Annotated in this window: 52 protein-coding genes (1 of these 52 running past the window's edge); 11 read left to right on the forward strand and 41 right to left on the reverse strand. The window is 57.6% G+C overall.

Annotated elements, in window-relative coordinates; genetic code table 11:
• The coding region (locus ABI171_RS21210) for a contractile injection system protein, VgrG/Pvc8 family (protein WP_348094553.1) at positions 1-634 on the reverse strand (634 nt) is incomplete at its 3' end.
• A 482-nt stretch (positions 635-1,116) separates the two neighbouring features.
• Between ABI171_RS21210 and ABI171_RS21215 the strand changes: the two genes are divergently transcribed.
• Entirely contained in the window at positions 1,117-1,803 is a 687-nt protein-coding gene (locus ABI171_RS21215) for a DUF2461 domain-containing protein (protein ID WP_348094554.1), read from the forward strand.
• Positions 1,804-1,845: 42 nt separating this feature from the next.
• Here ABI171_RS21215 and tatC read toward each other — a convergent pair whose 3' ends face one another.
• The 27 genes from tatC to ABI171_RS21350 form a co-directional block, all read right to left on the reverse strand.
• Entirely contained in the window at positions 1,846-2,631 is a 786-nt protein-coding gene (gene tatC, locus ABI171_RS21220; RefSeq protein WP_348094555.1) for a twin-arginine translocase subunit TatC, read from the reverse strand.
• 89 nt (positions 2,632-2,720) lie between these two features.
• Positions 2,721-3,215 carry a Sec-independent protein translocase protein TatB gene (tatB, locus tag ABI171_RS21225; protein WP_348094556.1) on the reverse strand — a complete coding sequence of 165 codons (495 nt, stop codon included), beginning with the start codon at positions 3,213-3,215 and terminating at the stop codon, positions 2,721-2,723.
• A 60-nt stretch (positions 3,216-3,275) separates the two neighbouring features.
• Positions 3,276-3,485 (reverse strand): Sec-independent protein translocase subunit TatA, encoded by a 210-nt coding sequence (gene tatA, locus ABI171_RS21230; RefSeq protein WP_348094557.1) that lies wholly within the window; start codon positions 3,483-3,485, stop codon positions 3,276-3,278.
• A gap of 101 nt (positions 3,486-3,586) precedes the next feature.
• Positions 3,587-3,958, reverse strand: a complete 372-nt coding sequence (locus ABI171_RS21235) for a histidine triad nucleotide-binding protein (RefSeq protein ID WP_348094606.1) — start codon at positions 3,956-3,958, stop codon at positions 3,587-3,589.
• Between the two features lie 71 nt (positions 3,959-4,029).
• Positions 4,030-4,407: a phosphoribosyl-ATP diphosphatase gene (locus ABI171_RS21240; protein WP_348094558.1), complete on the reverse strand. Its 378-nt coding sequence runs from the start codon at positions 4,405-4,407 to the stop codon at positions 4,030-4,032.
• Positions 4,408-4,436: 29 nt separating this feature from the next.
• Complete coding sequence (hisI, locus tag ABI171_RS21245; protein ID WP_348094559.1) at positions 4,437-4,832, reverse strand: phosphoribosyl-AMP cyclohydrolase; 396 nt, start codon at positions 4,830-4,832, stop codon at positions 4,437-4,439.
• Entirely contained in the window at positions 4,829-5,593 is a 765-nt protein-coding gene (hisF, locus tag ABI171_RS21250) for an imidazole glycerol phosphate synthase subunit HisF (RefSeq protein ID WP_348094560.1), read from the reverse strand. The genes hisI and hisF overlap by 4 nt, the downstream gene beginning before the upstream one ends.
• Entirely contained in the window at positions 5,590-6,414 is an 825-nt protein-coding gene (gene hisA / locus ABI171_RS21255; RefSeq protein WP_348094561.1) for a 1-(5-phosphoribosyl)-5-[(5-phosphoribosylamino)methylideneamino]imidazole-4-carboxamide isomerase, read from the reverse strand. The genes hisF and hisA overlap by 4 nt, the downstream gene beginning before the upstream one ends.
• Before the next feature lie 33 nt (positions 6,415-6,447).
• Entirely contained in the window at positions 6,448-7,086 is a 639-nt protein-coding gene (gene hisH, locus ABI171_RS21260) for an imidazole glycerol phosphate synthase subunit HisH (protein WP_348094562.1), read from the reverse strand.
• A 145-nt stretch (positions 7,087-7,231) separates the two neighbouring features.
• Complete coding sequence (gene hisB / locus ABI171_RS21265; protein ID WP_348094563.1) at positions 7,232-7,828, reverse strand: imidazoleglycerol-phosphate dehydratase HisB; 597 nt, start codon at positions 7,826-7,828, stop codon at positions 7,232-7,234.
• A 204-nt stretch (positions 7,829-8,032) separates the two neighbouring features.
• The gene (locus ABI171_RS21270; RefSeq protein ID WP_348094564.1) at positions 8,033-8,821 is read right to left on the reverse strand and encodes a site-specific DNA-methyltransferase; all 789 of its coding nucleotides are present in this window, start codon (positions 8,819-8,821) and stop codon (positions 8,033-8,035) included.
• 19 nt (positions 8,822-8,840) lie between these two features.
• Complete coding sequence (gene hisD / locus ABI171_RS21275) at positions 8,841-10,163, reverse strand: histidinol dehydrogenase (protein ID WP_348094565.1); 1,323 nt, start codon at positions 10,161-10,163, stop codon at positions 8,841-8,843.
• 114 nt (positions 10,164-10,277) lie between these two features.
• On the reverse strand, positions 10,278-10,937 hold the full coding sequence (gene hisG / locus ABI171_RS21280) for an ATP phosphoribosyltransferase (RefSeq protein ID WP_348094607.1): 660 nt from the start codon (positions 10,935-10,937) through the stop codon (positions 10,278-10,280).
• A gap of 11 nt (positions 10,938-10,948) precedes the next feature.
• Entirely contained in the window at positions 10,949-12,199 is a 1,251-nt protein-coding gene (murA, locus tag ABI171_RS21285; RefSeq protein WP_348094566.1) for a UDP-N-acetylglucosamine 1-carboxyvinyltransferase, read from the reverse strand.
• A 90-nt stretch (positions 12,200-12,289) separates the two neighbouring features.
• Entirely contained in the window at positions 12,290-12,526 is a 237-nt protein-coding gene (locus ABI171_RS21290) for a BolA family protein (protein ID WP_038484998.1), read from the reverse strand.
• 62 nt (positions 12,527-12,588) lie between these two features.
• Positions 12,589-13,344 (reverse strand): ABC transporter permease, encoded by a 756-nt coding sequence (locus ABI171_RS21295; protein WP_348094608.1) that lies wholly within the window; start codon positions 13,342-13,344, stop codon positions 12,589-12,591.
• Positions 13,344-14,297: an ABC transporter ATP-binding protein gene (locus tag ABI171_RS21300; protein WP_348094567.1), complete on the reverse strand. Its 954-nt coding sequence runs from the start codon at positions 14,295-14,297 to the stop codon at positions 13,344-13,346. Before ABI171_RS21300 ends, ABI171_RS21295 begins: the two co-directional genes overlap by 1 nt.
• 186 nt (positions 14,298-14,483) lie before the next feature.
• Entirely contained in the window at positions 14,484-14,786 is a 303-nt protein-coding gene (locus ABI171_RS21305; protein ID WP_348094568.1) for an STAS domain-containing protein, read from the reverse strand.
• Positions 14,787-14,818: 32 nt separating this feature from the next.
• On the reverse strand, positions 14,819-15,445 hold the full coding sequence (locus ABI171_RS21310) for an ABC transporter substrate-binding protein (protein WP_348094569.1): 627 nt from the start codon (positions 15,443-15,445) through the stop codon (positions 14,819-14,821).
• Between the two features lie 114 nt (positions 15,446-15,559).
• Positions 15,560-16,297: a VacJ family lipoprotein gene (locus ABI171_RS21315; RefSeq protein WP_348094570.1), complete on the reverse strand. Its 738-nt coding sequence runs from the start codon at positions 16,295-16,297 to the stop codon at positions 15,560-15,562.
• The gene (mlaD, locus tag ABI171_RS21320) at positions 16,294-16,767 is read right to left on the reverse strand and encodes an outer membrane lipid asymmetry maintenance protein MlaD (protein ID WP_348094571.1); all 474 of its coding nucleotides are present in this window, start codon (positions 16,765-16,767) and stop codon (positions 16,294-16,296) included. Before mlaD ends, ABI171_RS21315 begins: the two co-directional genes overlap by 4 nt.
• A gap of 134 nt (positions 16,768-16,901) precedes the next feature.
• On the reverse strand, positions 16,902-17,681 hold the full coding sequence (gene mlaE, locus ABI171_RS21325) for a lipid asymmetry maintenance ABC transporter permease subunit MlaE (RefSeq protein WP_348094609.1): 780 nt from the start codon (positions 17,679-17,681) through the stop codon (positions 16,902-16,904).
• Between the two features lie 17 nt (positions 17,682-17,698).
• Positions 17,699-18,502: an ABC transporter ATP-binding protein gene (locus ABI171_RS21330; RefSeq protein WP_348094572.1), complete on the reverse strand. Its 804-nt coding sequence runs from the start codon at positions 18,500-18,502 to the stop codon at positions 17,699-17,701.
• Between the two features lie 227 nt (positions 18,503-18,729).
• Complete coding sequence (locus ABI171_RS21335) at positions 18,730-20,193, reverse strand: glutamate synthase subunit beta (RefSeq protein WP_348094573.1); 1,464 nt, start codon at positions 20,191-20,193, stop codon at positions 18,730-18,732.
• Positions 20,194-20,409: 216 nt separating this feature from the next.
• The gene (locus ABI171_RS21340) at positions 20,410-25,098 is read right to left on the reverse strand and encodes a glutamate synthase-related protein (protein ID WP_348094574.1); all 4,689 of its coding nucleotides are present in this window, start codon (positions 25,096-25,098) and stop codon (positions 20,410-20,412) included.
• 170 nt (positions 25,099-25,268) lie between these two features.
• Positions 25,269-26,000 carry a transposase gene (locus tag ABI171_RS21345; RefSeq protein WP_348094575.1) on the reverse strand — a complete coding sequence of 244 codons (732 nt, stop codon included), beginning with the start codon at positions 25,998-26,000 and terminating at the stop codon, positions 25,269-25,271.
• An 81-nt stretch (positions 26,001-26,081) separates the two neighbouring features.
• Positions 26,082-26,960: a LysR substrate-binding domain-containing protein gene (locus ABI171_RS21350; RefSeq protein ID WP_348094576.1), complete on the reverse strand. Its 879-nt coding sequence runs from the start codon at positions 26,958-26,960 to the stop codon at positions 26,082-26,084.
• A gap of 146 nt (positions 26,961-27,106) precedes the next feature.
• Here ABI171_RS21350 and ABI171_RS21355 point away from each other — a divergent pair, with 146 nt between their 5' ends.
• Positions 27,107-28,216, forward strand: coding sequence for a nitronate monooxygenase (locus tag ABI171_RS21355; protein WP_348094577.1), 1,110 nt, complete (start codon positions 27,107-27,109; stop codon positions 28,214-28,216).
• Between the two features lie 70 nt (positions 28,217-28,286).
• A complete protein-coding gene (locus tag ABI171_RS21360) occupies positions 28,287-29,468 on the forward strand; it encodes a YbfB/YjiJ family MFS transporter (RefSeq protein ID WP_348094578.1) in 1,182 nt (393 codons plus the stop codon).
• 2 nt (positions 29,469-29,470) lie between these two features.
• On the opposite strand, the gene ABI171_RS21365 is transcribed toward ABI171_RS21360, so the two are convergent.
• The 6 genes from ABI171_RS21365 to ABI171_RS21390 form a co-directional block, all read right to left on the reverse strand.
• Positions 29,471-29,701 carry a hypothetical protein gene (locus ABI171_RS21365; RefSeq protein ID WP_348094579.1) on the reverse strand — a complete coding sequence of 77 codons (231 nt, stop codon included), beginning with the start codon at positions 29,699-29,701 and terminating at the stop codon, positions 29,471-29,473.
• A gap of 7 nt (positions 29,702-29,708) precedes the next feature.
• Positions 29,709-31,202: an AMP nucleosidase gene (locus ABI171_RS21370; RefSeq protein ID WP_348094580.1), complete on the reverse strand. Its 1,494-nt coding sequence runs from the start codon at positions 31,200-31,202 to the stop codon at positions 29,709-29,711.
• A 115-nt stretch (positions 31,203-31,317) separates the two neighbouring features.
• Positions 31,318-31,989, reverse strand: coding sequence for a glutathione S-transferase (locus ABI171_RS21375; protein ID WP_348094581.1), 672 nt, complete (start codon positions 31,987-31,989; stop codon positions 31,318-31,320).
• 125 nt (positions 31,990-32,114) lie between these two features.
• On the reverse strand, positions 32,115-33,704 hold the full coding sequence (locus tag ABI171_RS21380) for a thioredoxin family protein (RefSeq protein ID WP_348094582.1): 1,590 nt from the start codon (positions 33,702-33,704) through the stop codon (positions 32,115-32,117).
• 83 nt (positions 33,705-33,787) lie between these two features.
• Positions 33,788-36,538, reverse strand: coding sequence for a TonB-dependent receptor (locus tag ABI171_RS21385; RefSeq protein WP_348094583.1), 2,751 nt, complete (start codon positions 36,536-36,538; stop codon positions 33,788-33,790).
• Between the two features lie 209 nt (positions 36,539-36,747).
• On the reverse strand, positions 36,748-37,635 hold the full coding sequence (locus ABI171_RS21390; RefSeq protein ID WP_348094584.1) for an HTH-type transcriptional regulator ArgP: 888 nt from the start codon (positions 37,633-37,635) through the stop codon (positions 36,748-36,750).
• Positions 37,636-37,787: 152 nt separating this feature from the next.
• Between ABI171_RS21390 and ABI171_RS21395 the strand changes: the two genes are divergently transcribed.
• Together ABI171_RS21395 and ABI171_RS21400 are read left to right on the forward strand one after the other, a co-directional pair.
• Positions 37,788-40,148: a PBP1A family penicillin-binding protein gene (locus ABI171_RS21395; protein WP_348094585.1), complete on the forward strand. Its 2,361-nt coding sequence runs from the start codon at positions 37,788-37,790 to the stop codon at positions 40,146-40,148.
• 4 nt (positions 40,149-40,152) lie between these two features.
• A complete protein-coding gene (locus ABI171_RS21400; protein WP_348094586.1) occupies positions 40,153-40,776 on the forward strand; it encodes a trimeric intracellular cation channel family protein in 624 nt (207 codons plus the stop codon).
• A gap of 164 nt (positions 40,777-40,940) precedes the next feature.
• Here the strand turns inward: ABI171_RS21400 and ABI171_RS21405 are convergent, their stop codons facing one another.
• The gene (locus ABI171_RS21405) at positions 40,941-41,216 is read right to left on the reverse strand and encodes a hypothetical protein (RefSeq protein WP_348094587.1); all 276 of its coding nucleotides are present in this window, start codon (positions 41,214-41,216) and stop codon (positions 40,941-40,943) included.
• A 348-nt stretch (positions 41,217-41,564) separates the two neighbouring features.
• Positions 41,565-42,740, reverse strand: a complete 1,176-nt coding sequence (chrA, locus tag ABI171_RS21410) for a chromate efflux transporter (RefSeq protein ID WP_348094588.1) — start codon at positions 42,738-42,740, stop codon at positions 41,565-41,567.
• 189 nt (positions 42,741-42,929) lie between these two features.
• Here chrA and ABI171_RS21415 point away from each other — a divergent pair, with 189 nt between their 5' ends.
• Positions 42,930-43,289, forward strand: a complete 360-nt coding sequence (locus tag ABI171_RS21415) for an alpha/beta hydrolase (protein ID WP_348094589.1) — start codon at positions 42,930-42,932, stop codon at positions 43,287-43,289.
• Between the two features lie 1,006 nt (positions 43,290-44,295).
• Here the strand turns inward: ABI171_RS21415 and katG are convergent.
• Complete coding sequence (gene katG / locus ABI171_RS21420; RefSeq protein ID WP_348094590.1) at positions 44,296-46,440, reverse strand: catalase/peroxidase HPI; 2,145 nt, start codon at positions 46,438-46,440, stop codon at positions 44,296-44,298.
• A gap of 1,222 nt (positions 46,441-47,662) precedes the next feature.
• Between katG and ABI171_RS21425 the strand changes: the two genes are divergently transcribed.
• Together ABI171_RS21425 and xopF are read left to right on the forward strand one after the other, a co-directional pair.
• Positions 47,663-48,136 (forward strand): hypothetical protein, encoded by a 474-nt coding sequence (locus tag ABI171_RS21425; RefSeq protein WP_348094591.1) that lies wholly within the window; start codon positions 47,663-47,665, stop codon positions 48,134-48,136.
• Between the two features lie 15 nt (positions 48,137-48,151).
• Positions 48,152-50,500: a XopF/Hpa4 family type III secretion system effector gene (gene xopF / locus ABI171_RS21430; RefSeq protein ID WP_348094592.1), complete on the forward strand. Its 2,349-nt coding sequence runs from the start codon at positions 48,152-48,154 to the stop codon at positions 50,498-50,500.
• 39 nt (positions 50,501-50,539) lie between these two features.
• On the opposite strand, the gene ABI171_RS21435 is transcribed toward xopF, so the two are convergent.
• Genes ABI171_RS21435 through ABI171_RS21445 form a run of 3 tightly spaced genes read right to left on the reverse strand, consistent with a single transcriptional unit; the run spans position 50,540 to position 53,173 of the window.
• On the reverse strand, positions 50,540-51,535 hold the full coding sequence (locus tag ABI171_RS21435; protein WP_348094593.1) for a fatty acid desaturase family protein: 996 nt from the start codon (positions 51,533-51,535) through the stop codon (positions 50,540-50,542).
• Complete coding sequence (locus ABI171_RS21440; RefSeq protein ID WP_348094594.1) at positions 51,487-52,344, reverse strand: cupin-like domain-containing protein; 858 nt, start codon at positions 52,342-52,344, stop codon at positions 51,487-51,489. The genes ABI171_RS21435 and ABI171_RS21440 overlap by 49 nt, the downstream gene beginning before the upstream one ends.
• A gap of 13 nt (positions 52,345-52,357) precedes the next feature.
• Positions 52,358-53,173, reverse strand: a complete 816-nt coding sequence (locus ABI171_RS21445; RefSeq protein WP_348094595.1) for a hypothetical protein — start codon at positions 53,171-53,173, stop codon at positions 52,358-52,360.
• A gap of 342 nt (positions 53,174-53,515) precedes the next feature.
• On the opposite strand from ABI171_RS21445, the gene ABI171_RS21450 reads away from it, so the two are divergent.
• The 3 genes from ABI171_RS21450 to ABI171_RS21460 all read left to right on the forward strand — a co-directional run bounded on the left by ABI171_RS21450 (position 53,516) and on the right by ABI171_RS21460 (position 56,196).
• Entirely contained in the window at positions 53,516-53,896 is a 381-nt protein-coding gene (locus ABI171_RS21450) for a hypothetical protein (protein ID WP_348094596.1), read from the forward strand.
• Complete coding sequence (locus tag ABI171_RS21455; RefSeq protein ID WP_348094597.1) at positions 53,893-54,348, forward strand: hypothetical protein; 456 nt, start codon at positions 53,893-53,895, stop codon at positions 54,346-54,348. Before ABI171_RS21450 ends, ABI171_RS21455 begins: the two co-directional genes overlap by 4 nt.
• Positions 54,349-54,774: 426 nt before the next feature.
• Complete coding sequence (locus tag ABI171_RS21460) at positions 54,775-56,196, forward strand: hypothetical protein (RefSeq protein WP_348094598.1); 1,422 nt, start codon at positions 54,775-54,777, stop codon at positions 56,194-56,196.
• Positions 56,197-57,116: 920 nt separating this feature from the next.
• Here ABI171_RS21460 and ABI171_RS21465 read toward each other — a convergent pair.
• Positions 57,117-57,671, reverse strand: partial view of a hypothetical protein gene (locus tag ABI171_RS21465; protein ID WP_348094599.1) — the final stretch only. The gene runs 1,584 nt beyond the window's last position; only the last 555 of its 2,139 coding nucleotides appear in the window; its start codon lies off the right edge, out of view; the stop codon is at positions 57,117-57,119.

The following is a 57,671-nucleotide window of genomic DNA, read 5'->3' on the forward strand; positions in this document are numbered from 1 at the left end:
CAGATTTGCCATCTATCGCAGCGACATAGGTGGAGTCGTCCGACAGTTTTAACGTATGGCCTTTGGCGGTATGTTCATAGTGATAATGCCATCCCAAATCTTCCCAGCGTCGATGCAAAAAATTAGCAGGGGATTCGTTGAACATTACTCTTTCGGTGACGCTTGGGTCATCATGGTGTACCGCACAATCCCAGGTCGCGAGTGCGCCGTAATCGGCAAATACTTTCGCTGTCAATTCTTGCAGGGACAGTTGATGAAACACTTGGCTGTCCTTCCCCGCTTTGATGTAGGCTAACCATGGCACGAGATGGGCTTCATAAAATGCAACCGCTCCATCTGTACGTTTCAATCTGAAGCTGTCGATGAACCCAGTGTAGTACCTGGGCGTGCCGTCACTGCGAATCAGCTCTACGCAGAGCTGCTTGCCCATCATGAGTTTTAAGGGAATGTGTGCGTCATTGCTCAGTAATTCGACGGTGTAAGAAAAATCCCGGCTTAGCGCCTCGCTGGCATCCAGGCGATTGATTAACAACTCGGCCTTCGGACCGTCCTTATTGATGAACGAGACACGCAAAATCCTATTGTGCTGTCGATCCTGGATCAAGCTCTGTAGTGTTTTTGCGGCGTCACTCATACTATCTTTCAATAAAAATGAATTTACCCTGCGGAAGTATTTGATACATCACACCGAAATTTGCATGATGAATTGCAAATGATTGCGTTATGACATAATTGTCTAATAATTAATAATAGCATTGTTTTGACCGACGCGGCGCAGTCGCCCCACTCCAACTCTGTTCGCCCAGATCTGGACTGGCCGGTAAGATCGGTGATGGATCTTCCGCGCTTTGCGGCGGCCAGACTTGCCGTTGCGAATATCGCTGCACATTCGCATTTTGAACTTCGGGCTACGCCATCGACAAGGTGTTCTCGCTGGCATGGTGCTGCTATTTGGGTAAGGGCACAGCGAGCGTATCAAATCCTTCTCTCGGCAGGCCCCAACTGCAAGAGTCCACTTCAATCGAATATCCGATCTGGTGCGATAATTAGCGCCGAGCCGTATTCAGGCCATCAAACAAGCTTTCTATAAAAATATGCGCACAAAGGAAAACTGCAATGCATGTCCGTGACCTGACCCAATACCTTGCGGAACTCTCTGAAAACAACAACAGGGCCTGGTTCGTCATGAACAAGCCGCGCTACGACATCCTGCGCGCGGAATTCCTGGAACTGGTGGTACGTCTGATCGCCGACATCAGCAAATTCGATCCGGCGATTGCCGGTTGCAATCCGAAGAAGGCGCTATTCCGGATCAACCGCGACATGCGGTTTTCGCATGACAAGAGTCCGTACAAGACGTATTTTTCGGCGTCGATCACCGCCAGCGGCTTAAAGAAGCCGAGCCAGGGCGGCGGCCCTGCCTATTATTTTCACATAGATGCCGATGGCACGTTGCTGGTGGCCGGCGGCGAATACATGCCGCCGGCAGACCGCTTGCGGGCGATCCGCAACCAGGTGGTGGCGGATGCCACCGGTTTCGGCAAATTGTTGAAGAACAAGAAATTGAAAGAGACTTACGGCACGCTGCAATCCGAGGGCAAGCTGGTGCGGCCGCCGCAAGGCTTCGACGTCGACTCGCCGCATATCGAATATATCAAGCTGAAGAATTTCATCGTCTGGAAAGAACAGCCGCTGAAGAAGATGCTGTCTGAAGCGTTGGAGAAAGAACTGCTGAGCGGTTTCAAGGACGCCTATCCGCTAGTGGGCTGGCTGCGGCAGATCAAAACACCGGTTGCCGAATAGAGACTACAAAGGAGCGGCCGCACAGCCGCTCCGGTTACATCCTTACACCGTTTCTTCCGACTCGACTGGCGCCTGGGTCGCCTTGACGAACAGCGGCGCTACCAGCAGGCCGATCTCATACAGCAGGCAAAGCGGCACGGCCAGCAGCATCTGGCTCATGATGTCCGGCGGCGTCACCACCGCAGCCACCACGAACGCACCGACGATCACGTAAGGACGGATCGATTTCAGCTTTTCCAGCGACACCAGGCCCATGCGCACCAGCACGATCACCACGATCGGCACCTCGAACGTCATGCCGAAGGCGATGAACATGGTCATCACGAAATCGAAGTAATTATCGATATCCGGTGTCACCGATATCGAAGCCGGCGCCACCTTGTTGATAAAGTGGAAAATCACGCCGAATACCAGGTAATAGCAAAAAGCGACGCCGGTGATAAACAGTATCGACGACGATATTACCAGCGGCGCAATCAGCTTCTTTTCGTGCGCATACAAACCCGGCGCGATAAATGCCCACAACTGGTACAGCACCCACGGCAAGGCGATCACGAAAGCCACCAGCAGTGTCACTTTGACCGGGATCAGGAATGGCGTGATGACGCCGGTGGCGATCATCTTGCTGCCATGCGGCAGGGCGTTCAACATCGGCGCAGCCAGGAAGTCGTAGATATTCGCAGACCACGGCATCAGGCACAGGAAGATCACGATGATCGCGATCGATGCCTTCATGATGCGATTACGCAATTCCACCAGATGCGAAATGAACGTCTCTTCGACGCCGCTGGTTTTATCGAAACCGCTGGTTTTCTGTTCTTCAGTCATGGGGGCGGCTATTTTGCGAACAAGCTAATTTGCGGATATCAAGCCTCAACCGGAAGTGCATTGAGTTGATGCGTGCATCATGAAAAGCGTCATGAAAAAAATGAACCGGAAGACTTGCCCTGGCTGGCCGGACGGTATTTGGCAACCCGCGCAGCGCCCGACAAGACGCGTGATTTCTGGCCGCTTTGCTGCTTGTACCAAGCCGGAATGGCGCTGCTGCGCGCCAGCTTTTTCTTGCGAAAACTCTTGGCCTTTGCCGCCAGCTGCTCAACCTTGTATATTTCGGGCGTGCTGCCAACGCCGTCATCCCAGGCGGCATGGACGTATTTGTTGGCGTCGGAAACCCCGCGCGAGATGCTTTGCTCGATATCGGTGGCCGCTTCCTGCACCTCTTGCTGCATCTTGCGCAGCTCTTCCAGCTCGATCTCTCGGCTGACTTCCGATTTCACTTCATTGATGTAACGCTGCGCACGGCCGAACAGCGAGCCCGCCATGCGAGCGACCGTCGGCAGTTTCTCAGGGCCGACCACAACCAGGGCGACCACGCCGATCAGAGCGAGTTTAGTAAGACCAATATCGATCATGGAGAGGAGCGGCAAGCATCAGGTAAGCCGATAGCACAAAAGCGCGCCGGCAGACATGACTCAGTTGCCAGACTTGTCCTTTTCTTTGGCGGTGACATCAATCGCCTGCTTGTCAGCAGCGGCTTTTTCTTCCTCGCCCTTGACGCCATCCTTGAAGCCCTTGACGGCCTTGCCCAGATCGGAACCCATGTTGCCGATTTTCTTGGTGCCAAATACCAACATCACGATGACCAGCACGATCAACCAGTGCCAAATACTGAACGAACCCATTTTTTTCTCCTTGCCGGACATCCTGTGCCCGGACCTGCTAAGTCAGATTAACCGTTAAATCCTTACAACCCGTCAGCAATCGCTCGCCGTACAAACCCGGCTTAGCGCTGCCCGCGCCACGGCTTGGGACCGCCAATGACGTGCATATGCAAATGGTACACCTCTTGGCCACCATCCGGTCCGGTGTTGAACAAGGTCTTGAAACCGCCGCCAGGCTGGCCCTGCTCATCGAGCTGGTAACCGCAACCTTGCTCTTTTGCAAGACGTGGCGCCAGGAGCGTCATTTTACCTAGCAAAGCGGCGTGGTGCTCATCACAATCGGCAAGAGTCGCAATATGTTGCTTCGGTACAATCAGAAAATGGACAGGCGCCGCCGGATTGATGTCATGGAAGGCGATCAGCTCGTCATCTTCATAGATCGGCTTCGATGGAATCTGTTTGGCTGCAATTTTGCAAAAAATACAATTTTCCAAATTATCTCCAGAGATCAAACAGCCGTAGGGAATCAGGTCTTGCTAATAAAATCACCATGCTTGCGCAGGTATCAACTCTCAGGCTTGCCGACTAGCGGAACTACAGTCTCGGCCGGTGCGCGGCTGGCCTTTTCTTCAAGTCCGGACAAGCCTTCGCGCCGCGCCAGCTCCGCCAGTACATCTTGCGGCGTCAGGTTGAATTGCGCCAGCAGGATCATCGAATGAAACCACAAGTCGGCGCACTCATACAAGACATGCGAAACGTCGCCGTCGACCCGCGCATCCTTGGCGGCCATGACGGTTTCGGTGGCTTCTTCGCCGATCTTTTTCAGGATCGCATCGTCGCCCTTGGCGAACAGGCGCGCCACATACGAAGTAGCAGGATCGCCACCGTTAGCCGGTTTACGCGATTCGATGACCGCCGCCAGGCGTTGTAGGGTTTCACTCATGATTGATGCTAATCCGCTTATTTTTCAAGTTACTTGTAGATCTCGTCCGGTTCTTTCAACACCGGCTCGACCGCTTCCCAGCTCTTGCTGTCGCCTTCGTATTTCTGGAAGAAGCAGGAATGGCGGCCGGTATGGCAGGCGATATCACCGGCCTGGGTCACCTTTAGCAGCACCACGTCTTCATCGCAATCGAGGCGGATTTCGTGCACTTTTTGCACATGGCCGGACTCTTCACCCTTGTGCCACAGTTTCTTGCGCGAGCGGCTCCAATAGACTGCCTCGCCCAGCGCCACCGTCTTCGCCAAAGCGTCACGGTTCATCCAGGCGAACATCAAGACATCGTTCGATCCCAGCTCCTGGGCAATCACCGGCACCAGGCCGTGTTCATCCCAGCGCACCTTGTTTAACCAACTCACGCTACTCATGCTAGCCTCATCGGAATCTGCTGTGCCGCCATGAACTTCTTGGCTTCTTGCACAGTGTGTTGACCATAATGGAAAATGCTCGCCGCCAGCACCGCATCGGCGCGGCCGATCTTGATGCCGTCAGCCAGGTCTTGCAAGCCGCCGACGCCGCCGGAGGCAATCACCGGAATCGTCACGGCGTTGGATACGCTGCTGGTCAAGGCCAGGTCGAAACCGACCTTGGTGCCATCGCGATCCATGCTGGTCAGCAGGATTTCACCGGCGCCCAGCTGCTCCATCTTTTGCGCCCACTCGATCGCATCGAGGCCGGTAGCCTTGCGGCCACCGTGGGTGAACACTTCCCACTTGCCCGGCGCGACCTGTTTGGCGTCGATGGCGACCACGATGCATTGCGAACCGTACTTGGCGGCCGCATCGGCCACCAGCTGCGGATTGGTAACGGCAGAGGTGTTGATGCCAACCTTGTCGGCCCCGGCATTCAGCAAACGCCGCACGTCTTCCACCACGCGCACGCCGCCGCCGACCGTCAGCGGGATGAATACCTGCGACGCCACGGCTTCGATAATCGGCAGGATCAGGTCGCGGTTATCGGAAGAGGCGGTGATGTCGAGAAAGGTGATTTCATCGGCGCCCTGATCGTCGTAGCGGCGCGCGATTTCGACCGGATCGCCGGCATCGCGCAGCTCCAGGAAATTGACGCCCTTGACCACCCGGCCATTGGTCACATCGAGACAGGGAATGATGCGTTTGGCGAGAGTCATGGTTTGTCAGCTTCGGGCTGCTCCGATAAATCTTCGTCCTCGGCAAAATCAATCAGGTCGCCGCTCAATTCGTCGGCGCGCTCTTGCGCCGAACGCAAATCGAGCGTGCCTTCATAAATCGAACGGCCGCAAATCACCGCCTCGATGCCTTCATCCTGCACCGCGCATAATGCTTCAACGTCGTGGACGTTATGCACGCCGCCGGAAGCGATCACCGGGATCGTCATGCTTTGCGCCAGCTTGACCGTGGCTTCGATATTGACGCCGCCCATCATGCCGTCGCGGCCGATGTCGGTGTAGACGATCGACGCGCAGCCGTAGTCTTCGAATTTCTTGGCGAGGTCGATCACTTCATGGCCGGACAGCTTGCTCCAGCCGTCGGTGGCGACCTTGCCGTCCTTGGCATCCAGGCCGACGATGATCTGGCCCGGGAACGCGCTGCAGGCGTCATGCAGGAAGCCGGGATTCTTGACCGCGGCGGTGCCGATGATGATGTAGCTTAGCCCGTCGTCCAGGTAACGTTCGATGGTATCGAGATCGCGAATGCCGCCACCGAGTTGGATCGGGATTTCCTCGACGCCGTTGAGCAGGGCGAATTCGCGCACGGCCTTGATGATGGCCTTGACCGCAGGTTCGTTCTTCGGCTTGCCGGCAAATGCGCCGTTCAGGTCGACCAGATGCAGGCGACGAGCACCCTGCATCAGCCAATGCCGGGCCATTTCGCCCGGATCATCGGAAAATACAGTGGCTTGGTCCATATCGCCTTGTTTCAGGCGTACGCAGTGACCGTCTTTGAGGTCGATGGCAGGTATCAGCAGCATGGCTACAGGTTCAGTTAAAGGTCAATGTTTGGTTTAAGGCTGCCATTGCACAAAGTTCTTGTACAACTGCAAACCGGCGGAAGCGCTCTTCTCCGGATGGAACTGTGTCGCGAAAATATTATCACGGCCGACGGCGCAGCTGAATGCGGCGCCATAAACGGTCTCGCCGAAGGTATGTTCGGCGGCGGCCGGGACAGCGTAGTAACTATGCACGAAATAAAAATAATCATCATCGGCAATGCCATTCCAGAGCGGATGAGACTGCGCCTGGCGCACGCGGTTCCAACCCATTTGCGGCACTTTGAAACGCGAGCCGTCTTGCTGCAGCTGGCCATCGAGCTGGAAGCGCACTACTTCGCCCGGCAACAGGCCCAGGCCGGCGGTGTTGCCTTCCTCACTGCTGTCGAACAGCATTTGCTCGCCCACGCATACGCCCAACAAGGGCTTGTTGCGCGAGGCCTCCAGCAAGGCTTCCTGGACGCCGGACTCGCGCAGGCAGCGCATGCAGTCCGGCATTGCGCCCTGGCCCGGCAGCACCAGCCGGTCGGCCGCCTTGATATCGGCGATGGCGCCGGAGATCAGCACCTCGGCCTCAGGCGCTACCTGACGCAGGGCCTGCGCTACAGAGCGCAAGTTACCCATGCCATAGTCAACCACAACGATTTTGTTCATGATAAAAATTCAGGTCTGAAGAAACAAACCCTGTGCCACGCTGCTGCCTCCGCCGGCCAGCACCGGCGCAATGGATTACAAGGACGGCAACACAGGATTAAAGCGGCGCTTTGGTGATTACATTAGTCGTCAAACAACTACTGATCTAGAGACTGCCCTTGGTCGAAGGAATCGTCCCGGCGGAACGTGGATCCAGTTCTGCAGCCATGCGCAACGCGCGGCCGAACGCTTTGAATACGGTTTCGCATTGATGGTGGGCGTTTTCGCCGCGCAGGTTGTCAATATGCAAAGACACCAGCGCATGATTGACAAAGCCCTGGAAAAATTCGTGGGTGAGGTCAACGTCGAAGCCGCCGATCATGGCGCGCTTGAACGGTACGTGGAATTCGAGTCCGGGACGGCCGGAGAAATCGATGACGACGCGCGACAGCGCTTCATCCAGCGGCACATAGGAGTGGCCGTAACGGCGGATGCCCTTCTTGTCGCCGATGGCCTTGGCGAACGCTTGCCCCAAGGTAATGCCGACGTCTTCCACCGTGTGGTGGGCATCGATATGCAAATCACCATTGGCTTCGATATCCAGGTCGATCAGGCCATGCCGCGCAATCTGGTCCAGCATATGGTCCAGGAACGGCACGCCGGTATTCAGTTTTTGCTGGCCGCTGCCGTCAATATTGATGGAGACGCGGATTTGCGTCTCATTGGTGTTGCGGGTGATCGATGCAGTACGAGGCGTAGACATGTTGAGCTTGAGACCAATTTACGATGTGGTGACGCACCAGGCGCCATGGAGGTAAGTGTACTAGATGCTAAATATTACAGCTTCTCCGTTATTGAAGCTTTGGGCGCAGCCTTTTGAGTCGCACCGCCATTTTACCGGCATTTTCGGGCTTTCCTGCTAAGACCCGTCTTGATAATCTGTATCAGCGTTGCTTTTCCCCGAATCTCAGGCCAGCGCACGTTCATCCGGCTTCTTGCCATCAAGTTGCGCCAGCCGCTGCTCTATCAGTGCGCAATACTCCGGATTCAACTCGAAACCGACAAAATTACGGCCGCAACGGCGCGCCGCCACCGCAGTCGTGCCGCTGCCCATGAAGGGATCCAGCACCACTCCGCCGGGCGGACAGGATGCCTTGATCATGCGCTCGACGATTTCCAGGGGCTTCTGGGTCGGATGGTCGGCGCGCTCGCGATGTTCGCGATGCAGGCGCGACACGCTCCAGACATCTTTCGGGTTGTAGCCCAACTCCAGCCATTTGGCGCCGACGAAGATCGAACGCGAACGGGCTTTCTTGGTTTCAGCGTCGTAGGGAATGCGGATGGCGTCAAGATCGAAGTGATAATCCTTGGCGCGGGCAAAGAAACCGATGGTATCGTGCACCGACGAAAAACGCCGCGTTCCGCCGCCCATCGACGGCACCCTGCGGTCCCAGACGATTTCATTGATCATGGTCATGCGTTGCTTCAGCATGACAAAGATTTCCGGCGAAAAGCGCCATGTCAGGAAAATGTACAGGCTGCCGTTCGGCTTCAATTTCGGCAATGCTGCATCGATCCATTCCTCTGTCCACTTCAGGTAGGCGGCGGTATCGAGCTTGTCGGAATCGTTGCCGTAATCCTTGCCGAGGCCATACGGCGGGTCGGCCAGCAACAGATCGACCGAGCCATCCGGAATGCGCTGCAAACCTTGCAACGCATCTTCGCCGAAGACGTGGTTGATCCAGTCGCCGCTCATGCCCGGCACGCGGCGGCCATTAAGGTTTGCCTTTCAGGCGGTATTCCGCCGAGCGCGCATGCGCCTGCAAACCCTCGCCATAAGCCAGTTCAGCAGCCACCTTGCCCAAGGTCTGGGCACCGGCTTCGCTGATGTTGATCATACTGGAACGCTTTTGGAAATCGTAGACGCCGAGCGGGGAAGAGAAACGCGCCGTGCGTGACGTTGGCAGCACGTGATTCGGTCCGGCACAGTAATCACCCAGCGCTTCCGAAGAATAACGGCCGAGGAACATGGCGCCGGCATGGCGGATCCGGTCAGCCCAGTGCTGCGGATTCTCGGCCGAAATTTCCAGATGTTCGGCGGCGATGTAATTGGCGATCTCGCAGGCTTGTTCCATGTCGCGCACTTTGATCAGCGCACCGCGGTCAGTGAGCGAGGTGCGGATCACCTCGTGGCGTGGCATCGCCGCCAGCTGGCGGTTGATGCTGGCTTCGACCGCCGCGATATAGCCGGCATCGGGGCATAGCAAAATCGATTGCGCCAGTTCATCATGCTCGGCTTGCGAAAACAAGTCCATCGCGATCCAGTCAGGATCGGTCGTGCCGTCGCAGATCACCAGGATTTCCGATGGTCCGGCGATCATGTCGATGCCGACCATGCCGAACACGCGGCGTTTGGCCGCGGCGACATAGGCATTGCCGGGACCGACGATCTTGTCGACTTGTGGAATGGTGTCAGTACCATAGGCCAGCGCCGCTACCGCTTGCGCGCCGCCGATGGTGAATACGCGATCGACGCCGGCGATGGCAGCCGCCGCCAGCACCAGCGGATTCTTGACACCGTCCGGAGTCGGCACCACCATGATGATTTCCTGCACGCCGGCGACCTTGGCCGGAATCGCATTCATCAACACCGATGATGGATAAGCGGCTTTGCCGCCAGGGACGTAGATGCCGACGCGGTCCAGCGGCGTCACTTTTTGGCCCAGCACGGTGCCGTCGGCTTCGGTGTAGCTGAAGCCATCCGAACCGCATTCTTTCTTTTGCCGCACATGATAAGCGCGCACGCGGTCTGCGGCGGTTTGCAAGGCGTTGCGGCGCTCTGGCGACAGCTGGGCCAGGGCATCCTGCAATTCCTGCCGGCCGATTTCCATCGCGCTTACGCTGGTGGCGCCGAGACGGTCGAAACGGTTGGTATATTCCAGCACGGCGGCGTCGCCGCGCGCTTTGACATCGGCCAGAATCCGCGCTGCGGCCTGGTCGATGGCTTCGTCCTCGCCAGCTTCAAAAGCCAGCACGGCGGTCAGTTGCGCCTGGAAATCCGGCTGCGCCGCATCGAGTTTTCTGATTGCTATGCTCATGTTGCTTCCTGTAATAACCATCGCAGCGTCATTCCCGCGCACGCGGGAATCCATTTTACTCAGTAAGGCTCGGCGCCTCCTACATGGATCCCCGCGTTCGCGGGGATGACGGCGTTATTGGAAATCCCCTTGAATCGATGCTCTTTCGAAGGCATCCAGGATCGGTTGCAACCGTTCGCGCTTCAGTTTCAAGGCGGCCTGGTTGACCACCAGCCGCGATGAAATATCCATGATGTGTTCGACTTCGACCAGGTTATTGGCGCGCAAGGTGCCGCCGGTGCTCACCAGATCGACAATCGCATCGGCCAGCCCGACCAGCGGCGCCAGCTCCATCGAGCCGTACAGCTTGATCAGGTCGACGTGCATGCCTTTGGCGGCAAAGTGCTCGCGCGCGGTCAGCAGGTATTTGGTGGCGACCCGCAGACGCGCGCCCTGACGGATCGCGCTGGCGTAGTCGAAACCGGCCGACACCGCGACCGACATGCGGCACTTGGCGATTTCCAGGTCGATCGGCTGGTACAGGCCTTCGCCGCCATGTTCCAGCAGCACGTCCTTGCCGGCCACGCCGAAATCGGCGGCGCCGTACTGCACATAGGTCGGCACGTCGGAGGCGCGGACGATGATCACGTTGACCAGCGGATCGGTGGTCGGCAGGATCAGCTTGCGCGAGGTTTCCGGATCTTCGGTGACCTCGATGCCGGCGGCCTTCAGCAGCGGCAAGGTCTCTTCAAAGATGCGGCCCTTGGACAGGGCCAGCGTCAGTTTTTGACCCACATGCGTCTGGCTCATTTGATTCTTTCGATGTTGGCGCCGACCGCCGACAGCTTGCGTTCCATCTGGTCGTAGCCGCGGTCGAGGTGATACACGCGCTCGATCATGGTTTGGCCCTGCGCCACCAGGCCGGAGATCACCAGCGACGCGGAGGCGCGCAAGTCGGTCGCCATGACCGGTGCGCCGACCAGCTTGTCGACGCCCTTGATGATGGCGGTGTTGCCTTGCACATCGATGGCCGCGCCAAGGCGGTTCATTTCCTGCACGTGCATGAAGCGGTTTTCAAAGATGGTTTCAGTGACGTGGCTGGTGCCTTCGGCAATACTGTTCATGGCCATGAACTGCGCTTGCATGTCAGTCGGGAAACCCGGGTATTCGGTGGTACGGAAGCTGACCGCCTTCGGCCGCGCCGCCATCTGCACGCGGATCCAGTCTTCGCCGGAAGTCAGGATCACGCCGGCTTCGCGCAGCTTGTCGAGCACCGCGTCAAGAATGTGGCTGCGGGTGTTTTTCAGCATGACGTCGCCGCCGGTGGCTGCTACCGCGCAGAGGAAGGTGCCGGTTTCGATGCGGTCTGCGATCACCGAATGCTCGGCGCCGTGCAGCTTGTCGACGCCCTGGATCACCAGGCGGTCGGTGCCGATGCCGTCGATCTTCGCGCCCATCGCCACCAGCAGGTGCGCCAGATCGCTGACTTCCGGTTCGCGCGCAGCGTTTTCCAGCACGGTTTCGCCGTCGGCCAGGGTGGCTGCCATCAGCAGGTTTTCAGTACCGGTGACCGTAATCATGTCGGTCACGACACGGGTGCCTTTCAGCTTCTTGGCCTTGGCATGGATGTAGCCGGCCTCGATCGAAATCTCGGCGCCCATCGCTTGCAAACCCTTGATGTGCTGGTCGACCGGACGCGAACCGATGCCGCAGCCACCCGGCAGCGATACCCGCGCCTCGCCGAAACGCGCCAGCAGCGGGCCCAGCACCAGGATCGATGCGCGCATGGTTTTCACCATTTCATACGGCGCTTCCAGATTGGTGATGGCATCGCCCTGCAGGGTCACGAAATGGCCGTCCTGGGTTGCTTTCAAACCCATCTGGCGCAGCAGCTTGAGGATGGTCGAGACATCGTGCAGGTTCGGCACATTGCTTAGTTGCAGCTGGTCGGAAGTCAGCAAACCCGCACAAAGGATAGGTAGCGCCGCATTTTTTGCGCCGGAAATAGTGATTTCACCGGAAAGGCGGTTACCGCCTTGTATCAATAATTTATCCATTCTTGCTTCTCTCTCTGCTACACGTTAAGCCTGGTCATCCGGACCAGAAATGTTCATCGGGCTACTACGCTGTCACCAGCTGTGCTGCAATTAATTGGCGAATTCTTCGGGCGTCAACGTCTTCATCGACAACGCATGAATCTCTTCACGCATGCGATCGCCCAAGGCGGCGTAGACGATCTGGTGACGCTGGATCGGGCGCTTGCCGGCAAACGCCGCAGATACGATTACTGCCTTGAAATGCTGGCCGTCGCCCTCGACTTCCAGGTGCGAACACTCCAGGCCGGCGGCGATGTAACTTTTAACGAGATCGGGTGTAGGGAACATGATATTTTCTTACCGGTTACGAGATTACAACATTACAAAATAACGAAGTGTAATGACATGGATTAGTGACGCAGCTTGTAGCCGCGTCTCAGCATCTGTACTGCCAGCGTCGACAACAGCGCCAGCGCAATGCAGATGATCGCCAGGCTGATCAGCGGGTTGACATCGGACTGGCCGAAGAAACCGTAACGGAAGCCGTCGATCATGTAGAAGAACGGATTCAGGTGCGACACGGCTTGCCAGAACGGCGGCAACGACTTGATCGAATAAAACACGCCGGCCAGGAAGGTCAGCGGCATGATCAGGAAATTCTGAAACACTGCCAACTGGTCGAACTTGTCGGCCCAGATGCCTGCGATCAAGCCCATGGTACCCAGCAGCGCAGCGCCAAGGAAGGCGAAAATGATGATCCACCATGGCGCCACGAAAGACAGGTTGCCGAACCAGGCAGTGATCACAAAAACTCCAAAACCAACCGCCAGGCCGCGCACCACGGCGGCCAGCACATAGCCGCCATACAATTCCCAGTGCGACAACGGCGGCAACAGCACAAACACCAGATTGCCGGTCATTTTCGACTGTGTCAACGATGACGAGGTATTGGCGAAGGCATTTTGCAACACGCTCATCATGACCAGGCCGGGGATCAGGAACGCCGTGTATTGCACGCCCGGATAGACTTCGACGTGGTCTTTCAGGGTATGGCCGAAGATCAGCAGGTAAAGCATGGCAGTCAGGATCGGCGCGCCGATGGTTTGCGTCGCGACCTTCCAGAAGCGCAGCACTTCCTTGTAGAACAATGTTTGAAAACCGACCATCATTTGACACCGCCTGCGTTGTATTCGTCGGCGTAGACATTGAAGCCATTGGCGCTGACCTTGCTATCCATGATCTGCAAGAACACGTCTTCCAGATCGGCCTGTTGCAGCTGCATGTCTTCGATCACCGCACCGGCTTGGCGCAAGGTCGCGAGGATCGGTTCGACATCGGCATACTCATTGACGCGCAAGGAGAACTTGCCGCCGTCTGCGTGCAACAACAGATGCTGTAGCGCCGCGGGCAGACTGCTGCCGGCCAGTTGTATCACCAGTTGTGAACCAGCGATGCGCTTGATCAGCGCCGAGGTGGTGTCAAGCGCCACCACCTGCCCCAGCTTGAGCATGGCGATGCGGTTGCACTGCTCCTGCGCTTCTTCCAGGTAATGGGTGGTCAGGACCACGGTGTGGCCTTCGCGGTTGAGGCGCGAAATGAAGCGCCACAGGGTCTGCCGCAATTCGACATCGACGCCTGCAGTCGGCTCATCCAGCACGATCACCGGCGGCTTGTGCACCAGCGCCTGCGCCACCAGCACACGGCGCTTCATGCCGCCCGACAGCGCGCGCATATTGGTGTCAGCCTTGTTGGTGAGGTCGAGATTTTCCATCACCTCATCGATCCATTTGTCGTTGTTTTTCAGGCCGTAGTAGCCGGATTGCATGCGCAGGGTTTCGCGCACGGTGAAAAACGGATCGAACACCAGCTCTTGCGGCACCACGCCGAGGTTGCGACGTGCGGCGCGGTAATTGCTGACGACATCGTGGCCGTGGATAGTGACATTGCCGGAATCGGGACGATTGAGACCCGCGATGATCGAAATCAAGGTGGTCTTGCCGGCGCCGTTAGGACCCAGCAAGCCGAAGAATTCGCCTTCTTCGATGGTCAATGAAACGCCGCCCAAAGCCTGCAGGGACTGGTAACGTTTCTTGACGTTAGTGATTTGAATCGCCGCCATAGCTGCCTGGATACTCTTAAATTGGGTGCCGCCGCAAAACCGCTGTTACGTATCTGGAAACACTGTGTTTCCAGGCGCTCTGGCGCTCTGCCTAATGGCGTAACCCTTGATTATATTGGATTTTTGCTGCGGGGGCCGGGCAACAACGACAAACCCGGCGGACTACGAGGGAAGAGAAGGATGAGGTCAGTGATGTCGCGATGGTGACTGTTGACTAGCAACAACAACCGCCGGCGATGACAGCAACTCAGTCACGCCGTACAAGTCGATCAGGCTTTCCAGGTTGGCTGGCAAACTGGAAAAATGCAGGGTAAGGCCTTGATTTAATGCGGCAACTTGCCAAGCCAGCAAGGTTGCCACCGCAGCCGAATCGACTGCGACGACATCGCTCAGGTCGATCTCGGTCTCACCACCGGCGATCGCGCGCAAGCCCTCTTCCAGAGTGACTTTGGCGTTACCAACGGTGAGTGAGTGAGAAGGCCTGAACATGGTAGTCAATCAATAAAAACGATAAGTTACTATTACTTGCCCTGAGCAGCACGGGCTTTATTCTTGTCCGACAACGCCTTGATCAGACCGTCGATGCCGGACTTGCCGATTTCAGAGGCAAATGTACCCTTATATGACTCAACGAGCCAGGCGCCCAGAACGTTGACATCATAGATCTTCCAGCTGGTTCCGGACTTTTCCATGCGGTAGTTCAGTTGGATAGGCTCGCCGCGGGGCTGGATCACTTGCGAACGGACTTCGACGTCGGTATCGGCCGGATCGCTGCGCATTGGCTTGAAATCGATCTTTTGATCGCGTACCTGGCGCAATGCGCCGGAATAGGTATAGATCAGCAAGCTGCGGAATTGCGTGATCAGCTGCTTTTTCTGGTCGTCGGTCGCATCACGCCAATAGCGGCCCGCTGCCAGCGATGTCATGCGCTCGAAGTCAACGTAAGGAATGATCTTTTCTTCAACCAGCGCCAGGATGTGCTTTTGATCGCCGCCCTGGATGCTTTTATCCGACTTGGCGGAATCGATCACGTCCTGGCTGATGCGCTTGACCAGTGCATCAGGCGCTTCTTGCGCGTGGGCCGCCGCGGTGAACATCAGACTGCCGACAGTCAGCGACAGCGCCAGGTATTTTTTCAGAATTTTCATATTTTCAACAATCTTAAGGGTTGTTAGAGGACGCCTCAAACAGCTTCATAGGTGGGGACTAAGACGCTAAATTCAAGCATCGGTTCCAGCTGCAGTTGCGGCCCTCTTTGTGAATCAGTCGTCGGATGACTTGGTTTTGGCCGGCTTGTCGGCCTTATCGCCCTTGTCACCGCCGTCATCGTCGTTGCCACGAATCTGGCTTTGGCGACGTTGCGTATAGGCATCACGCACGAATTCATATTTATCCAGCGCAGCATCTTCCAGCAGTTCGCCGGCGTCCAGCAGGTTGGCGCGCTTGTCGATCAGGCGCACCACGGAACCGGTATTACGCACGGCCACCGGATACTTGTAGGACCAGAGGTCGCCATACATATCCACCGGCAACGCAGCAGTATCACGAATATTCGACGGCCCGAACAACGGCAACACCAGATAAGGACCGGAGCCTATGCCCCATTTGCCCAGCGTCTGGCCGAAGTCTTTGGTGTGTTTCTGCAAACCGGCTTCCGAACCGATATCCAGCAAACCGCCCAGACCGAGCGTGGAGTTGACTGCAACCCGCATGACATCGGTCGTACCGTCTACAACGTTTCCTTGCAGGAAACCGTTGACCGAACTCCAGACATCGCCCAGGTTGCCGAAGAAATTGTTGACGCCGGTCTGCACAAAGCTTGGCAGCCAATTGCGGTAAGCAGTTGCTACCGGCTTCAGAGCAACTTTATCCAGCGTGTCGTTTAAGCTGAACATGGTGCGGTTAAAGCCTTCCAGCGGGTCTTGCGGATTGCTGGTGGTGGCGCAGCCGCTCAGTGCCACAACCAGGGCCAGAGAGCCGAAGCGAGTCATTGTTTTCATTGTTCCGTGTCCTTTACATCCGCAGCTTTGCTGTACAAGAACTGACTGATCAGGTTCTCCAGCACAATCGCAGATTGCGTTAATTTAATACGATCGCCGGCAGCCAGGTTCTTGGTGTCGCCACCCGCCTCGATACCGATATATTGTTCACCCAGTAAACCTGCAGTCAGGATTTTTGCCGAACTGTCCTGCGGGAACAGAAAGCGTTGGTCCATGTTCAGGGTCACTACGGCCTGGAAATTCTTGTCGTCGAAATTGATCGACGCTACACGTCCGACCACAACTCCGGCGCTTCTCACGGAAGCGCGCACTTTCAAGCCGCCGATGTTGTCGAATTTGGTGATTACCGGATAGGTTTTGTTGAAAGTCGAGGTACTCAGATTACCGGCTTTCAGCGCCAGGAATCCCAGAGCCAGGACCCCGATCAACACAAATAAACCCACCCATACGTCTACTGTTTTTTGTTGCATGATTCATCACCTTAAAAGTACCACTTGAGGCGAATAATCCCCCAAGAAAATAGTAACGAGAAGTAAAGCGCGCTGCTCCCACTGACGACGTAGCCTGAGCAACCGGTTCTGTCGCAAAATCTGCCGCGAGGATTCTAATTAAACATCAATGCCGTCAGCAGGAAATCCAGCCCTAACACTGCCAGCGAGGCGATCACTACAGTCCGCGTGGTTGCCCTGGAAACACCTTCCGGGGTCGGCTTGGCCTCATAGCCTTGCCACACCGCAACAAAAGTCACTGCAATACCAAACACAACGCTTTTTACCACGCCATTCGCCACATCCAGCCAGACATCCACACCGCCCTGCATCTGCGACCAGAACGCGCCTTCGTCGACGCCGATCAACTTGACGCCGACCAGGTAGCCGCCATAAATACCGAGGGCGCTGAACAGCGCCGCCAGCATCGGCATCGCTACCACGCCAGCCCAAAAACGCGGCGCCACCACCCGCTGCATCGGATCGACCGCCATCATTTCCATTGCCGACAACTGCTCGCCGGCTTTCATCAGGCCGATTTCAGCCGTCAGGGAAGTACCGGCGCGACCGGCAAATAGCAAGGCGGTCACGACCGGCCCCAGCTCGCGCACCAGCGACAACGCCACCAGCAAACCCAGCGCCTGCTCGGAACCATACTTGTTCAGCGTGTAATACCCTTGCAAGCCCAGCACGAAACCGACGAACAAACCCGATACGCCGATGATCACCAGCGAATAGTTGCCGATGAAATGAATCTGGTCGGTAATCAGCCGCGGCCGCCGCCACAAACCAGGCGATGCGCGCAGAATGGTCAGGAACATGCGTGTCGCCACACCCAGTCCGGTGAGCGACTCGCGCACGGTACGCCCTACGGCGGCAAGAGAATTACTTACAATTTTACTGAGGAAATTCATCAACCACGTCCCTTCATTCCCAGATCCTCGGCCAGCGACTTGCCTGGATAATGGAACGGCACCGGTCCATCCGGTTCGGCGTTGACGAATTGTTTCACATACGGATGGGTCGACGCCAGCATCTCGGCCGGCGTTCCTTGCGCCACGATTTGTCCCTGGGACAGGAAATACACATAGTCGGCAATTCCGAACGATTCGTTGACGTCATGCGACACCAGGATACTGGTGGAACCGAGCGCATCGTTCAGCTTGCGGATCAGATTGGCGGTGACGCCCATCGAAATCGGGTCGAGCCCGGCGAATGGTTCATCGTACATGATCAGCGACGGATCCAGCGCAATCGCGCGCGCCAAAGCCACGCGCCGCGCCATGCCGCCGGAAATCTCGGACGGCTTGAGTTGCGCGGCGTTGCGCAGGCCGACAGCATTCAGCTTCAGCAGCACCAGGCTATTTAATAGCGCGGGCGGTAAATCGGTGTGCTCGCGCAACGGGAAAGCCACATTTTCAAAGGCGGTCAGGTCGGTAAACAAGGCGCCGCTCTGGAACAGCATGCCCATCTTGCGCCGCAAAGCGTACAGGCCCGAAGTCGACAAGGTATGCACTGTTTCACCATCGACCTTGACGCCGCCTGCCTGTGGCCGTAACTGGCCACCGATGAGCCGCAGGATGGTGGTCTTGCCGGAGCCCGAGCCGCCCATGACGGCGATCACCTTGCCACGTGCGAAGTCCATGTTGAGCCCCGATAAAATCGATCTCTCACCATAGCCAAACTGCAGATCACGAATCTCGACGATATTTGCCACACTGCTCACCGAATAAATCAAAGGGGGTATTGTAGTGCAAATGCGACAATCGTTCAGAGCCCGGCAATAGTAGACAGTTCGACATGTGCCTCTATTACAACAGTTTGACTATTGCTTGAATGCATGTACAAAACATCTGTTACAGAAAAAAAGAGTATGCCGGTTTGCCACGGACATACTCTTCTATCGCGGCTGTGAACTCCAGCCCTTGATACTTTACTGCCAAATCAACGCGGCAAGACCGAAGCTCCCATCAGGAATTCGTCCACAGCGCGCGCGCATTGACGGCCTTCACGGATGGCCCATACTACCAAGGATTGGCCACGGCGCATGTCACCGGCGGCGAACACCTTGTCCACCGATGTCTTGTAACAGGCATCGCCTTCGGTAGCCGCCTTGGCGTTGCCACGCGCATCCTTGTCGACACCGAACGCTTCCAGCACTTGCGCCACCGGCGAGACAAAGCCCATCGCCAGGAACACCAGGTCGGCCTTCATCTCGAATTCCGAATTCGGCACTTCCTGCATCTTGCCATCTTTCCATTCGACGCGCGCAGCGATCAGTTTTTCAACTTTGCCGTTCTTGCCCTCCAGCCGCTTGGTCGCCACGGCCCAGTCGCGATCGCAGCCTTCGTCGTGCGACGAAGAAGTGCGCAGCTTGGTCGGCCAGTAAGGCCAGACCAGCGGCTTGTTTTCCTGTTCCGGCGGTTGCGGCATCAGTTCGAACTGCTGGATCGATGCCGCGCCCTGGCGATTGGAGGTGCCCACGCAGTCGGAACCGGTATCGCCGCCGCCGATCACCACTACGTGCTTGCCGCCCGCCAGGATCTGGTCCTTGACCTTGTCGCCGGCATTGATCTTGTTTTGCTGCGGCAGGAAATCCATCGCGAAATGGACGCCCTTCAGCTCGCGCCCGGGCACCGGCAAATCGCGCGGTTGCTCGGCGCCGCCGGCAATCACCACGGCGTCGAACTCGGCTTTCAGCTCTTCCGGAGATATGGTCTTCTTGGCCCAGTTGTTGACATTGGAAGGAAAATCCTTGCCCACCAGAACGCCGGTGCTGAAGGTCACGCCTTCCGCTTCCATCTGGTCCACGCGGCGGTCGATATGTGATTTTTCCATCTTGAAATCAGGGATGCCATAACGCAGCAAGCCGCCGACCCGATCGCTCTTTTCAAACACGGTGACATCGTGGCCGATGCGCGCCAACTGCTGTGCTGCGGCCAGACCGGCAGGACCGGAACCAACCACGGCAACCTTCTTGCCGGTTTTCACCAATGGCGGCTGCGGCACGATCCAGCCGTTTTCCCAGCCCTTGTCGACAATGAAATGCTCGATCGACTTGATGCCGACCGGGTCACTGTTGATACCCAGGGTACAAGCGCTTTCGCATGGCGCCGGGCAGATGCGGCCGGTGAACTCCGGAAAGTTGTTGGTCGAATGCAGGGTCTCCAGCGCTTCGTGATACGCGCCGCGATAGACCAGGTCATTCCAGTCGGGGATGATGTTGTTGACCGGGCAGCCGTTGTTGCAAAATGGAATGCCGCAATCCATGCAGCGCGCGCCCTGCGTCTTGGCCTCGTCATTGCTCAGGCTGAGGATGAATTCCTTGTAGTGTTTCTTGCGTGCCTGCGGCGCTTCATACGTTTCGCCGACCCGCTGAAATTCCATGAATCCTGTTACTTTTCCCATTTTCTACTCACATTCCTGGCTGCAGGAGACACCGTGACCGGATCTTGCCGATCGCGGCGTTCCTTATTGTTACTTGGTTTAAGCCGACTTCGAATAACCCGGTTTGTCATTCCCGCGAACGCGGGAATCCATTTTGCGATCCGTAGCCTGGATCCCCGCGTTCGCGGGGATGACGGAGTTATTAAAAGGCACTTTGCCGCTGCCTGCTTCAACTGACTACGCGGCGACTTTTTCCTTGGCTGGCGCAATGCTCTTCGCCGCATTCAATTCACCCAAGGCCCGCTTGTACTCAGTCGGGAACACCTTGACGAACTTGCTACGCGAGACCACCCAGTTATCCAGCAGATTGCGCGCACGCGTGCTGCCGGTGTACTTGAAGTGGCGTTCGATCAGCCCCTTCAAGATGGCTTCATCCGCCTGTATTTCACCGCCGCGCGTGGTGCTGTGCCAGATCGCCTTGTCGATGGTGGCTTCTTGCTCGCCTTGGCTCAAGACCGGTTCCAGGATGACCATGGACATATTGCATTGGGCAGCGAATGCGCCGTCCGGATCGTAGACATACGCCAGGCCGCCCGACATGCCGGCGCCAAAGTTACGGCCGGTATCGCCCAGCACGACCACTGTGCCGCCAGTCATGTATTCGCAACCATGATCGCCGGTGCCTTCCACTACCGCAATCGCGCCGGAATTACGCACCGCGAAACGCTCGCCGGCGACACCGTTGAGGAAGGCTTCACCGGCAATCGCACCATACAGCACCGTGTTGCCGGCGATGATATTGTCGACTGCGCGGCCGCGGAATTCAGTGTTCGGACGGACGATGATGCGACCGCCCGACAAACCCTTGCCGACATAGTCGTTACCCTCGCCAACCAGATCCAGTGTCACCCCGTGCGCCAGGAAGGCACCAGCCGACTGGCCAGCCGTTCCCTGCAGCTGGATGTGGATGGTATCGTCGGGCAAGCCTTCGTGACCGTATTTTTTCGCCACTTCGCCGGACAGCATGGCGCCGACAGTGCGGTTGAGGTTGCGGATCGGCGAGATGAACGACACCCGCTCGCCTTTATCCAACGCCGCCTTGGCTTGCGCGATCAGCTTGTGATCGAGCGCCTTGGCGAGGCCGTGGTCTTGTTCTTCGGTGTGGTAGTACACGCCGCCTTCAGGCAATGCCGGCTGATAGAAAATGCGGCTGAAATCCAGACCTTGCGCTTTCCAGTGCGTCAGCGCCCGCGACTTGTCGAGCAAATCGGCGCGGCCGATCAGTTCGTTGAAACTGCGGATACCCAGTTGCGCCATGATCTGGCGTACTTCTTCGGCGATGAAGAAGAAGAAATTGACCACGTGTTCAGGTTTTCCGGAGAACTTGGCGCGCAGCACAGGATCTTGCGTGGCAACGCCAACCGGGCAAGTATTCAAATGGCATTTGCGCATCATGATGCAGCCTTCCACCACCAGTGGTGCGGTAGCAAAACCGAATTCATCCGCGCCCAGCAAGGCGCCGATCACGACGTCGCGGCCGGTCTTCATCTGGCCGTCAGCCTGCACCCGGATACGGTTACGCAAACCGTTCAGCACCAGCGTCTGCTGGGTTTCCGCCAGGCCCAATTCCCATGGCGAACCGGCATGCTTGATCGACGACAACGGCGAAGCACCGGTACCGCCGTCATGGCCGGCGATCACCACGTGATCCGACTTGGCTTTGGCGACGCCGGCGGCGACCGTGCCGACGCCCACTTCCGATACCAGCTTGACTGAAATCGAGGCACGCGGATTGACGTTCTTCAAATCGTGGATCAGCTGCGCCAGATCTTCGATCGAGTAGATGTCATGATGCGGCGGCGGCGAAATCAAGCCAACGCCCGGCACCGAGAAACGCAGTTTGGCGATGTATTCAGACACCTTGTGGCCTGGCAGTTGACCACCCTCTCCCGGCTTCGCGCCTTGCGCCATCTTGATCTGGATCTGGTCGGCGGAAATCAGGTATTCAGCGGTGACGCCGAAACGTCCGGACGCCACTTGCTTGATCCTGGAACGCAGCGAATCACCCGCTTGCAGGGGGATATCGACTTCGATGCGATCCTTGCCGATCACCGACGCCAATGTCTCGCCTTGCTTGATCGGGATGCCCTTCAGCTCCTGGCGATAGCGGTTCTCATCCTCGCCGCCTTCACCGGTGTTCGACTTGCCGCCGATGCGGTTCATCGCCACTGCCAGCGTGGCATGCGCTTCGGTCGAAATCGAACCGAGCGACATCGCGCCGGTAGCGAAACGCTTGACGATTTCCTTGGCCGATTCGACTTCGTCCAGCGGGATCGCCTTGCTTGGATCGATCTTGAATTCAAACAAACCGCGCAAGGTCATGTGACGCTTGGACTGGTCGTTGATCAGCTGGGCGTATTCTTTATAGCTGTTGAAATTGTTGGAACGGGTCGAATGCTGCAGCTTGGCGATCGCATCCGGCGTCCACATGTGTTCTTCACCGCGGATACGGAAGGCGTATTCGCCGCCGGCGTCGAGCGCGTTGGCCAGCACCGGATCGTCGCCGAATGCAGCGCGATGCAGGCGCAAGGCTTCTTCCGCCACTTCAAACACGCCGATGCCTTCCACATTCGAAGCGGTGCCCTTGAAGTATTTCTGGGTCATGCTCTTGTTGAGACCAATCGCTTCGAAAATCTGCGCGCCGCAATACGACATGTAGGTCGAAATACCCATCTTCGACATGACTTTCAACAAGCCCTTGCCGACTGCTTTCTGGAAGTTGTAGATGGCTTTTTCCGGCGACAATGCGCCTGGCAAGCCGTGCGCCAGTTCGGTCAGCGTATCCATCGCCAGGTAGGGATGGATGGCTTCCGCGCCGTAACCGGCCAGCAGTGCGAAGTGATGCGTCTCGCGCGCCGAACCGGTCTCGACCACCAGGCCGGTCGAGGTGCGCAGACCCTTGCTCACCAGATGCTGGTGAATCGCCGAGGTTGCCAGCAGTGCCGGAATCGCTACCTGTTCTGCATCGACCTTGCGGTCCGAGATGATCAGGATGTTGTGGCCGGACTTGACCGCATCGACCGCCTTGGCGCACAGCGATGCCAGACGCGCTTCGATGCCTTCCTTGCCCCACGCGACCGGATAGCAGATGTTCAGCTCATGCGACTTGAACTTGCCGCCGGTATGCGCGCCGATGTTGCGCAGCTTGGCAATATCGTCGTAGTTGAGAATAGGCTGTGATACTTCCAACCGCATCGGCGGATTGATGTTGTTGGTATCCAGCATGTTCGGCTTCGGTCCGATGAAGGACACCAGCGACATCACCATCGCTTCGCGGATCGGATCGATCGGCGGATTGGTGACTTGCGCGAACAACTGCTTGAAGTAGTGGTACAGCGTCTTGTTCTTGTTGGACATGACCGCCAGCGGCGAGTCGTTGCCCATCGAACCGATCGCTTCTTCGGCGGCCGCCGCCATCGGAGACATCAGGAACTTGATGTCTTCCTGGGTGTAGCCGAACAACTGCTGGCGGTCCAGCAGCGGAATGGTCGAACCGGATTCGGACGGCTCCGATTTCACCTCGTCCAGCTTGACCCGCACCGACTCGATCCATTGTTTGTATGGCTTGGCGTTGGCGATCGTGTCTTTCAATTCCTTGTCGTCGATGATGCGGCCGGCGTCGAGATCGATGAGGAACATCTTGCCCGGCTGCAGACGCCATTTCTGGATAATCTTGGATTCAGGAATCGGCAGCACGCCGGATTCTGACGCCATCACCACGAAGTCGTCATCGGTCACGATATAGCGCGCCGGACGCAGGCCGTTACGGTCGAGCGTGCCGCCGATATGACGGCCATCGGTAAACGCCATCGCTGCAGGACCATCCCATGGCTCCATCATCGCCGCGTGATATTCGTAGAAAGCGCGGCGGTTGTCATCCATGGTCGTGTGGTTTTCCCACGCTTCCGGAATCATCATCATCATCGCTTGCGCAATCGGATAGCCCGCCATCAGCAACAGCTCAAGCACGTTGTCGAAACAGGCGGTATCGGACTGGCCTTCATAGATCAGCGGGAACAGCTTTTTCAGATCGTCGCCCAGCACGTGCGATTTCATCACGCCTTCACGCGCACGCATCCAGTTGAAGTTACCCTTGACGGTATTGATCTCGCCGTTGTGCGCCAACAGGCGGTACGGGTGGGCCAGCGGCCATTCTGGGAATGTGTTGGTGGAGAAGCGTTGATGCACCAGCGCCAGCGCCGACAGGCAGCGCGGATCTTGCAGGTCTTTGTAGTACACGCCGACCTGGTCCGCCAGCAGCAAGCCTTTATAGACCACGGTGCGGGCCGACATCGACGGCACAAAAAATTCCTTGCCATGCAGCAGATTCAAAGCCTGAATCGCGTGGCCGGAGGATTTGCGGATTACATACAGTTTGCGCTCCAGCGCATCGGTCACCATGATGTCCGGACCGCGGCCGATAAAGATCTGGCGGATCACCGGTTCCTTGTCGCGCACGGTGGGCGACATCGGCATCTCGATATCGACCGGCACATCGCGCCAGCCCAGCACGACCTGGCCTTCAGCCACCACCGCGCGTTCGATTTCCTGTTCGCACGCGATGCGCGAAGCGTTCTCTTTTGGCAAGAACACCATACCGACCCCGAATTCGCCAGGTGGCGGCAAGGTCACGCCCAGCTTCGCCATCTCTTCGCGGTAATACTGGTCCGGCACCTGGATCAGTATCCCGGCGCCATCGCCCATCAGCTTATCCGCACCGACCGCGCCCCGGTGATCCAGGTTCTTCAGGATCAGCAGGCCTTGCTCAATGATCGAGTGGCTCTTGTTGCCTTTGATATGTGCAATAAAACCGACGCCACAGGCATCATGTTCATTAGCCGGATCGTATAAACCTTGCGCTTGCATAACGTTGCTCCACCACTTTTAGAGTAAGGATATTAAGAATAGTGCAGACGCTCTCAGACTTCAATCACAATAAATGGGGTCAGAGTCAAATTAACTTAGCTGTTTTTTGCACCAAAATTAAATAGGGACAGAGTCAATTTAGTGCAAATGATATTTTTAAGTCATTTCTATTATTTTTTTGCGACCAGTTCCACCGGCTCCGCGGCCGCATCAGGGGACTGCTTGAATGGTCGCCCGCGCCTGGCCGGCCGCACTCTGAGATTGCCCTGCTTTTCCAGGCCGGCCTTGAATTTGTCCGAGCCCAACGGCCAGCCCTTGTTGGTGGCGTCCATCAGCTGCCGCGCCTGATCCGAAGTAAGCGCCTGCTCTGCCATTTCCTTATATGCAGCCTCGCGATCGAATGGCGTGTTACCCAAGGCCCAATACAAAGCATGGTCTGTCACCAATGGGTCGGATTTGATCCCAACGTGGTGCAAATAGCTCGACCACGGGTACTCTCCAGCCGTCGAAGTGATGCCTCCACGCACCGGATTCTGATCGATGTAGCAACTGCACAACATGAAATACCGCTCTGAATCTATCACTGTGGCCCTGTAGCGTCCTTGCCACAAGGTCCCCACTCGCGCATATTTCTGGTTGAAATAAGGCACATAGAATCGCCCCACCCACTGCATCATCCGCGCCAAGCCCTCGGCATCGCTGGGCGTCGCCAGCAAATGGATGTGGTTAGTCATCAATACATACGCATGAATGGCCACCTTGAACTGCTTGGCCGCATCACGCAAACGCCCGAGAAAATTCACATAATCTTCGATTTCCCGAAAAATAGCCTGCTTATCAACACCCCGTTGTATCAGGTGATGTGGCTGATTAGGAATAACAAGACGAGGAAGGCGAGCCATGGCAAATAGAGAGCAGTTTAAGATGTCCCGATTTTACCAATTAATTCGACTCTGACCCCAATTAAATTGCATTAATTAGGGTCAGAGTCGAATTAATGCTTCGGCTTGGAGGATTTGGCTTAGGGCGTCGAAGGCTGGGGAGCTGTAGTCTTGGCGGCGGATCAGGTAGGTGGGGACGTTGCCGGCGGGGCCGATGGGGTAGATGGCCAGGCTTTCGGTGCAATTGTGCAGCTCTAGCACCGAGCGCGGGGCCAGGGCGATGCCGGCGCCGGCGGCGACGCAGGCTAGCATGGCGTGGTAGGAGCCAAGTTCGAGGATGCGGTCGGGGCGGCGGCCGGGGATGCTGCCTGAGGCTAGCCAGTTTTCGGCGTGGCGGCGGTAGGCACAGCCGTGTTCGAAAGCTACCAGGGTACGGGTTTGCAGATCGTCCGGGCTGCTTATCGGCGGATGGCTGCGTGCGGCTAGCAACACCAGTTCTTCGGCGTATAGCGGCAACGCCACCAATAAAGGATCATCCAGTGGACCGGCTACCAGCGCGGCATCGAGCGTGTATGCGCGGACCCGGTCGATCAGCATCTGGGTCGGGCCGGTGCTGAGTTCCAGTTGCACCGCTGGCCATTGCTGGTGAAAGCGCGCCAAAGGGATAGGCAAGCGGCTGGCGGCGGTGCTTTCCATAGAGCCGATGCGCAAGCGCCCTTGCGGCACTGCCGGCTGTACCGCCTCGCGCGCTTCGCCAGCCAGGTTCAGGAGGCGTTCGGCGTAGCCCAGCAGGGTTTCGCCGGCGGGCGTCAGCACCAGGCGCTTGTGGTCGCGGGAAAACAGGCTGACGCCCAATGAGGTTTCCAGTTGGCGAATGCGGGTCGTGACATTCGACTGCACCCGGTGCAGTTGCTCAGCAGCACGAGTAATGCCGCCCTCGCGCACCACGGTGCGGAAAATTTCCAGGGATAGGAGATCCATACATCATCTCTTTTTAAGATGGATAACATTCTAATTATTCATTTTTCAGGATGATGCTGTCAAGGTAGGATGAATACTGTCAACTTCAGCGCAATATCGATCAAAACGCATTCGCCTCATGACGGCCATCCATCAGGAGCTTTAGCATGTCCAGCACCCACATCACCACGCATCCCGATACCGGCGCAAACGGAGCGCAGCCATCATTCGCCGCCGCGCTCGGTATTCGCTATCCGATCGTACAAGGTCCCATGAACGGCGGCTCGCCGATTGAACTGGTCACTGCGGTCAGCAATGCAGGAGGGCTGGGTTCTTTCGCCGCCACCCTACTCTCGCCGACGGCAATCATCGAGGTCGTAAAGAAAATCCGCACGCTGACGACGTGGCCGTTCAACGTCAATTTATTCATCCTGGAAACAAGCCAGCCTGACGATGCCGAAATCGCCGCAGCGCAAGCGCTGTTGCAACCGTTCCGAACCTCACTCGGCTTGGGGCCGGCGAGCAAGCCGCAGAAATTCAGCGAGAATTTCAAAGAGCAATTGGCCGCCCTGCTGGAAGCCGCGCCGCCGGTGATCAGTTTCACCTTTGGCATCCTCGATGCAGCCACCGTGGCGCAATTCCAAGCCAAAGGTTGCAAAGTGATCGGCACCGCCACCACGGTTGCCGAAGCCAAAGCGTGGGAACAGGCGGGCGCGGATTTCGTTTGCCTGCAAGGCGCGGAAGCCGGCGGCCATCGCGCCACATTCCTGGGCGATATCGAACAATCCTGCGTAGGCTTGATGACATTGATCCCGCAAGTCGCAGCAGCGGTAAAACTGCCGATCATCGCCGCCGGCGGCATCATGGATGGCCGCGGGATTGCAGCGGCCTTGCTGCTGGGTGCGCAGGCGGCGCAGTTGGGCACCGCCTTCCTGGCTTGCCCGGAATCCGGAATCGCACCGGCCTGGCGCGAGCAACTGGCCAGCGCGCGCGACGACAGCACCCGACTGACGCGCAGTTTTTCCGGCCGCTACGCGCGCGGCATCGTCAATCCTTACATGGAGCAAATGCGGCCGCACGAAAGCGCCTTCCCGGCTTATCCGATCCAGAATGCGCTGAGCGCTGAAATCCGTCAGAGCGCCGCTAAAATGCAGCGCCCGGAATTCATGTCCTTGTGGGCCGGCCAAGGCGTGGCGATGACACGGCCGATGCCGGCAGCGCAATTGGTGGCAACGCTGGCGGCTGAATTGCAAACGCCGCACGCGATCAATTATTAAGGCTAACGATGCACAAGGTGCAAGGTACAAAGTGAATAATTACCGGCAAGGCGTTACGACAACCATCGTCATGAACACCGAACAGAAGCAGGAAGCATCGCGCGTGGCGCTGGCAGGCGCACTGGCCATGGCGGTAGCGATGGGTATCGGCCGCTTCGCCTTCACCCCGCTGCTGCCGATGATGCTGCACGACGGCGTGATCGATCTGACCGCAGGCGGCTGGCTGGCAACGGCAAATTACCTCGGTTATTTTATCGGCGCCTTGCTCTGCATGGCGTTGCGCGGCAGCGCCACCGGCTTCATCAAGATTGGCTTGGCAAGCACGGTATTGCTGACACTGGGGATGGGGATATTCCAGTCGCCGGTGGTGTGGCTGGCGTTGCGCACGCTGGCTGGCATCGCCAGCGCCTGCACCTTTGTCTTCGCTTCCGGCTGGTGCCTGCAACGCCTGACGCAACTTCACGCACCTGCGCTGGGCGGCATCATTTATTGCGGCCCCGGCTTCGGCATCATGCTGACCGGACTGGCGACCAGCGCGATGGTGGCGCATGGCTGGACGGCATCGTATGGATGGTTGACCTACGCCTTGCTGGCATTGATATTGACGGCGCTGGCCTGGCGCACGTTTTCCGGATCTTCAGCCGCATTGCCCCCGCCTGCGCCTGCATCGCATACGCTGCCGCCAGCACAGATCGCACGGCAGGCGCGCGGCCTGACCATCGCTTACGCACTAGCTGGATTTGGCTACATCATCACGGCAACTTTCCTGCCGGTGATTGCGCGCCAGGCCTTGCCGGGTTCCAGCTGGCCGGACTTGTTCTGGCCCTTGTTTGGCATCTGCGTCGCCGTCGGCGCCTGGCTGGCAACCAAGTTGCCGGCACACTGGGATAATCGCTTGCTACTGTCTGCCTGTTATCTGTTGCAAGCAGGCGGCGTATTGATCAGCGTGGCGTCGCCCAGCGTCGCCGGCTTTGCGCTTGGCAGCATTTTGCTGGGCATGCCGTTCACCGCGATAACCTTGTTTGCGATGCGTGATGCCCGTCGCCTGCATGGCGACCATGCGCGCAGCCTGATGGGATTGCTGACTGCGACCTACGGCATAGGCCAGATCATCGGGCCGCCGCTGACCACGCGCCTGGTCCATGGCAGCGGCAATTTTACCTCGTCGTTATGCGTGGCGGCATGCGCGCTGCTGGCCGGCGCCGTCTTACTGGGAGTGATGTTCCGGCAGGACCGCCAACAACGCGCTTGAGCTCACTCCGCGGCAAACTCGGCCGCGGCCTTGGCGGTCCACAGCGCCTTGTTATACGAAGGGAACGGGGCATCGTAACCGTCGATCGCGCCATCCTCGCTGACAAAATGCACCCACCAGCCGTCATCGTCCTGCACCAGGGCAATGTCACCGTTGCCGCAGTGTTCCAGGATTGCCTCGCCAGCGGCCAAGGTGATGATATTGATGCGCCGGTGCTTGATTGCCGTTGGCATGGCAGGATTAACGGAACGCCGGTTCGCTGAAGCTGCGCAGCTTGCGGCTGTGCAGTTGTTCCACGCCCTGGTTGCGCAACAGTTCCAGCGCCTTGATGCCGATCTTCAGATGCTGGTTGACGCGCTGTTCGTAGAAACGATTGGCCATGCCGGGCAATTTGATTTCGCCGTGCAGCGGCTTGTCCGAGACACACAGCAAAGTGCCGTAGGGAACCCGGAAACGGAAGCCGTTGGCGGCGACAGTCGCACTCTCCATATCCAGCGCAATGGCGCGGCTTTGGTTAAACCGCAGCAAAGGCTTGCGATGATCGCGCAGTTCCCAGTTGCGGTCATCGATCGAGGCCACCGTGCCGGTGCGCATGATACGTTTCAGCTCGTAGCCTTCTAGCTGGGTAATGGTGGCCACGGCATCTTGCAAGGCCAGTTGCACCTCGGCCAGCGCCGGTACCGGCACCCACAATGGAAGATCGTCATCCAGCACATGGTCGTCGCGCACGTAGGCATGCGCCAGGACATAATCGCCCATCCGCTGCGACGTCGACAAACCGGCGCAATGGCCCAGCATGATCCAGCCGTGCGGACGCAATACCGCGACGTGATCAGTGATGGTTTTGGCGTTCGATGGCCCTACCCCGATATTGATCAGCGTGATGCCGGAACCGTCGGCTCGCTGCAAATGATAGGCCGGCATCTGCGGCTGGCGCGCCGGCGCCACACCGGTCAGAGAACGGTCGGACGGCAGATCATCCAGGTTGGCGTTCCAGGTAGTGAGATCGCCCGGTTCGACAAACGCCGAGTATTGCTGGCGGTAGGCGCGCTGTTCCGGATCGCTGGTGGCTTGCATCAGCTCGCGGCCCATGCGGATGAATTCGTCGATGTAGAAAGCGTAATTGGTGAACAGCACATAACGCTGGAAGCGATCGGGCGAGGTGGCTGTGTAGTGCTTCAGCCGATGCAATGAATAATCGACGCGCGGTGCGGTGAACAGGGCCAGCGGATGCGGATCGCCCGGCAATTCTTCAAACGTGCCGTTGACGATACGGTCATCCATGGTGGCCAGGTTCGGCAGGTCGAAGACATCCGGCAGCGTGCGCAGATGATCAGGATCAAGCGTGCCCTCGACGTGGATCCCCTCGGGGAAGGCGAAATGCACCGGAATCGGCATCTCGCTGACGCCGATTTCCAGCGGCACGTCGTGATTATCGCGCAACAGCTTGAACTGGCTGACCAGATAATTGGTGTAGAGCGAAGGCCGCGTCAGCGTGGTTTCATAGACGCCTGGGCCGGAGACGAAACCAAACGAATGGCGGGTATCGGCACGGGTATTGAATTCGGTGGTGACGCGCACGAACGGATAGCAGGCACGGATCCGTTCCGGCATCACTTCGCCGTTGGAAAATCGCTTGAAAGCCTCCCGCAGCAAAGCGGTGTTGTGCTCGTAAATTTCACGCACGCGCTCGACGGCTGCGTGGGGATCGGTGAATTGCTCAGTGGGGAACATTGACTCTCCGTAGCGGTATCAGTTGCGCTCGGCCCGGAGATTTTTATCCGAGCCATATGACGCAATTCTACTGTGATTGGAGAGGGAGTGCGCGTCGAGCGCGCAGCCGCCGGGACTATTTCAATAAATCGTACTTGCCGCCTCTTTCGATCGCGCGCAGATAGGCAGGCCGGGCGTGAATGCGCTGCAAGAAATCTAGCAGGCGCGGATAGTTGGCGCCGAGGCCGCCACGCGACTGAAAGGCTTCCAGCGGAAAGCTGATCTGGATATCGGCGGCGCTGAATTCCTCGCCCGCAAACCAGGTCGATTTGCCCAGCTCGCCTTCCATGAAATCCATATGCGTCTTGAGTTGCGGATCGATATAGCTGCGCTGCACACCCTTCGAAATCATGCGCGCCACAGGCCGCAGCAACGCAGGCATCGGTGGCAGTCCCAGGCGGCCGAAGATCAGCTTCATCAGCAATGGCGGCATGGCAGATCCTTCGGCGTAATGCAGCCAGTAGGTATAGCGCAGGCGATCCTTGCTGTCGGCAGCAGGAATCAGGCGGCCGTAGCCGTATTTCTGCACCAGGTATTCGATAATCGCACCCGATTCGGCAATCGTGTTGTCGCCATCCGTGATCACCGGCGATTTGCCGAGAGGATGCACCGCCTTTAGCGCCAGCGGCGCCAGCATGGTTTTGGGGTCGCGCTGGTAAGGCTTGATCTCATAGGCCAGCCCCAGCTCTTCGAGCAGCCAGAGCACGCGCTGCGAACGGGAATTGTTGAGATGGTGGACAATAATCATGGTCGAGGGGTCTGGTCAGGTAAATGGGAAAGTTGCAGCACTCGGTTGCAAACAAGTGCCGCTAGCGTAACCCATTTACCCCGATTCATCCCTCCTTTAGCGATTCTTCCACCTTGGGTTAGAGGCTACGCTCGGGTCGGACTCAACAAGCCCTGGCAAGTGGCGCGTTGGCCGTCTGCCGTCGGCAGCTTGACGCATACGCTGTCCAACTGGCCGCGCAAACGGCCCAAAGCGGCCTGGTGGGTGCCGCCGCTATTCCAGGCCGTGAGTTTTTGCCCGAGGCGTTCCAGCGCCGAACGGTTGCGTTCATAAAACGCGTTCTGGGTGCCGCCAAGTTCCTGGAACACGCCATGCGCGACCTTCTCGACGCGCGCTTCGTCTTGCGGCGCCAGTTCCAGCAATCCGGACAGATACGCAACGCCCCATTGCAGACGTGTCGCCGGTCCTTGCGCGGCCTGATAGGCTTGCTCGTACCAGTTGATCGCCGCGCCTTTGTCACCGCGTTTCCTGGCATTCGACGCCAGGCTGAGCATGAAATAGTAAGGCGCATGCGAGCGCTTCAGTTCGGCTTTCAGCAAGCTGTCCGAATCGTCCAGCAGACCGGCGTCGCTCAAGGCATGGGCAGCGGTATTGATCACCGATTGCCGTTCGAAGGCATCAGTGGTGGCGCTGTCGGCCTGCGCCACTTTTTGCCGTACTTCCTTGATCAACGCCGGCGACAAGGCGCCGTCCGGATTATCTATGCGCGCCAGCGATACCTGCGCCGCCAGCGCCGACAGCCGGTCAGTCTTGGACAAGGTGGCGTCGATCGACAGGCGTTGCATGGCCAGGTTGGAGGCCGCCAGCAATTTGGTGCGCGCCGCCGTTTTAGGATCGCTTGCCAGTTGCACCAGTTCGGCCGGATAGTTGGTCAATATATCCATGTTTTCACGCGCGCTGCGGACATCGCCCAGCGTTTTGTTCAATAACGCAGCTGCTGCGGTTTTATCAACCGCGCCGGCCTCGCCCGGCCTCGCAGTGGCAGCCGCCACCAACGCGCTCAAGGCCAGGCGATTGGCGATATCGCCCGCCGGACCGGCCGCCGCCAAACGCTTCAAGGTCGCCGGCAAATCCTTGCCGCTGACCAGTTGCTGTTCATCGGTATCCCACGAGTAGTACGCCAGCAAGCGCCATTCGTCGGCCGTCAGCTTGCCGCCGGCCAGCGCCGCTTGCAAGGTTTGCCGCACCGGGCGGTTGGCGCTGATACCCAGCGTCAGCGTCTGCAGATAGCGTTCGGCATCAACCTCGCCCGGCAGGCGGGTGATTTCCGTGCCGTCCGGCTTGAACAGGATCATGGTCGGATAGCCGCGCACCTTGAAACGCTCGCCGAGTTTTTGCGCACCGGCGCTATCGCCATCGATATGCACCGGGACAAAAAACCGCGAGCGCTCGATAAAGCCCTGGCGGTTGAATATGGTTGCCTTGACTTGATTGCAAGGCGGGCACCAGGTCGCGCCCCAATACAGGAACAGCGGTTTGTTGTTGGCCTTGGCAAAGGCGAAAGCGGCGTCGACGTCGCCCTCATACCAGTTGATGCCGTCGGCCGCAGCAGCTGTTGCAGCTGTTGCAGCTGTTGCAGCGGCAGGTTTTTGGCCGGCGGCGGGTAGCGCCAGGGCCGTTCCGGTCGCGCAAATCAGGGTGGCGAAGAGCGCAACGGTAGCAGATTGGATTTTCATCGTGTGCATGTATAAATGGTGAAACCGCAAAAGGGGCGGCGCGGCGCCGTCCCTTTTGCGGTCGGATAAATACCGGTCAGGCTCTATGAGCCAAAATGATAATTAAACTCCAGCCAGCCTTGTCGGCCATAGGGATTGTAGTTACCAGTAGGATAATACGGCCAACCTGCGGTGTTGTCTTGTTTCACCGAATTGAACACATTGTTGACGATCAGCGATACCGACGCCTGCGGGCTGATCTGATAGCTGGCGCTCAGGTTGACCAGCGCAAACGGCGAGATGCGACGGGTCTGGTCGGCGCTAGGCAAGCTGCCGTAACGCGTAACTTGCGCCGTGCTGGTCCATGGGCCGCGCAGCCAGGTGACGCTGGCGTTGACCTTGGAACCCCAGTCCGGATTGGTCAGTGAGTTCAGCAGATCCTGGTCCGGATCGGAAGCAAACTGCCGGTAATGGTGGCTGAGCACCTTGGTGTAGTTCGCCTTCAGCAGGAAATCGCCGACGCCACCACCCTTGATGCGCCATTTACCGCTGAAATCCAGGCCGCTGGTGCGTTCCGACGCGGCATTGATCGGGTTCACCAGGATATTCTGAATCGCATTCGGCTGGTAGATCGCATTGGCGGGATTGCGTATCACGCGCGACAGGGCGTCGACGCAGATCGGCGAATTGATATCCAGCTGGCCGGCGCGGCAGTTGGCTTCATTGTGCAGGATGATATCGGGATCGAGATTGGTCACCAGGTTATCGATCTGGATGCGCCAGAAATCTGCGGATACGTCAAAGTCGGAACTTGGCGACCAGACCACGCCGTAACTCCAGGATTTCGCATTCTCCGATTTCAAGTCCTTGCTGCCGGTCTGGATGTAATTGGCGCCAGGCGAATAATTATTGTAGTCGCATCCAGCCAAAGGCTGGCCGGCGGCCTGGCAACGGTAGTAATCGGTGGTCGCTGAATAATAGCCGCGCGTCGTCGACGAGTAGATATAGTTCATGTCGGGCGCGCGGAAACTAGTGGCGTAGTTTCCTCGAAACAGCAGCGTCTTGGCAGGACGGAACTCGAGCCCGGTGTTGTAGGTGAACTTGCCGTCGTTGCGGCCGGCGAAATTGTACTCGTCATAACGCCCGGCCACGGTTGCTGTCAATTCCTTGAGCAGCGGGATATTCAATTCCGAGCCCAGGGCATAGCGCTTGCGCGATCCACTGGCGCCATTGGCTGCGGACTGGTTATAAAACACGCCCTGGTTGATTTGCGGATCCGGGGTGCTGCTGAAACCCTGGTTGCCGAATTCGGTCACGGCGGCCAGGCGCACCGGCCCTGCCGGCAAATTGAACAGTTCGCCGTTGGCGCTCAGGCTCAAGGTCTGGGTCCATGACTTGTCGCGGCTGATGCCTTCTCCGGTGATCGAGTTGAACTCGTCCGGCGTCAACGGCTGGGACAGCCTGCCGGGATTGGGCGCGTAGATGGCGACGCCATCGGCATTGTAGCCAAGCCGCGGGCCAAGGAAAAAGCTGTCGACGTTGTTCAGCAGCATAGGCGTGGTCTTGCGGCTGGTGTACGCGGAAATATTATAGGCCGCTTCGTAGTTCCAGCTATTGGTGCCAGGAATATCGCCACGGACGCCTATCGTCCAGTTGCCGGCGACATCGTTCCATTTACGGTTATAACGCGTCGCTCCGCCGATTTCTTCCGGTGAAATACGGCGATACCAGCTCTCGTTGTTGCCAGTATTCTGATTGAAGAAATAACTGTTGCTGACCGCTTCGGAAGTCCAGCTCGGGCCGCGCGTATTGTTTTGGGTGGTGTTAAATCCCAGCATCAGGTCGCTGAATATCTCTGTCTTGGGAGTCAGCTGATAAGTCAGGCTGCCGAACAGGTTTTCACTCTCGTTCTGGGTCATGGTGGTCCAGAATGCCGGCTGCGCCTTGCCGCTGCCGCAGTACGGACCGCTTTTCGACTGCACCCTGACGAGGCTGTCGTAGAACAGGTTGCCCAGCTGCGTGCAAGTTGCGCCGGGATCCAGATACTTGCCGCTGTCGACGTTCTGGCGCGAAAGCACGCGCGTCGGCAAAGCGACACCATCAGAGGAGGTGGAGGACATGAAATCGCGCTGGCGGCTCCAGATCGGCTGGGTACGGCTCAGCTCGATGCCGAACACGCCGCTCAGATCACCGCTACTGCCACCGCCGGTGAACTGGATCCGCTGGTTAGAGCCGCCGCCGTCTTGCGTGCCGCCAGCCTTGACATTCAGATCGAAGCCGCTGGCTTTCTTCTTCAAAATGACATTGACCACACCGGCAATCGCGTCGGAGCCATAGACCGCCGAGGCGCCGCCGTTCAATATCTCGATGCGGTCGACCAATGCGGACGGAATATTCGCCAGGTTGACGAAATTGACGGAGCCGTCATACGCCACCGGATAGTCGGCCACGCGGCGGCCGTTCACCAGGATCAGCGTGTGATTGGGCCCGAGGCCCCGCAAGCTGATGGTATTCGCCGCGGGCGTGAAGGTATTGCCATAGTCGGCGCCCTGCGTCATGCCGGTGTTTTGCGTTTGCGCGCTGAGCGCATCGAAGACGTTGCGGTACCCCTGCTTCTCGATATCCGCGCCGGTAATCACGGTAACGCTGGTCGGACCTTCCTTGCCGGCGCGAGGAATGCGGGAACCGGTGACAAATATCTGCTTGTTGTCGCTGGCGGAAGCCGCTGCCGTGTCATCTGCTGCCGGGGCCGGCTGCGCCGTTTGTGCATATGCCGCGTGATAGAGGCTTGGAACGCCATAAGCGATCATTAACGACAGCGCGGAACGCGCCGGCCAGGTTTTGAATCTCTGCATGTATACGTCTTCCTTCCCATGTTTTCTTTTGTAAAGAACTGTTTCGTTCTTTAATGGGAGATGAGAATACAATATCCATGCAGCAATAGAAACTGATGTATTTACATATCTTTATGCGTTGCATGAGGATGGGAAATTACTGTCTCGACAACTGCATCGGAGGGTGAAATTCGTACGGCTAGGCGTCCCTTCCAATTACTGCGGACAGATCATTTGAGGATTTTCCGGGCCGCCGCAATGATCTGACGCGACAGGTTTTCCATGCGCGGCGATTGCACCTTCCAGGTGTGCCAGTACAGTTCCAGCTCTAACGGCCGGGTCGGCGCCAGATGGATCATTTCACCCTTCTTGCCGGCAGCCTTGAGCAACAACTCAGGCACCATGCCATAACCCAGCCCATAACGGATTGCATTGAAATGCGACGCCGCTCCCGGCACGTAATGGCAGGGATAGGCGCCCTCGGGCAATCCCAGCTTGCTGAGCAAGAACGAAGACTGCAAAGTGTCTTTATGGGTGTAGGCCACCACCGGTGCGCTGCGCGCGGCCTTGCGCGTCAGGCCGTCGGCGAACCAGCGCTCGCGGAACGTTTCCGCCGCCACCAGCCAATAGCGCATGACACCCAGCAACTCGGCGGAACAGCCGCGCATCGGTTTCGATTCCGTGCTGATGCAGCCGATTGCCAGGCCGGTCTCCAGCAAGGAATAGGTGTGATCCTGATCCTCGACAGTCAGGTCCAGCAGCACGCGTTCACGTATCAACACGTCTGACAATGCCGGGAAAAACCAGGTACCGATCGAATCGGCATTCAACGCCAGCACCAGGGTTAGCGGCGCATCCTGCTCCACCGCCAGTTCCGCCGCCAAATCGGTCTCCAGCAATTTTGCCCGTTTCAGGTATTGCATCAGCCGCTGTCCCATGCGGGTCGCGCGCGCCGGACGGCTGCGCACCACCAAGGCATTACCAAGCTGGCTTTCGAGCGCGCGTACGCGCTGGGAAATGGCCGGAGCTGTCAGATGCAGCCGCAGGGCCGCCTGTTCAAAGCTGCCGGTTTCAATCACGGCCCGGAACGCCTCGGTGTGCTTGGGATTCAGATTCATCCGCGCCATCCTTACATTAGAAATATTTATGACTACTTAATAATGCTTAATTTTATTAATTATAACTCTTGCTGCCTTCACAATAACCGCTCATCAGTCTGTCGCACCCCGCATCCGCCAAAGATTCGTGTGTCATATCAACAGGAGCGACCATGCGGCAACCCGCCACGAAAGAAAAATCCGGCACTACCCGCCGCCTCAAATTCATTCTCGGCTTCGCCATCGGCCTGATGCTGGCCGCCAGCCTGGCCGGTGGTTACTGGCTGCGCCAAGCCTGGCAACAACTCCCTGCAGTCGACCATCTGGCCCGATATAATCCGGCGCTGCCATTGCGGATTTACTCCAGCGAAGGAATCTTGCTAGCGGAATATGGCGAAGAGCGCCGCGAATTTGTTCCCATCGGGCAGATTCCGCTGGTGATGCGGCAAGCGTTGCTCGCCATTGAAGACGCCCGTTTCTACGAACACGGCGCGGTCGATTTCTTCGGCCTGCTGCGCGCCACCTTCGCCAACCTGGTGACCGGCCAGCACGCGCAAGGCGCCAGCACGATTACCATGCAGGTAGCGCGCGGCTTCTTTCTGACGCGTGAAAAAACCGTGCAGCGCAAAGTGAAGGAAATACTGCTTTCGTACAAACTGGAACAGCAATACAGCAAGGACAAGCTGCTTGAGCTATACATGAACCAGATCTACCTCGGCGAACGTTCGTATGGATTCGCTGCGGCGTCGAACATCTATTTCGACAAGCCGCTGCAGCAGATCAGCGTCGCCGAAGCGGCCATGCTGGCCGGCTTGCCGAAAGCGCCATCTGCCTACAATCCTGTAGCCAACCCACAGCGCGCAACCATCCGTCAACACTATATTTTGCAGCGCATGCTGGAACTCGGCTATATCAATCAAGAGAGTTTTCAACAGGCTGCGGCGGAAAAACTGGCGATCAATGCCAGCCGCAATCCGTCGGTACGGGAAGCCGCCTACGCAGTTGAGGAAGCAAGGCAGATGGTGATGCAACTGTATCAGGAGCGTGCGTATACCATGGGATTGGATGTCACCACCACCATCCAGATGGAATCGCAACTGGCGGCAGACAAACACTTGCGTTCCGGATTGCTGGATGCGCAGGGGCGCCGCGGTTATCGTGGTCCGGAGGCGCAGCTTGCCGCAAGCGACAACGCCGAAACCGCCAGCCTGCTGCAACCCTATCCCGACAGTGGTGAAATCCGTGCCGCAATCGTCACCGCCATATCGCCAAAGCTGATCAACGCCACTTTACGCAACGGCCAGGCATTTCAGATCAGCGCCATCGATCCGCGCATCGCCGGCGGCTGGGCCAAATTACCCGCCAGCGGCAAACGCAGCATCGCTGCCGGTTCCGTGATCCGGGTCTACCGTGACAATGCCGACCGCTGGTTGCTGAGCCAGACCCCGGAAATGGAGGGCGCGCTGATTTCCGTCGACGCCCGGAACGGCGACATCCTGGCGCTGGCGGGCGGCTTCGATTTTTTCCGCAATCCCTTCGATCACGCACTGCAGGCATATCGCCAGCCTGGTTCTAGTTTCAAGCCTTTCGTCTATTCGGCGGCGTTGGAAAAAGGCTATTTCCCTGGCACCATGGTCGATGACACCCAGCGCGTGCTGCTGCCGCAAGACACCGGCGCCCGCGCCTGGCGGCCACGCAACTACGGTAACAACTATGAAGGCTTCATCACCGTCAGGCGCGGCCTGATGCGCTCGAAGAACCTGGTGGCGGTGAGCCTGATGCAAGCGGCAGGCGCGGCTTATGTCCAGGAATTTGCGACACAGTTCGGCTTTCTGTCCGAGCGTAATCCTGTCTCGCTGCCGCTGGCGCTGGGAGCCGGCGCGGTCACCCCGTTGCAACTGGCGCAATCCTATGCCGTGTTCGCCAACGGTGGCTATTCCCAGACGCCGCGGCTGATCAAGGAAATCCGCGACCGTTCCGGCCAGGTGCTGTTTGCCGATACAGCGCGCAAAACTCCCGGGAAAAAGATCGTCTCGGCCCGCAATGCCTACGTCATGGACAGCATGCTGCAAGACGTGGTCAAGTCCGGCACCGGCCACGGGGCCAAGGTGCTCGGGCGCAGCGATGCGGCAGGAAAAACCGGCACCTCCAACAATGCTTACGACGCCTGGTTCGCCGGTTACTCATCGGGCGTGGTGTCGGTGGTCTGGCTGGGCTATGATCAGCCTAAATCGCTGGGCAACACCACCGGCGGCGTAGCAGCGTTGCCGATCTGGGGCCGCTACATGCAAGTCGCCCTGAAGGACCGCAGTGAACGTGCACAAGAAGAACCGGCAGGACTCAGCGTATACGATGGCGACTACGTCTATGCCGAGTATCTGAAAGGCAGTTGCGTGGCAGACAGCAATCCCTTCATCCACAGCAAGCTCAAATGTCAGGCCGACGGCAGCACTGACCTGGCGATTGAAAAAGACGTCTTGAACGCGGCGCAAGAACGCGAACAGGTTCTGAAATTATTTTCTTCCGGAGATTAGCGCCATGCTGCTGCATACCATCTATCTGATTGCGATCGTCGCGGAAGCCATGTCTGGAGCCATCATGGGCATGCGGCGCGACATGGACCTGTTCGGCATCTGCGTGGTCGGCACCATCACCGCACTGGGTGGCGGCACCATCCGCGATGTCTTGCTGGGAAATTATCCGCTGGGCTGGATCGCCCATCCGGAGTACCTGCTATTCACCATCGGCGCCGCCATCGTCACGGCACTGGTGGCGCGCTTCCTGCATCATTTGCGCAGCGTGTTCCTGGTGGTCGACGGCCTCGGCCTGGTGGCGTTCAGCGTGATCGGCTGCGATATCGCCCGCGCCAACGACATGGTTCCAGGCATCGTGATCCTGGCCGGCATGATTACCGGCGTCTTCGGCGGCTTGTTGCGGGATGTGTTGTGCAACGAGATTCCACTGGTGCTGCAACGCGAACTGTACGCCACCATTGCGCTGTTCACCGGCGCCTTGTATGTCGGCCTGCTATGGTGGAATGTCGATCCGAGCGTCGCGCCCCTGGCCGCCATCGGCATCGGTTTCGTGTTCCGTCTGCTGGCCATGCGCTTCCATTGGAAACTGCCGAGCTTTAACGGCAGCGGGATTCGGGGATTTGAATGAGATTTCGCCGGAGGCGCCGCTCATATCAGGCAAGCGAACTACTTCTGCAACATGGCTGAAACTGGAATGCTCACAATCAGCCACCCATGTAGCGCCCCCGGTAACCGCAGCTTGCCGGGAGCGTAGCCTGTTTTCTGCCCGCTATCTTTACAGCACAGGTCTCATCAAGGCTTGATTCTGGTGATCTCGCTGATGTGCGCTTTCCCTGTTAGTGGTTTAAAGATATACACCAAGGCCGGGAAACGGGGCGCATTAGGCACACTGACTTCACCGGTGGTCAGGAAACAGTAATTTGTACCGGCAACGACTTGCGTCGCAAAGGCGGACGGCACGTAACTCACGCCGACAAAACCTTCCAGCGCTTCCTTGAACACGGCTTTCGCAGCGCTGGTTAATTCATAGTCAAAGGAACTCCAACCACCGACAATTTCTGTTGTCATGATATTCACCCTTATGATGACCGCTTGTTCGGATACCTGCGACTGTTGCGGCCTTCCAGACGCAAGTTACAAAAACTCCTTAAAATCATGCTGTCTTGAATTGGCCGTCATCCAGGTGATACAACAGCGCAAATTTATTTCCGCGCGGAAATCAGAAGCTCATCCTAGTCGTATGCAGGAAGAAAAAATACTGTTGAAAGTGATAGGTCCGGTGATGAATTCAAGCCCGAAGCGGAGAGTGTCTTAGAGGCTGTTGCAAAATTAAGATGGCTAGGCGCGCCGATGAAGACAGTACGAGTAGTACGGCTAGGAGGCGCAACAACGCCAGGTTAATTTTGCAATAGCCTCTTAGAACAGGGTCGCAGCGAGCGCCGTCAATGCAACCACCAGCCAGGACGGCCATTTCCAGACCACCAGCAAGAGAAACCCCAGCGTAGCAAGACCGAAGTCTGCCGGCCGCAGAATGGCGCTGGTCCAGACCGGGTTGTAAAACGCGGCAAGCAGCAGTCCGACCACAGCGGCGTTAATGCCTGTCAAAGCCCGTCTGGCGCCTTGGTGCCGCCGCAACGCTTCCAGGAATGGCAGCGCGCCGCAGACCAGCAAAAACGAGGGGAGGAAAATCGCCACGACGGCGACCATCCCGCCCAGCCAGCCGTTCGGCGTCATGGAAGAGGCGCTGCCGAGATAGGCTGCAAAGGTAAACAGAGGTCCGGAGACAGCTTGGGCGGCGCCATATCCCGCGAGGAATAAATCATTCGAGACCCAGCCTCTGGGCACGACTTCCGACTGCAACAATGGCAGCACAACATGGCCGCCGCCGAACACCATCGCGCCGACCCGGAAGAAGACGTTGAACAGTTCGACGACGTAGCGTCCGGAAATCTCTGCCAGTAATGGCAGCGCCGCCAGCAATGCCAGGCACAGAACAATTGCCGAGATGCCGGCGCGCCGGCTGATGTTCGTGACGGGAAATTCTGCCAGCGCAACCGGCGCAGTCTTCAGAAACAGCGCGCCAACGATCCCCGCTGCCAGAATGACGCCGATCTGACCAAAGGCATTGGGCAGGACAGTGGCGATGCATGCCGCTATCAATGCGATGGAAGCTCTTTTTACGTCCGGCGTCAGCGTTCGCGCCATACCCCATAGCGCTTGCGCCACAACCGCAACCGCGACAATCTTCAAACCGTGCAGCCAGCCGCCTACCGAGCCGGCGTCCACATGGCTGACGAAGAGGCCAAAAATGATGAGCGCTAGCGCCGATGGCATCGTAAATCCCAGCCATGCTGCAATACCGCCGACGTATCCGGCCCGAGTCAGGCCCAGCGCAATGCCGACCTGGCTGCTGGCCGGACCTGGAAGCAACTGGCAGAGTGCGACCAGATCCGCGTAGGCCGACTCCGCCAGCCATTGGCGCCGCACTACGAACTCCGCCCGGAAATAGCCGAGATGCGCGACCGGCCCGCCAAACGATGTCAGGCCAAGCCGCAGGAAGATGAGGAATACCGACAGGGGTGAATCGCGCATGTTTTCGGAAATTGAATTTTCTGATCGCCAGCATTTGATCTAATACATCTCATGGCTTTAACAAACCGGGCCGGGCCCACGTACTATAATTCATGACCTGTTGACGTTGCGATTCACAGCAGCATGACGTCTGGCATTTCGCTTCAGTCGGATTTTTTCCTATTCATTTCCAACGAAAGAAATCCATCCATGTCTACGATTTCGGTTGCAGGAACCACAGTCCACTATACGACATCCGGCACAGGGCCGGGACTGGTCCTGGTCCACGGAACGAGCATCGGCACCCAGGCAAACTTCGGCCACGTGGTCGAACGCTTTACCGATCAGCGCCAGGTGATCAGCCCTGATTACGCCGGCTGCGGCAACTCCACCATTCCGCCAGGCGACCTGACGCTTGATATCCTGGTGGAACAGATTGCCGGTACGATTCGCCATGCTGCGGACGGACCGGTTGATTTGCTGGGAGATTCACTGGGAGCGGTGGTCGCCGCTGCGACTGCGGCCCGCTATCCGTCCCTGGTGCGCCGGCTGGTGCTGGTTGCCGGCTAGGCCGACAGCGGCGATGCGCCTCTTGGCCGTCAGCAAACGCACTTCTACGATATCCGGTTTGTGGCGTAAAACTGACTGTTGTGTGATTTAACAATTGTTTGCCAATGCAACATTGAATATGCCATATGCTTTGCTTAGCCTCTATGGAAGACGGCGCGATGCCCGGTCAAACAGGATTCCAGCGCATGGCGGCGGGTTCAGAAATTTTTGCCTTGTCATCTTTTTGTCACACAATTTCATGAAGATGGTATGCAGGACTTGATGCCTCTCTCAAGCCGATTGATTATTTGTTGCCTCTGACTACGTGAGTTAAAACATGAGAACATTCATGCATCTGTATCGCTACTATCGGCGCGGTGGCTACAGTATCGTTCCTGCTGTCAAGCGCGCCAGTCGCGCCTGGAACCACGGATTTTAGAATCTGCATACGTTGTTTTACATGCCCGGTTTCCCTGTTTTCATATCCCTGGATATCTTCCCTCGGGTATGTAGATAACACGTAACAACGGCCGGTGCCGGTCTTGCCGCCGAACCGCAACCAGCCATCAAGATGCTGTCGGCTATCAGCCGATCCGCAGACACAGCTCTGCCACAATCGTACGTCACGGCCAGCACTTCCCCATCGTCCACATTTGCCGGACCGCGTGCTCCGGATATCCGGCAATGGCAGATGCAAACAGACAAAGTCAGATAGCCTTTTGATTCGGCCTCCACTACTGGAGTAGTGGATACGTCGAAAAATGCAAGCGCTTCCTCAATCAACTTCAGGGCGATAACCATTAGCGAGCAATTGAACCTAGAAGGACTCGACCTGCAGTTTTTTCAAGGCGCGGACCCACAATGAGATCGCGTAGATTGAGCAATTGACCGAGGGCTGATCGGTGAAAAGTTTGAAAAACAAATTGGCAGCATTATTTGTTGAAGAACCAGCGTCTCCGGTGCGTGGCGACGCTGGCGCAACGGGCCAAGCTGGTTCTTTAACAAGCTTGGCCCCTCGCAGTTGGTATTAAGCGATATCGAAACGGTCTGCGTTCATGACCTTGACCCAAGCCGCGACGAAGTCCTTGACAAACTTCTCCTTGGCGTCTACACCGGCATAGACTTCGGCATAAGCCCGCAGCACCGAGTTGGAACCGAAGATCAGATCGTTGCGGGTGCCTGTGTACTTGACCGCACCGGTCTTGCGATCACGTCCTTCGAACAATTCGGCCTCGCTGTCTACGGCTTGCCACTCCAGGTCCATGTCCAGAAGATTGGCGAAGAAGTCATTGCTGAGCACGCCGACCTGGTCGGTGAACACGCCGTGCTTGCCGCCATCAAAGTTGGCGCCGAGTACCCGCAGGCCGCCGACCAAGGTCGTGAACTCCGGTGCGGTCAGCGTCAGCAACTGGGCGCGGTCGACCAGCAAAGCTTCGGTCGCAGCGCCGATCTTGCCCTTCTTGTAGTTGCGGAAGCCGTCGGCGACCGGTTCCAGCACGGCGAAGGCCTCGACATCCGTCTGCGCCTGCGTGGCATCGGTGCGACCCGGTGCGAAAGGTACCTCGATCGAGATGCCGCCTGCCTTGGCCGCCTGTTCAACCCCAACGCTGCCGGCCAGCACAATCACGTCAGCCAGCGAAGCCTTCCCCGAAGTCTTCTGGATATCGACCAGCTTTGGCAATACACTCACCGCCACCGCGTTGACTTCCCAATCCTTCTGGGGAGCGAGCGCCAAGCGTGCGCCATTGGCGCCGCCACGTTTGTCGCCGCCACGGAAGGTGGAGGCGGATGCCCAGGCCACCGATACTAGCTCGCTCACCGATAGACCGGAGGCCGCGATCCTGGCCTTGATGTCGGCAATGTCGGCCGGTGTTGGCTGGTGCGTTGCAGCCGGCAACGGATCTTGCCAGATCAGATCTTCCTTCGGAACTTCCGGGCCGAGGTAACGTGCTTTCGGCCCCATGTCACGGTGCGTCAGCTTGAACCAGGCGCGTGCAAAAGCTTCTGCAAAGGCTTGCGGGTCTTCATGGAAGCGCTTGGAAATCTTGCCGAACTCCGGATCGAAACGCAGGGTCAGGTCGGTGGTCAGCATGGTGGGCTTGTGGAACTTGCCTTGCACATGCGCGTCGGGAATGATGTCCTCGGCATCCTTGGCCACCCACTGTTTGGCGCCGGCTGGCGAATGGGTGAGTTCCCAGTCGTACTTGAACAGGTTTTCGAAAAAATTGTTGCTCCACAGCGCCGGGGTCTTGGTCCAGGTCACTTCCAGCCCGCTGGAGACGGTATCTTTGCCGTGCCGCTGCCCAAAGTTGCTATTCCAGCCAAGGCCCTGCGCCTCGAGCGGCGCGCCTTCAGGTTCGGGGCCCTTGTGCGATTCGGGCGCGGCGCCGTGCGCTTTACCGAAGGTGTGGCCGCCGGCGATCAAGGCAACGATCTCCTCGTCGTCCATGGCCATGCGGCTGAAGGTGGCGCGGATGTCCTTGGCCGCAGCCATGTAATCGCCGCTGGCGTTCGGACCTTCGGGGTTCACGTAGATCAGGCCCATGTGGGTGGCCGCAAGGTTGTCGTCCAGTTCGCGGTCACCATGGAAACGCTTGTCGGTCCCCAGCCAGGTGGTCTCGGCGCCCCAATTCACGTCCATATCCGGTTCCCACACGTCTTCGCGGCCGCCGGCGAAACCGAAGGTGCGGAAACCCATGGACTCCAGCGCCACGTTGCCGGTCAGGATGAAAAGGTCGGCCCAGGAGATTTTCTGGCCATACTTCTTCTTGATCGGCCACAACAGGCGACGGGACTTGTCGATATTGACGTTGTCCGGCCACGAGTTGAGCGGCGCAAAACGCTGCTGTCCGCGACCGCCGCCGCCTCGACCGTCGAGGGTACGGTAGGTGCCGGCGGAATGCCAGGCCATGCGGATGAACTGCGGACCATAGTGGCCGAAGTCGGCCGGCCACCAGTCCTGGCTGTCGGTCATGAGCTTGATCAGATCCGCCTTGAGTGCCTTGTAGTCGAGTTTGTTAAACTCTTCAGCGTAATCAAACTTCTCACCCAACGGGTTCGATTTGTTGGAATGCTGATTCAGCAGATCAACGCGCAGCTGGTTCGGCCACCAGTCTTTGTTCGTCGTACCGCCACCGGCTTGGTGGAATGGACACTTGGCTTCAGTAGACATGGGAAATCTCCTTTGTGGTAGGTAAATTGGGTAGCTGCAATTGCTCTTAAATCAGGCCGTTCAAGGCAGCTGCCTGGAAGAAGCAATGCCACCCATGCTACTCCGTCACTATCCAATAGAAAAATTAATATATTCTATCTATCTGATAGGGCAGGCCGCCGATGAACCACGTCTTTTCACGAAGCTGGGGATTTTAATATTTGCAATATTTGCAATATTTAAAATAGAGTGTTTTTCACCTGAAGAAAATTCGTGGTCGTCATCATTATGACGCGGCCTTGTTCCTTGACGACCCGTACAAATTCACGGGCAGCGAACTGGCTAGCCTGATCTGTGTTCACGATCTCCGGCCGACCGGGGTGATTAGATGCCAAAGCAGAAGCCGCTTTTGTAGATTCAATCTTTGACAAGATTGATGCAAACAAGAATGGCTCGATTGGCCGGTCAAGTTGATGCAATTATGCAAGGCATTTCCATCCTTGCCGTCGGCTTTATACAAATTTTCAAACGAGCTCCTATCTTGTCAAAGTCGTGCTTGTACGAATCCGCACCATTACAACTTCCCTGGCCGAAAAAAAACCTCCCTATCCTTTACCGAATTGGGAGGCGTCGATTCAGCATTTTCCCCTTGAAAATCAATAAATCAAGGAAGAGAAAAAAGTGAATTTACTTTACAAGAATTTCTTTGTCCGATTCAAAAAGGTTGTGCATACCAAAATATGTAAACAACTGGCGATGCCATAGACAAAATCTTTAGCTAACTGTGATATTTCCAGATAATAAGTAAACAACTCGCAAATTAGCCGCTGTACGTTGTTTACTCTTTCCCCTGTGAGGATTGAATAGCTATCCGTGCAAAGTTGGATGTTAAATTGCGGGCTATGCCGCCGGTAAGGTCCTCTTGCTGACATGATGTCGCTCCTCCTGAGAAGGCTCGACAAGCGTATCACTTCCTCCCGTGGCCTTGATCCAATCCGAGGGGTTCAGTCCATTATTGGGTCAATTTTCAGTCAGCGGCAACAGGTATATCGCTGCCTCGAGGTACTTTGCCTTCACTTGGTGGATCGTATTTACGCGAATACCGCAGAACCCGAAGATTATGCAGTTTTACGCTGTGAGCCGATTTGTTTCGTTCCATGCGCCATGTGGCGTCTGACGCCTTCGCTAAACTGGCGTCAGTTTAAAAACACAACTCAGGATCGAAACCGACATGAAACCTCCGATGAAGCAAACTTCTGAATCCGGCCTGGATCGCGCCATGACGGATGTGACTTATAGAGAGCAGGGGATTACTTCGCTGCAAAGGGATTTTTTGTCGCAGATCGCCGTGATGCTCGGCATCAGCCCCAAAGATTGCGCAACTCTGGTAGCGCCCGCCACGTTCACCGGACGGGCCGGTCTGATCTGCCGCTTTCAACTTCTCGACAATGAATGCGCCGTGTGCCCGGAAGTGTTGCTGCCGCTATCGGCGGGCGAACTGATGGGGACTGAAGTCGTGCTTCTGCTGGACATGCAACGCGCGCTGCTCACCGAGTTCGGCTGGTATCTTGGGACATCTGCGGAAGGCATTCTGCAAATCAGTCCCACGACGTGGATAGACGATGCGCATGCGGCGGTCCTGGCGCTCGATCTGATCAATGGCGCCGGCGTCGAGGCGCTCCAGCAACTGCTGCGCAGCTCTGCTTCGCTGCATTAAACTGAAAGCGATATCATGCCTCCCGTCAACCGGTCGTCCTCCATCGGCAACATTCCTCTTCAGACGCAAGGTGAAACATCGACGCATGCGGCGGATGTTGCTGCGGCAAAACCTTCGACGCCGTCGTCTGCCAAAGTCGCTCGGTCTCAGTCGGCATTCGTTAAGGAAGGGCCGCTCCGTTCGCTCGCCGATATCCGTCGAACCCAGTCGCTGGATCATTGCGTCACAGCGCCGGTATCACGTGCGCCTGCCTCTCCTGCCCCTGCAATTACGCGCCAGTCCAGCGCCTTGTCGCAGCCCAGTGGACGTTTCGAATCGACGCACTGGAGCGGCCATCCCCTGATGAGTCAAGACTCGGCATCGATCAAGCGCAACGCAGCAACGCCCGGAGTGTCCTCGCGTTTCGGGGAAATTCCCGGTAATACGGAAATCGTGCTGGACGACGCAGGCGACAGAATGGGGTTGCCTGCTTCCCACTTCGCTGCGAGTCCGTCCAGGGTGTTGTTGTCGCCCGGTGTGGAGCGCTCCGACTCGATGTACTGTAACCTCGATTCCTCGATGAGGACGCAGTTCAATCCATCGGAGTTTGGCGTATCCTCGCATTTCGTGAATATTCCTCTCCATGAGGCTTCTCTCGACGAGGTGAGGATCGACATGCCCGAACGGTCGCCGCGCGAATTGATTGCCAGCGCCCTCGATGATATCCCTTGGACTGAGCACGCGCGCGAAGGGCAGCCGCAGCACGAGGCGCAAAATCTGCTCCAGGGGGAATACATCACGTGGGCGGCGGATGTGCTCAAGTCGCGCCAGAAGGCTTTCGGTTCAGCGGCGTATACGCTCGGAAAGGATATGAAAGCGCCGACGCATGACGCCCTGTTGCCGGCATTATATGAGGGTGTGCGCCAATTCATCAGTTCAGCCTCGCGCTCGCCGTTGCGCAACGCGATGGTCACGTTTCTCGGACCGCGCAATAACAAGCAGGGCCAGAGAGTCGGTGAACTCGCCAATAGCTTCGATCCCGCCGTCATCGGCGGCGCGATGGGCGGCCTGACCGCATACACCACGGATGCCTGGGTGTTGCAGGCTATGGACCGCCGTGCAAAGCTTTCCAATTTCCCTGCGATCAAGGAAGTGGACGTCAAAGCGCTGGTGCCCAATCCGGGGCCGGTTCGCTTGCGCGTCAAGGACGGCGTCAAGGAATACTGGCGTTCGGCATCGGATCAGGCCGGCGGCCATAGCAGCGCATTCGGCCAGGCCGGCAACCTGAGTTTGCCGCGCGCTGGCGACGCCACCACGGTGGCTTTGAAAAACGATGCGATTGCTCTGCGCGAGTCATTGTCGCGGTGGCAGGGCAATCTAGATGGCAAAGGTCTTATGACCTGGTTTCAGCCGGGCGTCAGCGGTGCAGTCAACGTAGTGCGTCGCTTGGCATCCACAGCGCATTCGCTGATCAAGCCGCTGCCTGTATTCGGTAGCTCGCTGCTGGCATCGGCCAGCGCCGGCGGCGCGGCCAAATTCACACTCGGCATGGCCAAGGCCACGCCCGGCCTGGCTCAGGCGCAGGTCGACAACCTAATCGGAGGCAAGCAAAATATCAATCTCTTCGTCGTCAAAGCGCCGGACAAGGACGTTCCCTCCGCCAATTGGGGCGATATCAAAGGCTTGCCGAAGGTGGCCCTCGATACTGCGGTGGAGGCTGGGAGCCTGCTCAAACATTCCTTCAACCTCAGCCGTCCCTGGACCGAAATGGGCGGGCAAGCCAAGGATGTCGTCCGGGTCATGCTCGCCAGCGCAACGGCCAGCGTGGTGGCGGCCGCGACCGGGCAGAAGCTGGCGGAAATTCTGCGCAATGGCAGTCCTGTGCCGTTGTCGGGAGAGACTTTCAAATCGGGAGCCAACTTGCTACAACAGTTCGGGCAAAGCACGATGAACGATTACATATGGAATGCGACGAAAGACTATACCAAGAACGACGCCCACGATCTCAGCATGAGCCTGGACAGGAACCGCGACCACAAGCAACAGAAGCTTTTGATCAAGGCCGGCCAAGAACATCGAAAACTTCCGGACTTGATCGAACAGTGGAACACCTTGCTGCCGCCGCAGCCGGAGATGAGCAGATTGGGCGCGTTGATACGGACCAATCCGGATCGGAACATCGAGGTCGAGAGCATCAAGACGATCCGCAGCGGCCTGGGCAACAATGGTGGGGTCCCGGAGGCGAACATGAGCCATGAACAGCAGCAAGCGCACGCCAAGCTGCTCAATGGACTGGATACGGTGATCAAGCTGATTGCAACGCGCGACGAGCTGGTGCAGTGGCGCAACCCAGCGGGCGCATCTAGCGCAGACCGGACACGCTAGGACGCCTGTTCACACTCGCAAATCCAGTGTAAACAAGCCCTAGTGCGGTGTCCGGGTAATCTCGTACACCAGGCCCGATAGATATCCCTCGGTAACAAGGGCTTGGTTCCTGTATGTATCGTCCTTCATCAGATGATGATGCAACTGCTTCAGCCTGAAAAAAGGGATCGAGGGAAACAGATGATGTTCAGCATGAAAATTGACACCGTTCTGGCAGAGCATCAATCTCTCCAGCCATCGCGCGCGCACTGTTCGTGAACTGTACATGCCGGGCTTCGGCATGCCAAAATGCTCCGCCACATCCCGTATATAAAGAATGCCCATCAGGACGGTGAATAAAGGAAAGAGCCAATACAGCAATACGATTTGCCATAGATGAAAATAGCTTGCCGCGCCAACCAGCACGATGACAAACACGATCCGGCAGAGACGGGTGGCAAGCGGGAGATCGAGCGACATGCCGGCGTCGACCGTGTATCCCTTCAGTTCGCTCCAGGTGTAAATCCCGCCGGCGTGTTTGAGCACCTCAAGAAAGAACTGCCGTTTTTTCATCGGGAACTGGAATCGTTGTTTTTTCATCGAAGAGCGCCAGTTCGGATCTTGCGCCGTCGATACGTATCGGTGATGCGGCATATGATCCCTACGGAAGCCGTGCACCGTTATAAAAAACGGAAACGCCGTGAAAATATCCCCAATCATGTCGTTCAGCCATTTTCTTTTTCTACTGAACTGACAATGGGAAAACTCGTGCATCAGTACCAGCAAGGCATGCTGTCTGGTGCCAATGGCAAGCATGCAGACAATACCAGCCGGAATGCTTGAAAAATGGACAGCTGCGCATATGGTAGCGACGATGCATACCCACTCAAGTGCGACTTGCGCCAGCAGACGCGCAGGCGCGGTTTGAGACATTGCTTTTAATAGCTCGCGCTCCAAGCGGATTGGAGCGGGTTGAGATGTTGCCCGGTTCATGTTGAGATTTTCAGTCAGATCGGAATTTTTGAAGAAACAGCGATGGACGGCGCGGGGTGGCATACACAATTGTTCCGGCGCCACAGGCCGGCCCGATGCAAGCTGTGGATTGCGCCTGTGCACAGCCATTGACGCAGCATCCCTGCTTTCGCATCGAAGAAACCGCTGAGCAGGATGCTCGGCTCCAGCGTCACCACCTCGTGCCACCATCGCTTCGGCATATACAGCGCGTCCCCCGGCAGCAGATCGACAACATACAGCGCTCCGGTGCTCGCGCCATGTGCGGCGAGATCGTTGATGCCGATGCGCGACAAGCATGCCCAGCGGTCGTATTTGTTCGATACCTGGTCAAGCGCTTCCACCGTGCCCGGACTGGCCAGATAGAATCGCTTACGGCCCGAGACCTGAAGGGCCAGGTTGTGCAGCCGGTCGAAATGCAGCCCGGTGCGCGCGCCGCTCTCGCTGATCCATGCGCTGGACGATACGATCGCGCCGTGCGGGAACAGCTTGGTAGGACGAAGATCCTCACGCAACTGCGGAAAAATCTTGAGCAGGTCGAATTCCTTGAGTTGTCTCGGTTCGGCACTGGTCTGCGGAGCATTTTGCAGATGCGCGAGATAGTCGCCCAGCGTCGATGCCACGAAACGTGTCAGCCCGCGTTCTCGGTTTCCCGCAACCAGTTGAACGGGCAGCGCGGGAGCGAGCGATCCAAGATAGGCAAAGCGCCACTTCCGAATTGCCGGCCAATCCTTGCCCAGGCCGCGCAATACGCAGGGCGCGTCCGGATTCCCGGTGATGTAGCCGATGTTTTTTGCCTCTGCCAGCGGCGAAAAATCTTGACCTCTTGCGGATGCAAGCAGCATTTTTTTCATTGGCCGCCGCCGTTTATTGCAAAACGAACAGCCATTGTTTCATCGCCTGCAGCCACGGCAAAGGTAGCCGCTTCCAAAGCGGCGCCAGGCTGCCGAGCGGGATGCGGCCGCCGATCACCACTCCGTAATTCATCGACGCTGCATGCGGAAAATATTCGCGCCGGACCGCCACAATGCGCTGAAAACCCTTCTTGTGGTAATAACACAGCTGCCGGTCGCGCGGCAAACCTTTGCGCCGTTCGAAGACATAATTCTCGACCGCTTGTCCCGGGTTGTCGCGTATCCAGTCGCGCAGTCCCGGGATGGGGGAGCCTAGATACATTTCCTGCCAGCCGTTCTTGAGCGCATGCGGCCAGAAGAACGCGAAGATGGCCTTGGCGGCATCGCCGTCGATACTGCTCAGGCTGATGCCGAACAGTGCTTTTTGACGGGATGCCTCGGAATCGTCATGATTCACGCAGTCCTGCCAGCTACGCGCGCGTTTGACGGCTTCGAGGCTGGTCGGCCTGGCGAACAGCGAGGCCAATGCCCTGCCCGTTTCCGAGCAGAATGCGCCGATCGCCAATGTCGGATAGCGCGTAATGCGCACGCTCATTTCCGTTACGCTTGCCGCCTGTGTTTCATCCCATACAGCCCGCTCAAGCTCCATCAGATTTTGCAGATCGTGCTGATTGAGAAAACGCACTTCGATGCGCTGACGCGTCGGGACTGAGGCTTTCGCAGCCATGACGCTTGGTTTGCCGACGATGGCAGGATCGAAATAAATGCCGTTTTTCAGGATGCCGTCGGCTGAAGCCCGACGCGTATTGAAAATTGAAAAAATATGCATGCATAAGCCAAAAAGAGAAAACAAGCAGCAGAGTAAACATTGAGTGTTACAAGCCGATGACCATCACTTTAAGGATTTGCATTCACGTATCAAAAACGCAAAAAACGGATGTGGACAACTACCACCGTAATTCCCCATTTTTAAAACACGCGAGTCATAAAGTTCGCCTGTCGCAGCAAGCTTTCGCAGGCGGATCATGCAGCAACTCCCTTTGAGGTGAAATATGAAACATCTGATCCTTTCAAGGAGAATCGCATGTTCCAGAATTTACCTGCCGTAGATACTCCCTCTTCAGTCCTCCGTCCGAGTCGCACTGCATTACTGCAGGCCACTGCGGACATCATGGGGCTAAACGCCGAAAGCAGGCAATCGTTCGCCCAATCCGGCCTGCTTTACAGCGACGGCATCGAGTTCGCGATTCATGTCAAGGACCTGCCTGAGGCCACGCGCATCGTGGCCTCAGCCGCCATGGCCAAGCCGGACGGTGTCGAGCCGGCCGCCTGGCATGACGCCATGTTGCGCGCCAATGCTTCGGCCATGATCGTCGCCGACTGGGGTTTCACCCTGGATGAAAGCGACAGCGCCTGCCTGCTGATGAATCTGCCGTCGACCATGCATGAACCGGAACTGCTGCGCGCTGCATTGGAAGGCATGCACGATCTGTGCGTGGCCCTGCGCACTGGCGCAACGAATGGCACTGACACCAAAGGGAGACTCCAATGAAATTCGGCAACACATTGCATCTGAAGAACGCGCAATCAGCAACACTGCCAGCCGCATTGCAGGAATTCGAGGCAACCAGGGAAGTGCTGGTGCTGATTGCCGAAGTGATGCTGCTGCTCGGCGCCACCAAGGAAGTGGCCCGGGAGGCAGCGCGTACCGGCCGCATCCTGATCGGCGAACAACGTTTGTTGCTGGCCTGCGCGCCGGATGATTCGGCATTGATTGTGAGCGCACTGCTTGACCCGACCTGGGCCAATCCGGCTGCACGCAAAGCGCTGCTGCTGGCCAATGCCCAGTTGCTGCTGTCGTCGGGCGTCATTGCAACGGACGGTTACGGTGGCCCCAGCCTGATGTGCCGCTGGCCGCTGGCTGAGCCGCAACCCGCGGCACTGGCCGGCCGGCTGCGGGAACTGGGCGCGTTCGCGGCTGGAATCCAGGCGAAGCGTCATTAATCCGACGCAATAGTCTCGAGCAACACAACAACAATCGATCACAGCAATTTTTGACAGGAAGGATGCATCATGGCAGGAGAAACAGGAGGAGTATCCCGGACGAACTCGATGCAGCACACGACCTCGATCTCTGAAGAGACTACAGGCAGCAATCCGTCATCGCCTCGGGCGCGAACGAATCCGGCGACGAGCGCAGCGCTTGAAGAACTGAAAACGAAGCCGGAATCTCTGTCTTCCGGTCGCAATTCAGCTGGGAATTCGGCACGGATTCTGAATGCAAACCTGCCGGGAACCTCGAACGCAGGCGGGAAAAGCACGCATACTTCGCGTCGCCATCATGAAATCGGCACCGCGACACGGCCCGAGATTGGTACTGAAAGTGGCAGAAAATCTGACGTCAGCCAAGGGTCCACTTCCTTGCGTCGCATGACCGGAGGACCAGTCTTCACCCAAAATTCGCCGTTTCACGATGTCGCGATTGAAATCGACTTTCCTCCGCCACCACCACCCGCATCGAGTTGGCGGGCGATCGCTGCGGCGCCGTTAAATAGTCTCGCTGCCATGGGCGGCAGCGCATTGTCGTCCCTCAAAAATGGCGTCGAAAAGGTAAAAGACGGCACGGTTGTCGCCGGCAAATTCGCCGGAAAACAAGTGATTGCAGGCTACGAGAAAGGCAAGGAACTAGGCGCTGCCGGCGCTGCGAAAGGAAAGCAGGCCGCCGTCTTCGTAGGCGAACAAGCCGGCCACGTCGGCGCCAGCGCCGTCTCGGGGCTGGGAGTGATGGGCATCGAAAAGAAATTCCTCGGCGCTACCGCTGGCCACCTGATTCATCAGACGGTCGCGGTCGGCGTGCCGACCTTCCTGCGGGAATGCATGAACGAGGTATTGTTTGCCGGACTGCGCCAGATTCCCCACGAACATGCGGTGGCCCTGCAGGTGGTCTCGGGCACGGTCTCGCTCTGCCTGCACCGTGTACGCCAGTACCGTGAACAACGCAGCCCCGAAACCGCGGCATGTGGGTTTCACAACCTCAGCGCCGAACAATGGGCCGCGCTTCCACCGGAAGAAAAGCAGACGAAAATGGCGCAGCAACGCCGCTATTCCGATGCCGTCACCACGCTGGCCACCGGCGGCATACTTACCAACATTGCACTGGGCGTCGCCGGCCCCCACATCGGGCAACCGGAGCTTGCCGCGAAGCTGGTGGCGTCGGATATCAAGGTGCTGGCTTACGCAGGCGCGCGCGATACCATACAGGCCACATTCAGGATGGTAGGCACGGAAGCCGACACCAATGGCGGCGTCAGCGGTTCACATATGAACGCTTCGGGCGAATTCTACGCAAAAGTAAATATTGCGGCTAACTATGCCTTCAGCGCATTTGTGCCGGCAGCCTTGGGCGATGCCCGGCTCGCCCTCGCGGGACAACATTCTCCTCTCAGCAAACACGAAGCAATGAACGTCGTTTATCACTCGTCCGCAATCAAGGCAACCATCAATACAGTGCTGGAAACCTCAGACTGGACCAATGTGACCGAGCAAGAAGCCAAGGAAGCCGGCACCAGTCAAAAAATCGATCCTGCATGGAAAGGAAAGCGCCAGGATTACATGCGCGTATTCGATCAATCCGTCGCTCGCACGGCGGCCATCAACAGCAACATCGCGGCCGGCAATGCGCTATCCGTCATCGGCGAGCAGATAGGGTTGTCGCCGGCGGCGACAACCCTGCTTTCCAACGGCGGCTCAGGCGCCATGGCGGGCCTGAGTTACAAAGTGATTGGCGGAACCTGGCAAGCTGAGGGAGCGGTGCGCGCGGAAAAGGATAGCCGGCCCGAGGCGGCTGGGTGAGCCTGAGGAGTCGGGAGCCGCTGCGCAGGTAATACGCGCTCTGAAACCTGCAAGCGATATCGATTGCCAGCGCCTGTATCGATGTGGATCACGCCGGAACGATGCATTCCAATGCTGGTAAGCACGGCATGCAGCGAAAAATCCGACAGTCGGCCCAGATTGCCATCCATACTCCGAAAATGGAAAAACATGCAGGCGCAATAGCGCCCAGAGATAAATTTTTCTTAGAATTCTTTACATGCAAACGATTGAATCACGTACGGGAAACATGATTTTTCCCTGACTCGGTGTCGATGGTCGAAGCATATAGTGTGGTTTTGACAGCAATCAGCAAACTCCCTATCCAGCAGCAGCCAAACACATCAAGCGATGTTGTTATTGCCAAATGGAGATAATAATTAAACTTAGAAAATTGGCATATCAGGAAATCACCATCTTCTTGTAGATGCAAAACAGTCACGGCGGGAAATTCCTTACTTATCAATCTTGATGGCATTAATGCCTAAGAGGCTGTCGCAAAATTAAGATGGCTAGGCGCGCCGACGAAGACAGTACGAGTAGTACGGCCAGGCGGGTGTGGCAGGGGTTTCAGACGGCACCGCCATCTGCCTGCGGACCGGCCCAGGCATGCCGGCCTGGATGCGCCCTGCAAGGGCAACAACGCCAGGTTAATTTTGCAACAGCCTCTAAATAATCACCAGTCGCATGCCCCGCCCCTAGAGAGATCTATGGCACGCGCACGGTCCTCGGCGTACTCAGGCGGGTGAAGCGCCAGTATTGGCGAAGAGATAGGGAAATTGAGTTGGGGCACACCAGGAATTCCCGAGAGTTGCAAGCCGCCTTCCATGCATTGCGAAGTTGGATTCTGAAAGTCAGAGCAAACAGCAGCGCAATGCATGTCCGGCCGTTCCGCCCGGCGCCTAGGCGTGAAGCCAAGCTCCCAGCTGGTCAAGCAACGCCGAAGTGACCGAACCGCGATGGATTGTTTCATCGTATTTATGCAGTGCACGCGACATTGCTTCGTGCTTCGGCCCCAGGTTCTTCTGTTCATTCGTCTTCAGATGCGCCGCCGCGAACGCGCGGAGCGGTAGCTTCAATACCTCCTCGCCCTTGACATATTTATCGCTATGCAAGTGCAGGAATACCGGCGGCGCCCGTTCACCGCTAGACAACGGTTTGGGCTGGATGCGTATTTCATAGAGTGTATCTTTATCGGACGGTAATTGAATCGGGGGCCGCACGCTTTCAATTTCGCCCAATTGCAGCAAGCGGCTCACGTGTTTTCCCTTGGGAAATTTGTGGCCCTTGAGCGCATCCCCTTCCCGGGCATCCATGTCCCGGTGAATTATTTCCAGCGCCTGCAAGCGGCTCCCGATCAATTCGACGGTAGACTTATCGATAACCGGAGACTTGCGTGCTTCGTCGCTCGTTGTGCGCAGACGGCCGATGTCGCCGAACCAGCTTTGCGCCGACGA

It is taken from the genome of Collimonas sp. (genome assembly GCF_039923675.1).
Taxonomy (GTDB): Bacteria; Pseudomonadota; Gammaproteobacteria; order Burkholderiales; family Burkholderiaceae_D; genus Collimonas.

Bases quoted from the DNA above. Each gene is read 5' to 3' on its own strand.
- ABI171_RS21215 (WP_348094554.1), top strand. From the start codon at position 1,117: ATGCATGTCCGTGACCTGACCCAATACCTTGCGGAACTCTCTGAAAAC.
- tatC (WP_348094555.1), bottom strand. From the start codon at position 2,631: ATGACTGAAGAACAGAAAACCAGCGGTTTCGATAAAACCAGCGGCGTC.
- tatB (WP_348094556.1), bottom strand. From the start codon at position 3,215: ATGATCGATATTGGTCTTACTAAACTCGCTCTGATCGGCGTGGTCGCC.
- tatA (WP_348094557.1), bottom strand. From the start codon at position 3,485: ATGGGTTCGTTCAGTATTTGGCACTGGTTGATCGTGCTGGTCATCGTG.
- ABI171_RS21240 (WP_348094558.1), bottom strand. From the start codon at position 4,407: ATGAGTGAAACCCTACAACGCCTGGCGGCGGTCATCGAATCGCGTAAA.
- hisI (WP_348094559.1), bottom strand. From the start codon at position 4,832: ATGAGTAGCGTGAGTTGGTTAAACAAGGTGCGCTGGGATGAACACGGC.
- hisF (WP_348094560.1), bottom strand. From the start codon at position 5,593: ATGACTCTCGCCAAACGCATCATTCCCTGTCTCGATGTGACCAATGGC.
- hisA (WP_348094561.1), bottom strand. From the start codon at position 6,414: ATGCTGCTGATACCTGCCATCGACCTCAAAGACGGTCACTGCGTACGC.
- hisH (WP_348094562.1), bottom strand. From the start codon at position 7,086: ATGAACAAAATCGTTGTGGTTGACTATGGCATGGGTAACTTGCGCTCT.
- hisB (WP_348094563.1), bottom strand. From the start codon at position 7,828: ATGTCTACGCCTCGTACTGCATCGATCACCCGCAACACCAATGAGACG.
- ABI171_RS21270 (WP_348094564.1), bottom strand. From the start codon at position 8,821: ATGAGCGGCGACTGGATCAACCACGTCTTCGGCGAAGATGCGTTGCAA.
- hisD (WP_348094565.1), bottom strand. From the start codon at position 10,163: ATGAGCATAGCAATCAGAAAACTCGATGCGGCGCAGCCGGATTTCCAG.
- murA (WP_348094566.1), bottom strand. From the start codon at position 12,199: ATGGATAAATTATTGATACAAGGCGGTAACCGCCTTTCCGGTGAAATC.
- ABI171_RS21290 (WP_038484998.1), bottom strand. From the start codon at position 12,526: ATGTTCCCTACACCCGATCTCGTTAAAAGTTACATCGCCGCCGGCCTG.
- ABI171_RS21295 (WP_348094608.1), bottom strand. From the start codon at position 13,344: ATGGTCGGTTTTCAAACATTGTTCTACAAGGAAGTGCTGCGCTTCTGG.
- ABI171_RS21300 (WP_348094567.1), bottom strand. From the start codon at position 14,297: ATGGCGGCGATTCAAATCACTAACGTCAAGAAACGTTACCAGTCCCTG.
- ABI171_RS21305 (WP_348094568.1), bottom strand. From the start codon at position 14,786: ATGTTCAGGCCTTCTCACTCACTCACCGTTGGTAACGCCAAAGTCACT.
- ABI171_RS21310 (WP_348094569.1), bottom strand. From the start codon at position 15,445: ATGAAAATTCTGAAAAAATACCTGGCGCTGTCGCTGACTGTCGGCAGT.
- ABI171_RS21315 (WP_348094570.1), bottom strand. From the start codon at position 16,297: ATGAAAACAATGACTCGCTTCGGCTCTCTGGCCCTGGTTGTGGCACTG.
- mlaD (WP_348094571.1), bottom strand. From the start codon at position 16,767: ATGCAACAAAAAACAGTAGACGTATGGGTGGGTTTATTTGTGTTGATC.
- ABI171_RS21335 (WP_348094573.1), bottom strand. From the start codon at position 20,193: ATGGGAAAAGTAACAGGATTCATGGAATTTCAGCGGGTCGGCGAAACG.
- ABI171_RS21340 (WP_348094574.1), bottom strand. From the start codon at position 25,098: ATGCAAGCGCAAGGTTTATACGATCCGGCTAATGAACATGATGCCTGT.
- ABI171_RS21345 (WP_348094575.1), bottom strand. From the start codon at position 26,000: ATGGCTCGCCTTCCTCGTCTTGTTATTCCTAATCAGCCACATCACCTG.
- ABI171_RS21350 (WP_348094576.1), bottom strand. From the start codon at position 26,960: ATGGATCTCCTATCCCTGGAAATTTTCCGCACCGTGGTGCGCGAGGGC.
- ABI171_RS21355 (WP_348094577.1), top strand. From the start codon at position 27,107: ATGTCCAGCACCCACATCACCACGCATCCCGATACCGGCGCAAACGGA.
- ABI171_RS21360 (WP_348094578.1), top strand. From the start codon at position 28,287: ATGAACACCGAACAGAAGCAGGAAGCATCGCGCGTGGCGCTGGCAGGC.
- ABI171_RS21365 (WP_348094579.1), bottom strand. From the start codon at position 29,701: ATGCCAACGGCAATCAAGCACCGGCGCATCAATATCATCACCTTGGCC.
- ABI171_RS21370 (WP_348094580.1), bottom strand. From the start codon at position 31,202: ATGTTCCCCACTGAGCAATTCACCGATCCCCACGCAGCCGTCGAGCGC.
- ABI171_RS21375 (WP_348094581.1), bottom strand. From the start codon at position 31,989: ATGATTATTGTCCACCATCTCAACAATTCCCGTTCGCAGCGCGTGCTC.
- ABI171_RS21380 (WP_348094582.1), bottom strand. From the start codon at position 33,704: ATGAAAATCCAATCTGCTACCGTTGCGCTCTTCGCCACCCTGATTTGC.
- ABI171_RS21385 (WP_348094583.1), bottom strand. From the start codon at position 36,538: ATGCAGAGATTCAAAACCTGGCCGGCGCGTTCCGCGCTGTCGTTAATG.
- ABI171_RS21390 (WP_348094584.1), bottom strand. From the start codon at position 37,635: ATGAATCTGAATCCCAAGCACACCGAGGCGTTCCGGGCCGTGATTGAA.
- ABI171_RS21395 (WP_348094585.1), top strand. From the start codon at position 37,788: ATGCGGCAACCCGCCACGAAAGAAAAATCCGGCACTACCCGCCGCCTC.
- ABI171_RS21400 (WP_348094586.1), top strand. From the start codon at position 40,153: ATGCTGCTGCATACCATCTATCTGATTGCGATCGTCGCGGAAGCCATG.
- ABI171_RS21405 (WP_348094587.1), bottom strand. From the start codon at position 41,216: ATGACAACAGAAATTGTCGGTGGTTGGAGTTCCTTTGACTATGAATTA.
- chrA (WP_348094588.1), bottom strand. From the start codon at position 42,740: ATGCGCGATTCACCCCTGTCGGTATTCCTCATCTTCCTGCGGCTTGGC.
- ABI171_RS21415 (WP_348094589.1), top strand. From the start codon at position 42,930: ATGTCTACGATTTCGGTTGCAGGAACCACAGTCCACTATACGACATCC.
- katG (WP_348094590.1), bottom strand. From the start codon at position 46,440: ATGTCTACTGAAGCCAAGTGTCCATTCCACCAAGCCGGTGGCGGTACG.
- ABI171_RS21425 (WP_348094591.1), top strand. From the start codon at position 47,663: ATGAAGCAAACTTCTGAATCCGGCCTGGATCGCGCCATGACGGATGTG.
- xopF (WP_348094592.1), top strand. From the start codon at position 48,152: ATGCCTCCCGTCAACCGGTCGTCCTCCATCGGCAACATTCCTCTTCAG.
- ABI171_RS21435 (WP_348094593.1), bottom strand. From the start codon at position 51,535: ATGCCACCCCGCGCCGTCCATCGCTGTTTCTTCAAAAATTCCGATCTG.
- ABI171_RS21440 (WP_348094594.1), bottom strand. From the start codon at position 52,344: ATGAAAAAAATGCTGCTTGCATCCGCAAGAGGTCAAGATTTTTCGCCG.
- ABI171_RS21445 (WP_348094595.1), bottom strand. From the start codon at position 53,173: ATGCATATTTTTTCAATTTTCAATACGCGTCGGGCTTCAGCCGACGGC.
- ABI171_RS21450 (WP_348094596.1), top strand. From the start codon at position 53,516: ATGGGGCTAAACGCCGAAAGCAGGCAATCGTTCGCCCAATCCGGCCTG.
- ABI171_RS21455 (WP_348094597.1), top strand. From the start codon at position 53,893: ATGAAATTCGGCAACACATTGCATCTGAAGAACGCGCAATCAGCAACA.
- ABI171_RS21460 (WP_348094598.1), top strand. From the start codon at position 54,775: ATGACCGGAGGACCAGTCTTCACCCAAAATTCGCCGTTTCACGATGTC.